Origin of the sequence: Xanthomonas sp. PPL134, assembly GCF_040595915.1 — a bacterium.
In the GTDB taxonomy this organism is placed as follows: Bacteria; Pseudomonadota; Gammaproteobacteria; order Xanthomonadales; family Xanthomonadaceae; genus Xanthomonas_A; species Xanthomonas_A indica.
Genome location: NZ_JAMDLL010000014.1, coordinates 1 through 57,671 on the forward strand (window position 1 = coordinate 1; position 57,671 = coordinate 57,671).

General features: G+C 70.5%; 42 protein-coding genes, 1 tRNA gene and 2 pseudogenes (1 of these 45 running past the window's edge). 9 read left to right on the forward strand and 36 right to left on the reverse strand.

What is annotated here, in order from left to right:
* Nucleotides 1–338: 338 nt before the first annotated feature.
* From pbpC to prpB, 20 genes and pseudogenes are all read right to left on the reverse strand, one after another.
* Nucleotides 339–2,757: pseudogene (gene pbpC, locus M3U25_RS17985) on the reverse strand (penicillin-binding protein 1C).
* Between the two features lie 282 nt (nt 2,758–3,039).
* Nucleotides 3,040–3,528, reverse strand: a complete 489-nt coding sequence (locus tag M3U25_RS17990) for an ATP-binding protein (RefSeq protein ID WP_355503287.1) — start codon at nt 3,526–3,528, stop codon at nt 3,040–3,042.
* Nucleotides 3,529–4,327: 799 nt separating this feature from the next.
* Nucleotides 4,328–5,722, reverse strand: a complete 1,395-nt coding sequence (locus tag M3U25_RS17995) for a sigma-54 dependent transcriptional regulator (RefSeq protein WP_355503283.1) — start codon at nt 5,720–5,722, stop codon at nt 4,328–4,330.
* Nucleotides 5,723–5,804: 82 nt separating this feature from the next.
* A complete protein-coding gene (locus tag M3U25_RS18000; protein ID WP_355503281.1) occupies nt 5,805–8,246 on the reverse strand; it encodes an ADOP family duplicated permease in 2,442 nt (813 codons plus the stop codon).
* Nucleotides 8,243–9,013: an ABC transporter ATP-binding protein gene (locus M3U25_RS18005; RefSeq protein WP_355503279.1), complete on the reverse strand. Its 771-nt coding sequence runs from the start codon at nt 9,011–9,013 to the stop codon at nt 8,243–8,245. Before M3U25_RS18005 ends, M3U25_RS18000 begins: the two co-directional genes overlap by 4 nt.
* 21 nt (nt 9,014–9,034) lie before the next feature.
* Nucleotides 9,035–10,285 (reverse strand): efflux RND transporter periplasmic adaptor subunit, encoded by a 1,251-nt coding sequence (locus M3U25_RS18010; RefSeq protein WP_355503277.1) that lies wholly within the window; start codon nt 10,283–10,285, stop codon nt 9,035–9,037.
* Between the two features lie 147 nt (nt 10,286–10,432).
* Nucleotides 10,433–11,374, reverse strand: coding sequence for a glycerophosphodiester phosphodiesterase family protein (locus tag M3U25_RS18015; RefSeq protein WP_355503275.1), 942 nt, complete (start codon nt 11,372–11,374; stop codon nt 10,433–10,435).
* Nucleotides 11,375–11,393: 19 nt separating this feature from the next.
* Complete coding sequence (locus M3U25_RS18020; RefSeq protein ID WP_355503273.1) at nt 11,394–14,306, reverse strand: TonB-dependent receptor; 2,913 nt, start codon at nt 14,304–14,306, stop codon at nt 11,394–11,396.
* A gap of 216 nt (nt 14,307–14,522) precedes the next feature.
* Nucleotides 14,523–15,314 carry a DeoR/GlpR family DNA-binding transcription regulator gene (locus M3U25_RS18025; RefSeq protein ID WP_355503271.1) on the reverse strand — a complete coding sequence of 264 codons (792 nt, stop codon included), beginning with the start codon at nt 15,312–15,314 and terminating at the stop codon, nt 14,523–14,525.
* Entirely contained in the window at nt 15,311–15,970 is a 660-nt protein-coding gene (locus M3U25_RS18030) for an HAD family phosphatase (RefSeq protein WP_355503269.1), read from the reverse strand. Before M3U25_RS18030 ends, M3U25_RS18025 begins: the two co-directional genes overlap by 4 nt.
* A 27-nt stretch (nt 15,971–15,997) precedes the next feature.
* Nucleotides 15,998–17,158, reverse strand: a complete 1,161-nt coding sequence (locus M3U25_RS18035) for an MFS transporter (protein WP_355503267.1) — start codon at nt 17,156–17,158, stop codon at nt 15,998–16,000.
* A 396-nt stretch (nt 17,159–17,554) separates the two neighbouring features.
* Nucleotides 17,555–22,444 (reverse strand): alpha-2-macroglobulin, encoded by a 4,890-nt coding sequence (locus M3U25_RS18040; protein WP_355503285.1) that lies wholly within the window; start codon nt 22,442–22,444, stop codon nt 17,555–17,557.
* Nucleotides 22,445–22,995: 551 nt separating this feature from the next.
* A complete protein-coding gene (locus tag M3U25_RS18045) occupies nt 22,996–23,994 on the reverse strand; it encodes a nucleoside hydrolase (protein ID WP_355503265.1) in 999 nt (332 codons plus the stop codon).
* Between the two features lie 70 nt (nt 23,995–24,064).
* The gene (locus M3U25_RS18050) at nt 24,065–26,284 is read right to left on the reverse strand and encodes a TonB-dependent receptor (protein WP_355503263.1); all 2,220 of its coding nucleotides are present in this window, start codon (nt 26,282–26,284) and stop codon (nt 24,065–24,067) included.
* 847 nt (nt 26,285–27,131) lie between these two features.
* On the reverse strand, nt 27,132–28,325 hold the full coding sequence (gene prpF / locus M3U25_RS18055; protein ID WP_355503261.1) for a 2-methylaconitate cis-trans isomerase PrpF: 1,194 nt from the start codon (nt 28,323–28,325) through the stop codon (nt 27,132–27,134).
* A gap of 39 nt (nt 28,326–28,364) precedes the next feature.
* Nucleotides 28,365–28,832: an SRPBCC family protein gene (locus M3U25_RS18060; RefSeq protein ID WP_242161422.1), complete on the reverse strand. Its 468-nt coding sequence runs from the start codon at nt 28,830–28,832 to the stop codon at nt 28,365–28,367.
* A 66-nt stretch (nt 28,833–28,898) separates the two neighbouring features.
* Nucleotides 28,899–31,514, reverse strand: a complete 2,616-nt coding sequence (gene acnD, locus M3U25_RS18065) for a Fe/S-dependent 2-methylisocitrate dehydratase AcnD (RefSeq protein ID WP_355503258.1) — start codon at nt 31,512–31,514, stop codon at nt 28,899–28,901.
* 235 nt (nt 31,515–31,749) lie between these two features.
* Nucleotides 31,750–32,913, reverse strand: a complete 1,164-nt coding sequence (prpC, locus tag M3U25_RS18070; RefSeq protein ID WP_019800603.1) for a 2-methylcitrate synthase — start codon at nt 32,911–32,913, stop codon at nt 31,750–31,752.
* A 40-nt stretch (nt 32,914–32,953) separates the two neighbouring features.
* Nucleotides 32,954–33,555 (reverse strand): annotated as a pseudogene (locus M3U25_RS18075) (DUF1003 domain-containing protein).
* Nucleotides 33,556–33,586: 31 nt separating this feature from the next.
* Entirely contained in the window at nt 33,587–34,474 is an 888-nt protein-coding gene (gene prpB / locus M3U25_RS18080) for a methylisocitrate lyase (protein WP_242161414.1), read from the reverse strand.
* 118 nt (nt 34,475–34,592) lie between these two features.
* Between prpB and M3U25_RS18085 the strand changes: the two genes are divergently transcribed.
* The 5 genes from M3U25_RS18085 to M3U25_RS18105 all read left to right on the forward strand — a co-directional run bounded on the left by M3U25_RS18085 (nt 34,593) and on the right by M3U25_RS18105 (nt 41,775).
* Complete coding sequence (locus M3U25_RS18085) at nt 34,593–35,834, forward strand: citrate synthase family protein (protein WP_242161412.1); 1,242 nt, start codon at nt 34,593–34,595, stop codon at nt 35,832–35,834.
* Between the two features lie 74 nt (nt 35,835–35,908).
* The gene (gene lexA, locus M3U25_RS18090) at nt 35,909–36,517 is read left to right on the forward strand and encodes a transcriptional repressor LexA (RefSeq protein WP_160946367.1); all 609 of its coding nucleotides are present in this window, start codon (nt 35,909–35,911) and stop codon (nt 36,515–36,517) included.
* Complete coding sequence (gene imuA, locus M3U25_RS18095) at nt 36,517–37,137, forward strand: translesion DNA synthesis-associated protein ImuA (protein ID WP_355503254.1); 621 nt, start codon at nt 36,517–36,519, stop codon at nt 37,135–37,137. The genes lexA and imuA overlap by 1 nt, the downstream gene beginning before the upstream one ends.
* Before the next feature lie 10 nt (nt 37,138–37,147).
* Nucleotides 37,148–38,572 carry a DNA polymerase Y family protein gene (locus M3U25_RS18100; RefSeq protein ID WP_355503252.1) on the forward strand — a complete coding sequence of 475 codons (1,425 nt, stop codon included), beginning with the start codon at nt 37,148–37,150 and terminating at the stop codon, nt 38,570–38,572.
* Nucleotides 38,569–41,775, forward strand: coding sequence for an error-prone DNA polymerase (locus M3U25_RS18105; RefSeq protein ID WP_355503250.1), 3,207 nt, complete (start codon nt 38,569–38,571; stop codon nt 41,773–41,775). Before M3U25_RS18100 ends, M3U25_RS18105 begins: the two co-directional genes overlap by 4 nt.
* An 85-nt stretch (nt 41,776–41,860) precedes the next feature.
* Here the strand turns inward: M3U25_RS18105 and M3U25_RS18110 are convergent, their stop codons facing one another.
* Nucleotides 41,861–42,310 carry a nuclear transport factor 2 family protein gene (locus M3U25_RS18110; protein WP_355503248.1) on the reverse strand — a complete coding sequence of 150 codons (450 nt, stop codon included), beginning with the start codon at nt 42,308–42,310 and terminating at the stop codon, nt 41,861–41,863.
* Nucleotides 42,311–42,431: 121 nt separating this feature from the next.
* Between M3U25_RS18110 and M3U25_RS18115 the strand changes: the two genes are divergently transcribed.
* The gene (locus tag M3U25_RS18115; protein ID WP_355503246.1) at nt 42,432–43,157 is read left to right on the forward strand and encodes a helix-turn-helix transcriptional regulator; all 726 of its coding nucleotides are present in this window, start codon (nt 42,432–42,434) and stop codon (nt 43,155–43,157) included.
* A 180-nt stretch (nt 43,158–43,337) separates the two neighbouring features.
* Here M3U25_RS18115 and M3U25_RS18120 read toward each other — a convergent pair whose 3' ends face one another.
* Nucleotides 43,338–44,108, reverse strand: coding sequence for a DNA-formamidopyrimidine glycosylase family protein (locus tag M3U25_RS18120; RefSeq protein ID WP_355503244.1), 771 nt, complete (start codon nt 44,106–44,108; stop codon nt 43,338–43,340).
* A 157-nt stretch (nt 44,109–44,265) separates the two neighbouring features.
* Between M3U25_RS18120 and M3U25_RS18125 the strand changes: the two genes are divergently transcribed.
* On the forward strand, nt 44,266–44,517 hold the full coding sequence (locus M3U25_RS18125; protein WP_017907919.1) for a type II toxin-antitoxin system prevent-host-death family antitoxin: 252 nt from the start codon (nt 44,266–44,268) through the stop codon (nt 44,515–44,517).
* Nucleotides 44,514–44,771 (forward strand): Txe/YoeB family addiction module toxin, encoded by a 258-nt coding sequence (locus tag M3U25_RS18130; RefSeq protein ID WP_017907918.1) that lies wholly within the window; start codon nt 44,514–44,516, stop codon nt 44,769–44,771. Before M3U25_RS18125 ends, M3U25_RS18130 begins: the two co-directional genes overlap by 4 nt.
* A gap of 100 nt (nt 44,772–44,871) precedes the next feature.
* On the opposite strand, the gene M3U25_RS18135 is transcribed toward M3U25_RS18130, so the two are convergent.
* The 13 genes from M3U25_RS18135 to M3U25_RS18195 all read right to left on the reverse strand — a co-directional run bounded on the left by M3U25_RS18135 (nt 44,872) and on the right by M3U25_RS18195 (nt 55,687).
* A tRNA-Val gene (locus tag M3U25_RS18135) sits at nt 44,872–44,946 on the reverse strand.
* An 87-nt stretch (nt 44,947–45,033) separates the two neighbouring features.
* Nucleotides 45,034–45,387 (reverse strand): PilZ domain-containing protein, encoded by a 354-nt coding sequence (locus tag M3U25_RS18140; RefSeq protein WP_010342469.1) that lies wholly within the window; start codon nt 45,385–45,387, stop codon nt 45,034–45,036.
* Nucleotides 45,384–46,346, reverse strand: coding sequence for a DNA polymerase III subunit delta' (locus M3U25_RS18145; protein WP_160946373.1), 963 nt, complete (start codon nt 46,344–46,346; stop codon nt 45,384–45,386). Before M3U25_RS18145 ends, M3U25_RS18140 begins: the two co-directional genes overlap by 4 nt.
* Nucleotides 46,343–47,014 (reverse strand): dTMP kinase, encoded by a 672-nt coding sequence (tmk, locus tag M3U25_RS18150; RefSeq protein ID WP_242161396.1) that lies wholly within the window; start codon nt 47,012–47,014, stop codon nt 46,343–46,345. Before tmk ends, M3U25_RS18145 begins: the two co-directional genes overlap by 4 nt.
* Nucleotides 47,011–48,078: an endolytic transglycosylase MltG gene (gene mltG, locus M3U25_RS18155; protein ID WP_355503240.1), complete on the reverse strand. Its 1,068-nt coding sequence runs from the start codon at nt 48,076–48,078 to the stop codon at nt 47,011–47,013. Before mltG ends, tmk begins: the two co-directional genes overlap by 4 nt.
* A gap of 68 nt (nt 48,079–48,146) precedes the next feature.
* On the reverse strand, nt 48,147–49,496 hold the full coding sequence (locus M3U25_RS18160; RefSeq protein WP_355503238.1) for an aminodeoxychorismate synthase component I: 1,350 nt from the start codon (nt 49,494–49,496) through the stop codon (nt 48,147–48,149).
* A 183-nt stretch (nt 49,497–49,679) separates the two neighbouring features.
* A complete protein-coding gene (fabF, locus tag M3U25_RS18165) occupies nt 49,680–50,915 on the reverse strand; it encodes a beta-ketoacyl-ACP synthase II (protein ID WP_010342474.1) in 1,236 nt (411 codons plus the stop codon).
* 129 nt (nt 50,916–51,044) lie between these two features.
* Complete coding sequence (gene acpP, locus M3U25_RS18170; protein WP_010342475.1) at nt 51,045–51,284, reverse strand: acyl carrier protein; 240 nt, start codon at nt 51,282–51,284, stop codon at nt 51,045–51,047.
* A 201-nt stretch (nt 51,285–51,485) separates the two neighbouring features.
* Entirely contained in the window at nt 51,486–52,229 is a 744-nt protein-coding gene (fabG, locus tag M3U25_RS18175; protein ID WP_355503235.1) for a 3-oxoacyl-ACP reductase FabG, read from the reverse strand.
* 91 nt (nt 52,230–52,320) lie between these two features.
* On the reverse strand, nt 52,321–53,265 hold the full coding sequence (gene fabD, locus M3U25_RS18180; protein WP_043092930.1) for an ACP S-malonyltransferase: 945 nt from the start codon (nt 53,263–53,265) through the stop codon (nt 52,321–52,323).
* A 535-nt stretch (nt 53,266–53,800) separates the two neighbouring features.
* Entirely contained in the window at nt 53,801–54,784 is a 984-nt protein-coding gene (locus tag M3U25_RS18185) for a beta-ketoacyl-ACP synthase III (RefSeq protein ID WP_242161386.1), read from the reverse strand.
* A 97-nt stretch (nt 54,785–54,881) separates the two neighbouring features.
* Nucleotides 54,882–55,076: a 50S ribosomal protein L32 gene (gene rpmF / locus M3U25_RS18190; RefSeq protein WP_010342479.1), complete on the reverse strand. Its 195-nt coding sequence runs from the start codon at nt 55,074–55,076 to the stop codon at nt 54,882–54,884.
* A 101-nt stretch (nt 55,077–55,177) separates the two neighbouring features.
* Entirely contained in the window at nt 55,178–55,687 is a 510-nt protein-coding gene (locus M3U25_RS18195; RefSeq protein ID WP_010342480.1) for a YceD family protein, read from the reverse strand.
* Between the two features lie 132 nt (nt 55,688–55,819).
* Here M3U25_RS18195 and M3U25_RS18200 point away from each other — a divergent pair, with 132 nt between their 5' ends.
* Nucleotides 55,820–56,392, forward strand: coding sequence for a Maf family nucleotide pyrophosphatase (locus tag M3U25_RS18200; RefSeq protein WP_355503231.1), 573 nt, complete (start codon nt 55,820–55,822; stop codon nt 56,390–56,392).
* A gap of 1 nt (nt 56,393) precedes the next feature.
* Here M3U25_RS18200 and M3U25_RS18205 read toward each other — a convergent pair whose 3' ends face one another.
* Nucleotides 56,394–57,671, reverse strand: partial view of a glycosyltransferase 87 family protein gene (locus M3U25_RS18205; RefSeq protein WP_242161381.1) — the 3' portion only. The gene runs 570 nt beyond the window's last position; the window shows 1,278 of its 1,848 coding nt (coding positions 571–1,848); the start codon falls outside the window, past its right edge — the gene reads right to left on this strand; it ends in the stop codon at nt 56,394–56,396.

Consider the following 57,671-nt stretch of genomic DNA (forward strand, 5'->3'; position numbering starts at 1 on the left):
CTCCGCGCTGCGCGCTCCGGGTCCGCGAACCAGACGGGATCCGCGGAAGGGGCATCCTGCCCCTGCCGCGGACGGCGCACATCCATGTGCGCCGCCCTTCGGGTTTTTCCCGCCTGGTTCGCCGCTTCGGAAGGGAACCCGGGAAGTCAAAAGCAACAGCAACAGCAACCAGCCAAAGCCAAGCGACCGCGCCTCTCGCACGGACTCACGCTTGTTCGTGTCCTGGAGCAATCTGGGAGGGACTTCAGTCCCGACTGCTTCCGAGGGCGGATCGCCCGCCTACTCTGATCGTCGTCGTTGCGTGACAGTTGGCTTCTGCGAGCGCGCGCCACCGCTGCTCAACGCAGCACCCGGAACCGCACCTGGGTCCAGGCGCCGTTGCTGGCCAGGGCGGTCAGGGTGTGGTCGCCGGCGTCGGCGAAGTCGCGCTGGAAGGTGCGTGCGCCCTCGGTGCGGGCGATCCAGCGGCCGTCCAGCAGCCAGTCCACCGGGGTGCTCGTGCCCAGCGCGCGCACCTGCAGACGCACCGTAGTGCTGCCCGGCGCGCGTGCCAGGGTGGCGCGGTCGTTGAGGCCTTCGATACGCAATACGTCGCTGCGGCCGCGGCCGTCGTCGCGGCAGTCCGGTGACAGCGCCGGCAATTGCCCGGCCTGGCGCTCGCTGGCGTGCAGCCACGGGGTCAGCAGCGCCGGCCAGCGCGCCAGGTCGCGGGTAACCGCCTCATGCGGTTGCGCGCAGTCGGGCGACAGGCGCAGGCCGCTGTGTGCGTCCACCTGCACGGTCTCGCGGCCGGCGCTCCACAGCCGCGCGTCGCGCTCGGCGAAGGTCGGCGGCACCGCGCCGTCGAGCGCGTACGCGGAGAAGCGGCGCTGGCACAACGACGGCGGGGTCTGCTCGGCGGCAATGCCCAACGGCCAGCACACGTCCACCTGCTGCACCGTCGGCGGCATCGGCCGCGGTGCGTTGTCGCCGCGCAGGCGCGGCAGGCTGTCGATGGTCTCGAACATCAGCGGCAAGGCGGTCACCGCGCCGTACTGGCCGGGCAGCGGCGTGCCGTCGGGGCGGCCCACCCACACGCCGACGGTGTAGCGGCGGGTGCTGCCGATCGCCCAGGCATCGCGGTAGCCGTAGCTGGTGCCGGTCTTCCAGGCCACGCGCGGGCGCGTGCCGACGTCGAAGGTGCCGATGCCGTAGCCCGGACGTGGATTGGCCTCGAGCATTTCGCGCACGATCCAGGCTGCGCCGGGCGACATCAGCCGCCGCTCGATGCGCTGGTCGGCGGCGCTGTAGCGCACGTGGCCGGCGATGCCGTCGCGGTTGAGCGCGGCAAAGGCGCCGACCAGTTCCTCCAGCTTCGCGCCGGTGCCGCCGAGGATCAGCGCCAGGTTGGGGGTGCTGCCGCGCGGGAACCGCAGGCCGATGCCGGCGTTGCTCAGGCGCGCGGCGAAGCGCGCCGGCCCCACCCGGTCGAGCAGGTCCACTGCCGGCACGTTGAGCGACAGGCGCAGCGCGCTGGCGGCGCCGATCGGGCCGTTGAAGGCTTCGTCGAAATTGCCCGGGCGGTAGTCGCCGAAACTCTGCGGCGCGTCGACCAGCAGGCTTTCCGAATGGATCAGGCCATCGTCCAGGGCCATGCCGTACAGGAACGGCTTGAGCGTGGAGCCGGGCGAGCGCCAGGCCTGCACCATGTCCACGTCGCCGAGCCGGCGGCGGTCGCCGAACTGCACCGAGCCGATGTAGGCGCGCGCCTGCAGGTCGCGGTTGTCCACCACCAGCAAGGCCGCGGAGGTGCGCTCGGGCAGTTGCGAGAAGTAGGCGCTGACCCGGTCCTCCAGGGTGCGCTGCAGGTCGGCATCGAGGGTGGAGACGATGTGCGTGGCGTGCGGGTGCTGCTGGCGCAGGCGCTCGGCCAGCAGTGCGGCGTGCAGCGGCGTCTGCAGCGAGCGCGCCACCACCGGTTCGATGCGCGCGTCGTCGACCTGCGCGCGCGGCCACACGCGCAGCGCGACCATGCGTTCGAGCACCTTGTCGCGCGCCACGCGCGCGGCCTCCGGATGCCGGTCCGGGCGCAGCCGGCTCGGCGCCTGCGGCAGCACCGCCAGCAGCGCCGCCTCGGCCTGCGAGAGGCGCGCGGCCGGCTTGCCCAGGTAGGCCCAGCTCGCCGCTTCCACACCTTCGATGGTGCCGCCATAGGGTGCGCGCTCCAGGTACAGCTGCAGGATCTGCCGCTTGCTCAGGTGCGCCTCCAGCTGCAGCGCGCGCAGGGCCTGCTGCGCCTTGCCCCACGGCGTGCGCGTGCTGACCTCGGGCGGCATCAGGATGCGCGCCACCTGCATGGTCAGGGTCGAGCCGCCGGAAACGATGTGGCGCGAGAACAGCCACTGCTTGGCCGCGCGCAGCAGCGCCCAGGGATTGACCCCGGGGTGATGCCAGAACCAGCGGTCCTCGTAGTTCAGCAGTGCCTGCAGATACAGCGGCGACACGCTGTCCGGGGTGGCCGGATAGCGCCAGACGCCGTTGCTGTCGGCAAAGGCACGCAACGGGGTGCCGTCGGCGGCCACCACCAGGGTCGAGGTGTCGCGCGACTTCGGCAGCGGCAGCGGGAACGCCAGGTCCAGCAACAACAGGCTCGACAGCAGCGCCACCGTGCCCCAGCGCAGCCACGGCAGCAGGCGCATCCAGCGCCGGGGGCGCCGCGCGGCGTGCGAGGCGGCGGTGTCGTCCAGTGGCATGCGGGCTCCCGATGGAAGCGGCCATTTTGCCTGTTGCGGCGGCGACGCGGCGAGCGGGATCGCCCCGGCGCGTACGGCGTCGCCAGCGATCCACGGGGCTGGCGCCGGAACACCGTCAACAGTGCGCGGTTGCCGCGACACGCTTGCACGCGCTGGCGTGTTGTAGGAGCGGCTTCAGCCGCGACGGGCGTTATCGGAAACCCATCGCGGCTGAAGCCGCTCCTACAACGGCATGGAGTCTCCCGGAGACGCGCAATGCCAGCACGTGGTGCATGGGCCAGATCCCGCCGAGCCTCTCCCCCCCACCCTACGCCAGCGGCAGGCGCAACGTCGCCACGCTGCCGGGCGCATCGGTGCGGGCCTCCAGGTGCAGGCTGCCGCCCTGCGCCTCCAGGATCTGCCGCGACAGCACCAGGCCGATGCCCGAACCGCCGGGCTTGGTGGTGAAGAACGGCACGAACAGGTTGTCGCTGGGCGGCAGGCCCGCGCCGCCGTCGCGCACTTCGATCCGCACATTGGCGCCGTCGCCGCACGCATGCAGCGTCACCGGCGCGCTGCCGCCGGCTTCCAGCGCATTGCGCAGCAGGTTGATCAGCACCTGCTCGAGCTGGTCGGCGTCGGCGCGTGCGTGCAGTGTCGGGTCGATCTCCAACTGCACCCTGGCATCGTCCAGCAGCCGCTGCACGCGCGCGCACAGCGGCGCCAGCGCCAATGGCGCCGGGACCGGCGCGGGCAGCCTGGCCAGGCGCGCGTAGCCGCCCAGGAAGCGCTGCAGCGCCGCGCTGCGCTGTTCGATCACGCCCAGTCCGTTGTGCAGATCGGCCTGCAGTTCGGCGTCGAGCGCCTGCGGCGCGGCTGCCAGCAGCCGCGCGAGCGTGTCGGCGATCGAGGCGATCGGCGTCAGCGAATTGTTGATCTCGTGACTGAGCACGCGCAGCAGGCGGCGGAAGGCCTGCGCCTCCTCCTCGCGCAGCGCGCGCTCCATCGGCTGCACCAGCAGCAGGCGCCCGGCCTGGCTGCGGCTGCGCAAGGCGGCGTGGCCGATCTGCCAGCGCCCCTGCTGCCCAGCAAACGCGAGCGCCTGGATGCTGCCCGACGGCACGTCGAACAGGCTGGCCAGGCCCAGCGCCTGCGCGGATTGCCCGATCGCCTGCTGGGCGGCGACCCCGAGCAGGCGCTCGCCGGCCGGGTTGAGCAGGCGCAGACGCTGGTCCTGTTCGAACGCGAACACCGCCCCGTCCAGTGCCGCCAGGGTCTTGCTCAGCAGGTGCAGGCTTTCGTGCGATTCGCGCTGTTCGTCCTGCAGGCGTTGCGCCAGGGCGTTGAACCGCGCCAGGAGGCCGTCGGCATCGCGCGCGTCCTGCGCCGCACGCACGCTGTAATCGCCTTCGCGCAGTGCGTCCAGCAGGCCGCCGAGGGTACGCAGGCGCTGCCCGGCGTCGCGTTGCTGCCAGCGCCACAGCACTGCGGTCAGCAGCAGCACGCACAGCAGCAACAGCACCGCCTCGAGCAGCCGTGGCGCGCCGGCGGCGAGCACCAGCACCAAGGCCAGCAAGGCCGGCGTCACCAGCCACAGCGGCCGGAAGCGCTGTCGCTCAGCCGGCGTCATCGCTGCGCAGCCCGTGCTTGCCCAAGCGCCGGTACAGGCTCTGCCGGGTGATACCGAGCTGGTCGGCGGTGCGCTGCAGATTGCCCTGCTGCTGCGCCAGCGCCTGCTTCAGCAGCAACGCCTCGGCTTCTTCCAGGGTCAGCTGCGTCGACAGCGCTGGCGCGGCGCTGGTCGCTGGCTGCAGGCGCACGTCGTCACTGCCCAGGATGCTGCCGTCGGCGAGCAGTGCCGCGCGCTCCATGGCGTGCGCCAGCTCGCGCACGTTGCCGGGCCAGGCATAGCCCAGCAGGGCGCGCTCGGCGTCGCGCGCCAGCGTCGGCAACGGCCGCCGGTAGCGGGTGCAGGCGGCGGCCAGGTAATGCCGCGCCAGCGGCAGGATGTCGGCGCCGCGCTCGCGCAGCGGCGGCACGCGCACCTGGAAGGTATTGAGCCGGTACAGCAGATCCTGGCGGAAGCGACCGGCCGCCACCTCCGCCTCCAGGTCGGCGTTGGTCGCGGCGACGATGCGCACGTCCACCCGCTGCGTGCGCGAGGAACCGAGCCGCTCGAACTCGCCATCCTCGATCGCGCGCAGCAGCTTGGGTTGCTGCTGCAACGGCAGGTTGCCGATCTCGTCCAGGAACAGGGTGCCGCCATCGGCCAGTTCGAAGCGGCCGGCACGATCCTGGCGCGCGTCGGTGTAGGCGCCGCGCACGTGGCCGAACAGTTCGGCCTCGAACAGGGTCTGCGCCAGTCCGCCGATGTTGACCTTGACGAAGGCCTGCGCGCGGCGCGGCGACCACTGGTGCAGCAGTTGCGCCAGCAGGCTCTTGCCGGTGCCGTTCTCGCCCAGCAGCAGCACGTTGGCGCCGCTGCCGGCGATGCGCAGCAGGTCCTCGACCAGGCGCTGCATCGGTGCCGATTCGGCGACGAAGCCGGCGGCGGCGTCCTGCAGCAACAGCGCCTGCGCCTCGCCGAGCCGTTGCGCGGCGCGACGACTGCGGTCCAGCGCGATACGGCTCTCCAGCACGGCCAGGACCCGCGCGTTCTGCCAGGGCTTCTCGATGAAATCCACCGCGCCCTCGCGCATCGCCGCCACCGCCAGCTCGATGCTGGCCCAGGCGGTCATCGCGATCACCGGCAGCCCCGGCCATTGCGCGGCGATCTGCGCAATCAGCGCCAGGCCCTCGGCGCCGGAGGTGGTGTCGCGGGCGTAGTTCATGTCCACCAGCACCGCGGCGAACGCGTCGCCGCGCAGGCAGGCCAGCGCCAGTTCCGGCGACTCGGCGCCGACCATGCCGTAGCCGGCGCTCTTGAGCAGCATGCGCAAGGCCTCGCGCACATCGGCCTGGTCGTCGACGACGAGGATGCGCGGCAGCGGCGGTGTGCGGGTGTCGGTCATGGCGCAGAGTCTAGCGGCCGGGCGCGCGGGACAGGCGCCACGACCACCGTCGTGGCGCACCGGCATCGGGAGGCGACGCGGATCATTCGGCGCGCAAGGCCTGCATCGGCGGCACCCGCGCCGCGCGCCGTGCCGGCGCCAGCGCGGCGAGCAGGCCGGCCGCGGCCAGCACCAGCAGCACCGCACCGATCGCCAGCGGGTCGGCCACGCGCACCTCGAACAAGTAGCGCTGCAGCAGCCGCGACACCGCCATCGCCACGCCCAGGCCCAGCAGCAGGCCCACCCCGATCTGCACGCCGGCCTCGCCCAATACCTGCCGCCGCAGCCGCGCCGGGGGGGCGCCGAGCGCGGCGCGCACGCCGAACTCGTGCTGGCGCGCGGCCACCGCCACCGCCATCACCGCGTACAGGCCAACCGCGGCCAGCAGCAACGCCAGTCCAGCGAACAGGCCGACCAGCAGCAGGTTGAGCTTCTGTTCGCCGGTGGTGCTGGCGACCAGCGCCTGCATCGGCTGCAGGTCGGCGATCGGCTGCTGCGGCGCCACCTCCTTGATCGCCGCGCGCAGCGCGCGCTCGTCGGCCCCCAGCGCGCCGGCACGCAGATGCACGGCGTAGGTCAATGCGCCGAAGCTGCGGATGATCTGCCACATCGGCTCGCCCATCTGCGCCAGCGGCTGGTACACCGTCGGCTCCGGCGGCTCGGCCGGGCTGGTATGGCGCACATCGCCGACCACACCGACCACGCGCAGCGTCAAGCGCTGGTCGCCGCCGTCGTCGGGCAAGGTGATGAGCTTGCCGAGCGCCTGCCCGTGCAGGTAACGCGCGGCGAAGCTGGCGCTCACCACGCAGACCCGCTCGGCGCCGGCCACATCGCTGTCGGCGATCCCGCGCCCGGCCAGCAAGGGGATGCGGAACACATCCAGGAACTGCGGCGTGGCCAGCCGGTACTGGCTGTCGACGGAGGGCGCACCGTTGACCTCCACGCTCCAGCTCAGTTGCGTCGCCGTTGGCGGATTGGTCGACACACCGACGCGTTCGATACCCGGTACCTGCTGCAGCCGCGCGACGATGCGCCGGGTCTGCTCCACCGCATCGGCCGCCGTGGCGTAGCGCTCCTTCACCGGCGCCAGGGTGAACACCACCGCAGACCGGCTCTCGAAGCCCATCGGCACCTCCGCCAGCTTCTGCAGGGTGCGGGTGAACAGCGCCGCGCCGATCAGCAGCACCACGGCGATCGCCACCTGCGCGATCACCAGGCTGCGGCCGAGACGGCCGGCCTGCAGGCTCCAGCCGCCCCGCCCACCGCCAGCCAGTTCAGTCACCAGATTGCGGCGGCGGCCGCGCACGACGCCCAGCGCGGCCGCCAGCAGCGCGGTGGCACCGCCGGCCAGCAGCGCGAACAGTACACTGACGCCGCTCAGGTGCGGGGCCTCGCCGCGCATCCACATCAGCGGTACCCAGCCGCCGAGCAGGCGCAGCCCCAGCCAGGCCAGCGCCAGCCCGGCCAGGCTGCCGAGCACGCCGATCAGCGCACCTTCGGCCAGCGCCGGCAGGCTCAGCCGCAGCCACGATGCGCCCAGCGCGGCACGCACCGCGCTGTCGTGGCTGCGCCCCAACGCGCGCAGCAGCATCAGGCTGGTCAGGTTGATCGCGGCGATCAGCAGCACGCAGGCGGCCGCGGCAAAGAACAGCCACAGCGTGTTGCCGCTGAAGGAGCTGTACAGACTTCCCTGCAGCGGCAGCGCGTTGGGCGGCCGTCGCTGCAACGATGCCCACCACGACGGGTCCATGTGCAGGCTGCCGCGCAACAAGGCCTTGAGCACCGCCGCGGTCTGCGCGGAGGCCGCCGCGACGCTGACCCCGGGCCGCAACCGCGCCACCACGATCTCGTTGGTGGACAGGTTGGTCGCGGCCAGGTCCGGCTGCATGTTGCGGATCAGGTCGAACGGTTCGGCCCAGGGAAACTCCGCCGGCAACACGCCGACGATCTGCACCGGCTTGCCTTCCACCTGCAGGCTGCGCCCCACCGCCGCCGGATCGCCGCCGAAATAACGCTGCCAGAAACGGTGGCTGAGGATCACCGCCTGCGGCCCGCCCAGCCGGCTTTCCTCGTCGCTGAAGTTGCGCCCCACGGCCATTGGCAGGCCGAGCGTGCGCAGGAAGCCGGCATCCGCACTGATCGACGCGACCACCTCGCTGGCATCCCCGCGGGCGATGTTGGCCGGCACCGGGAACGCGCGCAGGATGCCGATCGACTGCAGGCTCGACATGCGCCGCAACACCGGGTAGTAGCCGGGTGCGGCGACATTGCGGCCATTCTCGATGGACACGCCGAGCGTGACCAGCCGCTCCGGCTGCGGGAACGGCAACGGTTTCAGCAAGGCCTGGTCGAGCAATGCGAACACCGCGGTGGTGGTGGCCACGCCCAGCGCCAGGGTCAGCACCGCCAGCAGCAGATAGCCGGGCCTGCGCGCGAGCGCACGCCAGGATTGGCGCATCTCGGCCCAATGCAGGGCGGCGCTCATCGCGCCTGCTCCGCGTGACGCACCGGCAACACCACGTCCTGCTCGTGGCGGAGCCGCTCGAAGGTGTCCTCGTCGACGATGCGGCCGTCGAGCATGTGCACGATGCGCTGCGCGCGCCGCGCGAACGCCGGGTCGTGGGTGACCATGCACAAGGTGGTGCCGTGGTCGTGCAGCTGTTCCAGCAACTGCATCACCGCCTCGCCGTTGCGGCTGTCCAGGTTGCCGGTGGGCTCGTCGGCGAGCAGGATCGCCGGGTTGCCGGCCAGTGCGCGCGCCACCGCCACGCGCTGCTGCTGGCCGCCGGACAACTGCCCCGGATAGTGCTTGTGGCGATGCTGCATGCCGACCAGCTCCAGCACCTCGCGCACGCGCTGGCGGATCTGGCTGCGCTGGGCGCCCTCGCGGTAGGTCAGCGGCAGCGCCACGTTCTCTTCCACGGTGAGGTCGGCGATCAGGTTGAAGGCCTGGAAGATGAAGCCGATCTCGGCGTTGCGGATGCGCGCGCGGCCGATGGTGTCCAGTTCGGCGACGCTGCGGCCGTTGAGCCGGTAGGTGCCGCCGCTGGGCGCATCGAGCAGGCCCAGGATCGACAGCAGGGTCGACTTGCCGCAGCCGGACGGGCCGGTGATGGCGACGAAATCCCCAGGCGCCACGTCCAGTGCGATCTCGGCCAGGGCGTGGGTCTCCACTTCCTCGGTGTGGAAGACCTTGCTGAGCCCGTGCAGGTGGATCAGCGGCGCGGCGGAAGGTGTGGGAACTGCGGTCATGCGGGATCTCTCCTGGTGAGGCTAGCGTAAGCGCAAGGTGGCGTCGGCATTCCACTGGCTGGTGTCGGACAGCACGACGCGGTCGCCGGCACGCAGGCCGGCGCGGACTTCGATGCGGTCGCTGGAGGCGGCGCCGAAGCGCACGCGGATGCGTTGCGCGGTGTCGCCGCCGTCGCGCAGCACGAACAGGCTGCCGGCGGCGTTGGGGACGGCCAGCGCCGGGCGCGGGATGCTGACCACGTCGCGCAGCGTGCCGAGCACGATACGTCCGTCCACCGATAGGTCCGGGCGCACGCCGGGCGGCAGCGGCGGCGCCAGCCGCACGTCGACCACCACGCTGCCGCTGCGCACCGCCGGATCGATCCGCGCCACCTGCCCGCGAACCACGCCGTTGTGCGTGTCCACCGTCACCGGCAGGCCTTCGATCACGTCCTTGGCCAGGAGTTCGGGCACCTGCAGCCGTGCCAGCAGGTCGTCCGGGCGCGCCACCCGCGCCAGCTTGGCGCCGGCCTCGACGCGCTGGCCGGGCTCCACGTCCACCTGTTGCAGGATGCCGTCGCTGCCGGCGCGCACCTGCAGCGAGGCGGCCTGTTCGGCGGCGATGGCCAGGGCGCTGGCGGCCTGCGCACGCCGCGCCTGGGCGGCGCGCAGTTGCGCGGCCATGTTCTGCCGGAACGCGGCCACGCGCTTGCGCTCGATGTCGGCGTGGCCGCGCTGCTGCGCCTCGACGATCTGGCTCTGCGTCAGGTCGATCACCGAGATCGCGCCGCCGTCGTGGCCGCGTTGGTAGGCCTTGGCCTTGATCTGCGCGATCTGCAGCTCGGACTCGGCCTGCGCCTGCAGCGCCTGCTGGTCCAGCAGTTGCGAGGCCAGCGCGGCGTGCAGTGCGGCCAGGTCGGCATCGGCGGCGGCCAGCGCGGCACGGGCGCGGTCCAGGCCGGCCCCCAGTTCGGGATTGGCCAGTTGCAGCAGCGGCGTCTCGGCCTGCACGCGCGCGCCGGCCTCGACCAGTTGCTGTTGCACGGTGGCCGGAGCCCCGGCGGTGATCCAGCGGATCTGCCGCGGCACCAGCACGCCGTTGGCGCGGACCTCGCGGCGCATTTCGCCGCGCGTGGCAGCATCGATCCACACTTCGCTGCGCGCCACGCGCGGCGCCGCGCGACCACTGCCGAGCAGAACCACGCCTAGCAGTACCGCAGCGACAGCGGCCGCCACCAGCCAGCGACGGCGCTGGCGCCAGAACGAACGGTTCGGTGATTTCGCGATATCCATGCCTGCTGTACAGCAGGCTGCATGCCAATCGTCGAACCACGCTAACGTATTGAATTACTTATGCCGCGATCGCGACGCCTGCAATCGCCGCGTCCGCAAACGGTCGCGCACCGACCGATTCCGGACAGTGGCGCGGTCAGGCGCGGCTCACGGTTTTTCCAGCGACGCGCGATAGCGCAGCAGCGCTTCCGGTTCGTCGGTCTGGAAGGCGCCGATGCCGGCACGGTATAGCCGCCCCCACACCGCCTCCGGATCGCGCACCGCATCGGCATCGCCGCCGACGTCGGCGACGAAGCCCTCCCACAGCGTATTGACCAGCAGCCGCACCTGCCGCTGCCTGGCCAGCGCCGCCACCGCCGGCAACTGGGCCAGGCGCATCCGCGGCAGTTCGATCGCCACCGGCCGCACCTTGCCGCCGGTCTGGGTGCGCACGGTCTGCACCAGGTCGTCGGTGCCCGGCGGGTTGAGCAGCACCGGGGTGAAGTTGATCCGGTCGAACGGCGGCATCGACGCCAGGTCCTGGCTGGCGACGCCGACCTCGGTCTTCACCACCACCTGCCGCTCCATGCCGGCGCGGCGTACCGCATCGACCACCTCGGCGTAGATCGGCGCCTTGACGTCGAGGTTGAGCATGATCCGGCCCTTGGCCGCGGCCAGCATCTGCTGCAGAGTCACTGGATGCTGGTCGGTGAGCGGCGCATCGGCGCCGCCCTCGTCGTCGCGCAGGCGCAGCCGCGCCAGTTGCGGCCAGGTCAGTTCGGCGACCTTGCCGGTGCCGTCGGTGGTGCGGTCGACGGTGGCGTCATGGAACATCACCAGGGTGCCGTCGCCGGCGCGGCGGATGTCGGTTTCCAGCATGTCCACGCCCAGCGCCACGCAGCGCTCCAGGCCCAGCAGCGAGTTCTCCGGCGCGTGCCCGGCGAAGCCGTGCGCGGGCGCGGGATTGTGGCAGCCGCGGTGGGCGACGACGAAGATGCCGCCGTCGGGATTGGCCAGGCGCGCCTGGATCGGGGCGATGGCGGCGACGGCCGGGGCGGTCGCGGTCAGCAGCGCGGCAAGCAGGGCGCCGCGCGAGAAAAGCAGGTTCATGGAAGGTCTCCGGCAACGGTCACAGCGACGGGGTGAAGCGCAGGCCGAGCCAGTAGGTGGTCGGCATCGAATAACTGTCCTTCAGCAGGTTCTCGCCGGGGCCGGTGAAGCTGGTGAGGCGGCTGTGGGTGACATTGCTGATCTGGCCGACCACGCTGAGCTGCTTGCTCACCGCCCAGGTCGCCGACAGGTCCAGCTGCGAGCGCGGCGCCCAGTACAGGTCCTGCCAGGCGATATTGCTGACGATGGCGCGCAGCGCCTTGCCCTGGCGGTTGTAGGCCGCACGCAGTTCGACGCCGCCGATGGTGTAGAACAGCGAGGCGTTGGCTGTGTAGTCCGGCTGCCCGACCAGGCGATCGACGGTGCGCTGGCGCTGCACCACGTTCGGCGCGCTGCCGCTGGTGAACGGCACGTCCATGCCGCCGTCGAGCAGGGCCAGGTTGGCGCTGGCGCCCAGGCCGGACAACGCCGGCACGCCCGGGAACAAGGTGTTGAGCACCGCGCTCAGCTCCAGGCCGCGCACATGCGCCTTGGCGGCATTGGCCGGGGTGCTGATCAGCACGTTGGAGTACGTGGTGCCGTTGAAGCTGAACTGGTCGGTGCGCGAGAGGGTGAATATCTCGTCCTGGATGCGCTTGTCGAACAGCGCCGCGGCCAACATGCCGTCGACGTCGTCGGGCAGGCGCCATTCCAGCGACAGATCAAGGTTGGTGGACACGCGCGGCTTGATGTCGGGGTTGCCGATGGTGACGGTCACGCCCTGCGCATTGGGATTGCCCATGTCGCTGCTGTTGACGAAGCCGATCGAGGTGCGCGCGGCGTAGGCGTCGTAGGGCGGACGGCCCAGCGTGCGGCTGGCGCCGGCGCGCAGGTCCAGGCGGTCGTTGACGTGGTAGGTCATCACCGCCGAGGGCAGCACCTTGGCGTAGCGCGACTCGGTCGGCGCATCGACGTAGACGTAGTTGCCGCTGGCCGTATCCAGTTGCCGCTGGCGGCCGACCGTGGACTGGTCGGTGTGGTCGTAGTGCAGGCCGGCCTCCACATCGAACGCGTCGGCGCGATAGCCGACCAGGCCGTAGGCGCCGAAGATTTCTTCGCGATGGCTGAAGTTGTCCTGGTTGCTGAAGGCGCTCTGGTCGGTGCGGTTGAACGCGCTGAGCGGCGTCGCCTCCAGCACCTGGTTGGCCTTGTTCGGATCGATCGCGATCAGGTTCAGGCCCAGGTAGCGCATCGGCGCATTGGACGGCGCCAGCACGTCGGCGATCTTCAGCGGCGGCGCGCTGCGGTTGGGCTGGTATTCCACGCGATAGATGTCGAAGCCGGGTTCGTCGCGGGTATAGCTCAGGCCGCTGCCGAAGCCGACGCCGCGGTCCATCTCGCCGCGGTTGAAGGCGTAGTCCAGGCGCCCGGTCAACACCTTGTCGCGCGCGTTGCGCTGGTAGTCCGGGCGCCAGTACAGCAGGCTGTAGTTGTCGTAGTCGTAGTACGCCTGCGCCGACATCGGGAAGCGCTGGTTGAGCGCGGAGGTGTCGTAGTTGAAGCCGTAGGCCGCCGTCGGCACCACGGTGACGCCGGCGCCGGTCTGTCCTGTCGGCACCGCGGCCGGGCGCTGCGCACCGGTGACGTACTTGATCATCTTGATCGGCTCGGCATAGGTGGCATCGGACCAGGACGCGCGCGCCGACAGCAGCTGCCGGTCGTCCGGTCGCCACTCGAAGCCGGTCTGGCCAAGCTTGGTGCGGGTGGTGGTGATCTGGTTGGAGTAGCCCACTTCCACGTCGCCGACCGGGTACGTGCCGCTGGTGGCGGTCTGGTTGTAGACGCGATTGCGGTTGCGCGGATCGAGGATGATCTCGTTGCGCTCCATGTTGTCGCGGAAGTAGTAGTAGCCGGCCATGGCGTAGGCCTGGAGGGATGCGCTCAGCCGCGCCTCGAACTTGCCGGTGAGGCCGTAGCGGTCGCGCTTGTCCATCACGTACCAGTACTTGTCCTGCTGCGGCATGGCCCAACCGTTGCCCAGGTTGGTGCCGCTCTGCAGCGCGCCGGTGCTGTCGTAGAACCCGTAGTGCACCGTGTCGGTGGTCATGTGGGTTTCGGTGTAGCTGCTCAGCGTCTGGTAGTTGCCGGACAGGGTCAGGCCGTACTGGCCGTCGCTGCCGAAGGTGCGGCTGCCGGTGGCGAGCAGGCGGTAGCCCGGGTCGTCCTGGTCGCGCGGCTTGCCGACGTCGTTGGCATGGCCCAGCGAGGCCTCGGCGGTGAAGAACGGCTTGCCGCCGTTCTCGAACGCGCTGCGGGTCTTGAGGTTGATCGCGCCGCCGGTGGCGTTCGGGTCCAGGTCCGGGGTGAAGGTCTTGATGACCTGCAGTTCGCTGACCATCGAGGCCGGCAGGATGTCCAGGCGCACGCCGCGGGTGATCGAGCCGAGCGTGCCGTTGGGCGTGCCCGGCGAGGCCACGGTCAGGCCGTCGATGGTGACGTTGTTGTAGGACGGGCCGAGGCCGCGCAGCACCGGGGTGGCGGCTTCGTCGCGCGGATGTTCGTTGTCGGTGGCCGGCAGCACCGACAGGCCCGGGATGCGGCGTAGCGCCTCGACGATGGTGGTGTCCGGCAGCGCGCGCACGTCGGTGGAGCTGACCACGTCGGTGATGTTGGTGGCCGCGCGCTTGCTCTCGATCGCGGCGGCATTGGCCTTGCGTACGCCGGTGACCCGCACGCTGGACAGCGTGGTGGTGCCGTCGTCGCTGGCGGCAGCGTGGGGCGTGGTGGTGGGCGTGGTGTCGCCGATGGCCGGCGCGCTGGTCGCCGCGACGGCGCTGGCGTCGGCAGCGGCCGTCGCCGTGGTGGATGCGGCGTCTTGCGCCAGCGCGGCCTGGCAGCTGGCGGCAAGCGCGCAGACGATCAGCGCGCGGCGCCGATGGGTGAGTGGTTGCATGGCGATGTCCCCTGGTTGACCGAATTAAGTAACTTAAAGTTCGTTATTTAATCCCAGGGATATGACGACCCGATGGCGGCGCGCGGAAAGCGCGAAGACAGCGAGCCTCATGCGGCGCGAATCGGCCGCCCGTGCCGCGAGGGCGTTGCGCTCGGACGCTGCAGCCACGTGCGCCGTGGCGGACGCGCCTGAATCAGAAGCGATCTGGCGGGCGCCTCAGTCCGCCGCTGGGGGCGCGGCGCGGTGCACCTGCACCGCTTGCGCGACGAACGCGGCGAGCACGCCGGCCGGGGCGTCGTGCTCGACCACCAGCCGGTCGATCGCCTCCACGCCGACCACGCGGTGCGCGGCCAGGGTGCCGAGCTTGTCGCTGGTCACCACCGCCACGGTCTCGGCGCTGGCCTCGACCATCGCCCGCTTGAACAGGCTTTCCTCGTCGTCCACGCCCCACAGGCCACGTTCGGGGTCGATCGCGCAGGCGCCGGGGAAGCACAGGTCGGCACGCAACTGCCGCAGTTGCTGCAGCGCCTGGGCACCGACCGCGGCGCCGCTGCGCGGATCCACGCGCCCGCCGATCAGCAGGATCTCGATGCCTTCGCGGCGCAGCAGGCGTTGCGCGATGTCCGGCGCATTGGTGACCACGCTCAGCCCCTGCCCTGCCGGCAGCGCCGCGGCGATGGCGCCGTTGGTGGAGCCGGCGTCGATCAGCAGCCGCTGCCCGGGCTTGACCAGCGCGACCGCGGCCAGCGCCAGCGCGCGCTTGCGCTCGGCGTGCTCGGCCTGGCGCTGCGGCAGCGGCGCGAAGCTCGGGGTGGGCAGCAGCGCGCCGCCGTAGACGCGCCGGCACAGGCCCTGCGCGGCGAGTTCGCGCAGGTCGCGACGGATCGAATCCTCGGACACGGCGAAGCGCTCGGCCAGTTCTGCCGCCACCACCCGGCCGTGCTCGCGCAGGCGCTGCAAAATCGCCTGTTGCCGCTCCTGCGGCAGCGTGTCGCGCTCGCCGCTCATGGCGCCGCGGCGTCGGCGCGCGGCGGCAGCAGGCCCAGCGCGACCAGGTCCTCGCGCAGCGTGGCGGCGTCGCGGAACTGCAGCGCGTGCATGCCCGTGGCCGCGGCGGCGTGCACGTTGCGCGGCGCATCGTCGATGAACACCGCCCGCGCCGGCGCGATCGCGTAGCGTTCGCACAACAGCGCGAAGATCGCCGGATCCGGCTTGACCAGGCGTTCCTCGCCGGACACCAGTACGCCCTCGAACCACTGCAGGAACGGGTAGCGTTCGCGCGCGATCGGGAAGGTCTCGTGCGACCAGTTGGTCAACGCGTACAGCCGCACGCCCTGCCCGCGCAGTTCCTCCAGCACCGCCACCGTGGCGTCCATTGCGCCGCCCAGCATCTCCGGCCAGCGCGCGTGGTAGGCGGCGATCATCGGCGCATGCGCCGGATGCAGCGCGCTCAGTTCGGCCACCGCCTCGTGCCACGGTCGTCCGGCGTCCTGGCGCTCGTTCCACTGCGGGCTGCACACCTCGCGCAGGAAGGTCTCCATCGCTGCTTCGTCGTCGAACAGGCGGCGATACAGATGGCGCGGGTTCCAGTCGATCAACACGCCGCCGAGATCGAACACCACGGTGTCCAGGGAAGGAGCGGCAGAGAGAGGGGACGACGGCATGACAAGCTCCAGCAGACTAAGTGGGGATCAACGACGCACCAGGCGCGCGCCGGCGGCGACCAGCAGCAACAGCGCCGCCACCGCGGCCAGCGCCAGCGGCAGGCCGATGGCGTGGGCCAGGAATCCGATCAGCGCCGGTCCGGCGAGCAGGCCGGTATACCCGAGCGTGGTCAAGGTCGCCAGCGCCAACGCCGGCGAGGTGCCGGGCATGCGCCCGGCGGCACCGAACATCACCGGCACCAGGTTGGAGGCGCCCAGGCCGACCAGCACGCAGCCGAGCAGGCCGCTGCCCGGCCACGTGCCGAGGCTGGCCAGCGCCAGCCCGGCCGCCGCCAGCAGCGCGCCGAGGGCGACGATGCGCACCGGCCCCAGCCAGGCCACCAGGCGATCGCCACCGAGCCGGCCCAGCGCCATCGCCACCGAGAACGCGGCATAGCCCATCCCGGCCGCGCTGGGCGCCAGGCCGTGATGCTCGCGCAGCAGCACCGCGCTCCAGTCGAGCATGGCGCCCTCGGCCAGCAGGCAGACGAAACACAGCGCGCCAAGCAGCAGCACCGGCCCCTGCGGCAGCCGCAGCGGCACCGCCTCGGTGGCCGACCCAGCGTGCCGCAGCAAGCCGCTGCGCTGCCACAGCAGCACGCCCAGCAGCAGCGTGGCGACCAGCATGGCGCCGGCCAGCAGCGGCAGGCCGGCACCGAGCAAGGCGCTCATGCCGGCTGCGCCGATCAGCCCGCCGACGCTGAACAATCCATGGAAGCCGGACATCGCCGCCTGCTGCAGGCGCCGCTCCACCTCCACCGCATGCGCGTTCATCGACACGTCGAGCGCGCCCAGCGCCGCGCTGAAGTACAGCAGCGCGGCCACCAGTAGCGGCACGCTGGGCGCCAGCGCCAGTGCCGGCAACGCCAGGCACAGCGCCAGCGCGCTGGCGACGATGACCGTGCGGGCACCCAGGCGGTGGCTGAGCAGGCCGCCCAGCGGCATCGCCAGCACCGAGCCGGCGCCGAAGGCCAGCAGCACCATGCCCAACCGTGCATCGTCCAGCCCGAAACGCGCCTTCACGTAGGGGACCATCGGCGCCCAGGCGGCCATGGCCATGCCCGACAGCAGGAACATGCCGCGGGTGGCGGCGACGGCGCGGGAGACGGTGGGCGCTGGGGCGGGAGCGGGCGGCGAAGCGGACGGCATGCAGAAACCCTGGCGAACGGTGCCGGGCCAGCTTAGACGAACGTGCGTAATCGTGCAAAAACGTGCATTAATCGACATCAGAGACAGCGATGGCGGCTGCCACTGCATGGGCTTGGCGGGATCCACGCATGCGGTGGCACCGAAACGACGACAGGACCCTGTTGGGTCCTGTCTGGGTGCTGCGAACGCGGGAATGTAGCTGCGGTGCGGCAGGCGCGACGGTCTCCGCCGGACCCTCACCCCCGGCCCCTCTCCCGGAGGGAGAGGGGAGTCAGCTGGCTTCCCTGGCGACCGGACCCTCAGACCCGGCCCCTCTCCCGGGGGAGAGGGGAGTCAGGCGGCTCCGCTGGCGGTCATCCCCTCACCCCTCCGCCTTCTCGCGGAGGGAGAGAGGAGTCAGGGCTGCACGACGTTGATCGTGCCGGGGTTGCTGCGCCCCACGCCGCGCAGGTCGGGACGGTACATGTCCTCGACCAGCGAGGGCGGCACCGTGTAGGTGCCCGGGGTCACCGCGCGCACCAGGTAGAACACCTGCGCCTTGCTGCCCGCCGACAGGCTCAGCGCGGCCACGTAGCGGTCGTCGCGGAACTCCTCGTGCTTGACGTCGGCGGCGTTGGAGCGGTCGCTGATCTCGATGCCGTCCACCACCACGTCGGCCCACTGCTTGGCGTCGCCCAGGTTGAAGTTCTCGATCTCCAGGCCGGCCGGCAGCAGGTCGGTCAGCAGCGCGTCGGGCATGCTGGTGTCGGAGGTGATGGTGACGCGCACGATCAGCGCCTCGCCCTCCTTCAGCGGCTGCGGCGTCCACGGCTTGCCGTCGGTGCCGTAGAAGCTGCGCTCCACCTTCAGCGTGCTGTCGTCGGCCGCCGGCGGCGTGCGCGGCACGCCGGCGATTTCCAGGCTGGCGTACAGCGGCGGCTGGCCCTGCGGCACGAAATGCACGCCGCGCGCCAGCTCGGCCTCGTCGAACTGGCGGCCGAAGGCCTTGGCCGGGGCGATCGCCTCGCTGCTGTCGCCCACGTTCAACTGCCCGGACACCTGCGCGGTCTGGCTGTTGAGCAAGGCCTTGCCCATGCGCGCCAGCGCCACCTGCTCCTGCGTGCTCAGCCACAGCCAGCCGCCGCGGCGGCGCGCGTCGAGCTCGCGGCCCAGCGCCACCACCCGCGCGTCGTACTCGGGCCTGGCCAGGCCGCGCTCGTGCAGCAGCGCGACCATCAGCGCATCGTCGCGGACCACGCTGCCGTAGTCGCCGAAGTAGCGCGGCCGGTCGGCGCTGTCCTTGGCGAAACCGGCGGCGATCGCCGCCTCGCCGCGCTTCTTGTCGCCCTGCAGCGACAGCGCCACGCCCAGGTGCACCAGCGACAGGCCGGTCAGCGCCTTGCCGCGGTCGTTGTCGTACAGCGCGCGCAGCGTCCCCAGCGGCGCGCGGTTGACCCGCGCCAGCACGTAGCCGGACCAGGCCTGGTTGGCGAACTTCAGGTTCTCGCGGCGGTCCTGGCCGTAGAAGTTGTTGCCGCCGGACAGCAGGTCCTCGCTGAGCCGGTTCAATGCCTTCTGCAGCACATTGTCGGGCACCACGAAACCGGCGTCCTTGGCGTCGAGCAGGAACTCGGCGATGTATGGGGTCAACCCCGGATTGACGTAGCCGTCGTCGCCCCACATCGAGAAGTGGCCGCTGGACACCTGCATCGAGGCCAGCCGCCCGAACGCGCCTTCCATGCGCGCGCGGCGCGTGGCCGCATCCAGGCCCTTGACCCCGAGCAGGCGCGCCGTGGCATCGTCGAGCAGCAGCGCGGCATAGCCCTTGCTGGTGGTCTGCTCGGCGCAACCGTAGGGATACTGCAGCGCGCCCTGCAGGGCGCTGGCGAACGGGATCGGCGGCAAGGCGCTGACCAGCATGCGCGCGCTGACCGAACCGGCCATCAGGCCCTCGGCGTCGCTGGCGCCCAGCGTCACCGGCGCCAGCGTGTCCAGCACGCGGGTCTGCGTGCGCAGCACCGACGGCCACGCCGCGCGCACCGGCAGGTCGTAGCGGCGGTCGGCGGCATAGCCATTGCCCTCCACGCGCACCCGCACCTTGGCCACGGTGTAGCCCTCCTGCGCCACCAGCGGGAAGCTCAGGGTGGCCTTGCCGTCCTTGCCCAGCTTGGCGCTGCGCGCGTTGTCGGCGATCGCCAGCGGGCCTTCGCCATCCACCCGCACCTTGAACTCGCCCGGCTGGCCGGTGAAGTTCTGCACGTCCAGGGTCACGGTGCTGTGGTCGCCCGGCGCCATCACCCGCGGCATGCTGGCCTCGGCCACGATCGGCGCGCTCACCAGGGTCTCCACGTCGCGGTTGCCGTAGCGCTCGTCCGAATACACCAGCGCCGACACGCGCAGGGTGCCGTTGAAGTCCGGCACCGGCAGCTGCACGCGGGCGTTGCCCTTGGCGTCGAGCTGCACCGGGCCGGAGAACAGGTCCACGGTCTGCACCCGCGCGGTCGGGCGCTTGGCCTGCGGCAACGCCGCCAGCGCCATGTCGCCGCCGAAGCGCAGCTTGCCGGTGCCGCCCTCGAAGCTCTCGATGACCCGGCCGTAGATGTCGTAGGCATCCACGCCCAGGCGCCGCTGCGCGAAGAACTGCGCGTTGGCATCGGGCACCGGGAAGCGGGTGATGTTGAGGATGCCCACGTCCACCGCGGAGATGGTCACGTGCGCCTGCTTGCCGGCCAGCTCCGGCACGCTCACCGTCACCGGCAGCGGCTGCTCCGGACGCATCTGCTTGGGCGCGACCAGGCCCACCGCCACGCGCCGGGCCTTGCGGTCCATCGGCACGTGGGCCACGCCGACCGCGCGCGCCGGGGTGATCTTGCTCGGCGCCGAGCCGCCGCGGAACACCAGCGCGGTGACGTAGACGTCGTGGCGCTCCCAATCCTTTGTCACCGGGATCTCGAAGCGGCTGCCCGGCTTCACGTCGATGTCCTGCACGTACAGCATGCGGTCGCTCTCGACCATCAGCAGGCCGGGGCCGGCGTGCGGCGGGGTCAGGGTGACCTTGAGCGTGTCGCCGGCCTTGTAGCCGGTCTTGTCCAGCGCCAGCTTGACCTTGTCCGGGCGCGCGTCGAGGCCGCGGTTGTCGTCGTTCCAGCTCCAGCCGGCATGGAACGGATAGCGCGTGGTCAGGCCGGTGGACGGGTCGAACACATCCACCCGGTACTCGCCCCACTCCACCGGGAAATCGACCTTGGCCGCGCTGCTGCCGGCATCGACGGTGAGCGTCTGCTTGTTCTCGAAGCGGCGGGTGAAGTCGTAGTCCCAGCGGTTGTCGGTAAACGCCCAGTGGTAGTCGCGCAGCTCGCGCACCAGGGTCACCTTCAGGCCCTTGGCCGGCTGCGGCCTGCCCTGCGCGTCCACCCGCATCAGTTCGAAGCGCGAATTGGCGTTGGCGTCGGCACCGTCCTTGTCGTCGAACAGCGGGCGCACGCCGACCAGCGCCGGTGCCGGCCACAGCACGCGCTTGAGCGTGCGGGTGACGGTGCGGCCGCCGGTCTCGTACACGCTGGCCGAGACCAGCGCGGCGATGGTGCTGGTCGGCTTGGCCTCGTCGGGCAGCGCCAGGTCCTCGCTGAGCTTGCCGTCGGCACCGAACTCGGTGTCGACCACGTCCTTGGCCTCGCGCGGCAACTGCAGCGTCGGGTCGCCGAAGAAGTAGCCCGGCAGCGCCTCCACCGGATGCTGCTCCACCGCCACCGCCAGCTTGGCGGTGAAGCGGTTGCCCGCGGCCGGCGCGCCGTACAGGTAGGCGGCAGTGGCCTGCAGCTTGAACGGCTCGCCCGGCTTGAGCGTCTTCTGCGCGCTGTCCAGGTCCAGCTTCATGCGCTCGGGCAGGAACTCCTCGATGCGCAGGGTCATGCCCTGCACCGCTTCCTTGCTGGTCGGGTCGGTGCGGAACTCCACCTGCCAGCGCCCGGTCGGCGCATCGGCGGGGATCAACTGCTCGAAACTGAAATAGCCCTGCTCGCCCGGCTGCAGCCGGGTCTCGCGGAAGATCTTGCCGTCGGGCTGCTTCAGCCGCAGGAACACCGGTTGCGCGCCCTTGCCGGTGGTCAGCACCGGCTTGCCGTCGTTGTCGCGCAGCAGCGCCGATACGCGCACGGTCTCGCCGGGGCGGTACAGGTCGCGGCCGGACCAGGCGAACACGTCGAACCAGGCGTTCTCGCGCCCGGCCACCGCGAACTCGCTCAAGTCCAGCGCCGGCTGGTTGAACGGCAGCATCGACAGGTCGGTGCCACTGCGCGCCACCAGCACCTGGCCGGCGTCGAGCGTGTAGTTCAGCAGCGCGTTGCCGTTGTCGTCGGTCTGGCCCTTGAGGAACAGCTCGCCGTCGGCGTTGAGCACGCGCAGCTCCACCTTCTTCAGCGGCTCGCCGCTCTGCAGCGAGGCGGTGTGCACGAACAGCTTGTCCTTGTAGGCGCGCGCGTGCAGGCCGATGTCGCTGACGGTGAAGAAGGCGGTGTCGTACTCGTTGTCGAACTTGCCGGGGCGGCGCAGCACGGCGAAGTACAGGCCCGGCGCCTGCAGCTCCTTGATCTCCTGGATCGGCAGGTAGGTCAGCGCACGCTCGTTCTTGTCGCCGCCGAGCACGAAGCGGTTGGTATAGACGGAGTCGGCCAGTTGCGAGATCGGGGTGTGGTCGCCGTAGTCGCTGTCCAGCTCCCAGGTGCCGCGGCGGCCGCCGCGCTGGTACTGGGCGAAGAACGCCGGCAGCGCGCTGTCCTTGACCCGCATGAACTCCACGTCCACTTCCGGCACGTTGAGCGAGACCACCGGCAGGCCGCGGCTCTCGCGCGCCGGCAGCACGCTGGCCTGCGAGGCGAAGCCGACCGCCGGCGTCAGCTCGCCGGTGTAGACCTTCTGCTTGAGCGGCTTGCCCAGGCGGCTGCCGTCGGCGGCCAGCAGGTCGGCCGAGATCACCACGGTGTAGTCCTTGGCCGCCTCCACGTAGGGATAGCGCAGGGTCTTGCCGTCGTCGGACAGCGACCAGGCGCTCTCGTCGGTGCCGACCTTCTCCTCGAAGCGCAGCAGCTTGTCGAAATCCTGGGTGCCGACCAGCGGCCGCGAGAACTCCAGCGCCAGCGACAGTCCGTCGCCCTTCTGGTCGGGATAGGCGCGAACCAGGCCGAAGCCCTTCATCGCTTCCTTCTGCCCCTTCACCGGCTCGCCGCTGGCCTCGGGCAACTGCCCGGATTCGTTGCGCTTGCAGCCGCCCAGCGCCAGCGCCAGGCCCAGCACCAGGAACGTCCCCATCAACCCCGCGCGCAGGCTTGCCCAGCGCCGCTTCGAATCCGTGTGCATGCGTTCGCTCCTTGAATGTGGCGCGAGTATAAAGCGCCGGCGCGACGGCTGGAGGGGCGAACGGGCGCCATCCATCGGCATGTGCGCGGCAGGCCGCCGTCGGCGCGGATGTCCCTCCCGCCACGGCACCACCGATCGCCGAGGAGCCTCCGTAGGAGCGGCTTCAGCCGCGACAGGCATTCCCGGGAAAGCCGGTCGCGGCTGAAGCCGCTCCTCCCCCCTGGATGAGTACCCGCGCGCCCTCGCCTGAGGTCATGCAGGAGGGAATTCAATTCCACTGCGCCGGCACTGGGTGCGCCGATGGCTTCACGCGTCGGGACTGAAGTCCCTCCCACAGGGGAGCCGATCCGATGGCGCTGCCGACAACACTCATGTGGGAGGGACTTCAGTCCCGACTGCAGAGCAACGGACCGGCCAATGGTCCCGCTCGCCGCAACGAACGTCGCGCCCACAGGGGCGATGCGAAGCCGCCCCCTACATCCCCGGATGCCGACGCACTGCCCTCAGCGCAGCAACCGCTGCATGTACAACGCGATCAGCCGTGGCCGGTCCAGCGCCAGACACACCTGCGCGTTGGCCGCAGCGCCCGGCGCCTCCGCCACCGGTGCCTCGCGGGTGTAGCCCTTGGCGTCGACCACGATGCGCAACGGCACGGTGGGGCACAGGCCCGGATCGAGCAATTGCGCCACCGGCACCACGTCGAACAGGGTCGGGGTGGCACTGGCCCAGGGCTGGTCGGTGTCGCGCCACTGGTAGTAGAGCTGCGCCAGCGCATCGGTCAGCGGCTCGCCATGGGCGAACAGCGCCACCCGCTCCGGCTCCTCCAGGGTCACCTGGGTGGCGTCCAGCGGCAGCATCACGATCGGCGTGCCGGCGCCGAACACGCGCTGCGCGGCGGGAATATCCGCGGCAATGTTGTACTCGGCCGCCGGCGGATTCGGCGGACGGTAGCGCGACTTGCCGTAGCCCGCGCGCACCGAGCCGCCCATCAGCACCACCTGCTTGAGCTGGGCGAAGCCGGCCGGGTCGCGCTGCTGCGCGCGCGCCGCGTCGGTCAGCGGGCCAAGCACCAGCAGGGTGACCTGGCCGGGATGGCGCCGCGCCTGCGCCAGGATGAAAGCGGCCGCGTCCGGCGCCGCCGCGGGCAGACGACCTTTCGCCGCCCAGCGCGCCTGGCTGAAGGGAATCGTGCTGTCGGTGCGCTGCCCGATCGCCAGCGGAATCTCGCTGCGGCCGGCCTGCTGCAGTAGCCGCTGCAGCAGTTGCGCGCGCAGGCCGGTGTCGCCCCAGGCCGAGGCGATGCCCAGCACCTGCAGCTCGGGGCTGCGCAACAGCAGCGCCAGCGCGAACGCATCGTCGATGTCGTCGCCGACGTCGGTGGACACCACCACCTTCTGTACCGGTGCGGTCACTGGCGACGATGCCGGGGCCGCCACCACATCGGTCGCCCAGGCCGCCACGATCAACAGCGCCGACGCCGCCCATTGCTTCAGCACGCGCATGCGCGTCTCCCAAAAAAGAACCGCCGGCATGATAGCCGGCGGTCGGTCTTGCAAACGGCGGGGCCGCGGATCAGAAGTTGGCGCGGAACTGCGCGCCGACGATGCGCGGGTCGTTGATGAAGCCGGTGAGGTTGTTGAAGTCGATCGCACCGGTGGCGCGGATCTGGTTGGTGCAGTTGCGGCAGAACACCGAGACCTCGTACGCGCCGGCGCCCCAGTTGTAGCCGATCTTGGCACCGCCCTCGAGCAGCGGCTGGCCGACGAACTCGCGCGAGTCGTACAGGAAGAAGTTGATCTCGCTGCGGTAGGACCAGTCGGTGAAGAAGAAGAACTCGGCGTCGTCGCCGACCGGGATGCCGTAGCGCAGGGTCGCGTTGCCCATCCACTTGGCCGCCTGCGGCAGCACGTTGCCGTCGATCAGCGCGCGGCCGGAGGCGTTGATCGGATCGGTCACAGTGCAGGTGCGACACACGCCCACCGACAGGGTCGGATCCTCGATGCGGGTCCAGTTGTAGGCGCCGCCCAGGGTCATGCGCAGGTTCTGGGTCAGCAGCGCTTCGAAGTCGAACTCGGCGCCGCGCGCCTTGGAGGCCTTGGCGTTGAGCAGGCGCACGTCGTTGGAGGCGCCGCCGACCGCGGTCAGCTGCTGGTTCTTCACCTTGAAGTCGTAGACGTCGAAGCTCAGGCGCGCGCGCTTGTCGAACAGGTCGGACTTGATGCCGATCTCGTAGGAGTCCACGGTCTCCGGCGCGGCCACGGTCAGCGGCGCGGTGGCCGACGGCACGCCGAAGCTGGCGCCGCGGAAACCGCGGGCGGCGCGCGCATAGACGTTGACGTCGTCGTTGATCGTGTAGGTGGCGCTGAGGTCGCCGGTGACCTTGGAGTTGTCGGTGCTGCCGCTGGAGGGCTGCTGCAGGGTCACGCGATCCAGGGCGAGGACGTCGAAGGTCTTCTTGTCGTAGGTGTAGCGGATGCCGGCGCGCAGGTTCAGGCGCTCGGTGGCCGCGTAGTTCAGCGAGCCGAACGCCGCCCACGAGGTGTTGCGCTGGCGGGTCAGCTGGTAGCTGGCCAGGGTGCCGCCGGCCAGGGTGTTGTAGGTATAGTTCTCGCCTTCCACCGAATCGTGGAAGTAGTACAGGCCGGCCTGCCAGTTCAGCGGCCCGGCGTACTGCGACTCGGCGCGCAGCTCCTGCGAGTACTGGTCCAGGTTCTTGATGCCGCCGGCGGTCTCCACCGGGAACGGGATCACCCCGGGGCCGGACGGCGGCGCGAACACCGCGCCGTAGCCGCCGTCGATGTCGCCGCGGCTGTAGTACTTGCCGATGCCCTCGTAGCCGGTGATCGAGTGCAGCACGATGTCGCCCAGGTCCCAGGTCAGGTTGGCGCTGCCGCCGTAGGTCTGCAGTTCCTGGGTGTTCTTGCCGTCGATGGACACCTTGTCCGGGTCGAAGCCGGCGACCAGCTGGTTGGTGCCCGGCTGGAAGATGTTGGCGCGGAACAGGCGCGCGGTGCCGTCGAGGTGGCGCGCGTGCGCGTTGAACAGCGCGCTGAAGTCCTCACCCGGCTGGAACAGCAGCTGCAGGCGCACCGCCGAGTCCATGTAGCCTTCGAAGGAGCGGTTGTCGATGGTGTTGTCGACCCAGTCCCCGCGGCGCTGGCCCAGCGCCGACAGGCGCGCGGCCCACTTGTCGCCCATCGCCACGCTCAGGCCGGTTTCCATGGTCATGGTGCCGTAGGTGCCGTAGGACAGGCTGGCGTAGCCGTCGTTGGCGCCGATGGTCGGCTTGACCGAGTTGAACTTGACCACGCCGGCGGGGGTGTTGCGGCCGAACAGCGTGCCCTGCGGGCCGCGCAGCACTTCCAGGCTCTGCAGGTCGAAGATCGGGAAGCCCTTCAGGAACGCGTTCTCGGCAACCACGTCGTCATAGATCAGCGACACCGGCTGCGAGGCGTAGGTGTTGAAGTCGGTGTTGCCGTAGCCGCGGATGTAGAAGCGCGGGAACACGCGGCCGTTGGACGACTCGACGTTGAGGCTGGGCGCCTTGCCGGCCAGCACGCGCACGTCCGAACCGCTGGTGGCGATGGCGTCCAGGTATTCCGGGCGCAGCACGCTGGCCGACACCGGCACGTCCTTGGAGTCCTCGGCGCGGCGCTCGGCGGTGACCTTGATCGTGTCCAGACGGGCGACCCCGTCGGTGCTCTCCGCCTGCTGGGCGGCGGCGGGGAAGGAAAGCGCGGAAACGACGGCAACGGCAAGCGCACTGGCGCGCAGCGACCAACTGGCAGACATGGGAACTCCGGGATGGGTGGGCGTAATCGGGAGCGCGCCGAGTCCTTGCCGCGCCGCAGCATAATTAACACAAAATATACAAGCTGTGTCGGCTGGCGTCACCTGGGGAGGCGGGGTTTTGGGATTGGGGAGTCGGGATTGGCGACGGCGGGGCTGGCGGCGACGTGCGCCTAGGACCGAGACGGGCTTCCCTCCTCCTTGTTGCGGCAGTCACCGGTCATCGTGTCGGGACTGAAGTCCCTCCCACAAGGCTTGCCTGCGCATGACGCGTCCGCTGGCGCGATGCCCCCTGTAGGAGCGGCTTCAGCCGCGACGCGCGATGCAATGAACTCGCGGCTCCCTGCGGCCATTGCCCCGCATTGCGGCAGCCGCCGGTCATCGCGTCGGGACTGAAGTCCCTCCCACAGGGGGCTTGCCTGCACGTGACGCGTCCACTGGCGCGATCCCCCCTGTAGGAGCGGCTTCAGCCGCGACGCGCGATGCAATGAGCTCGCGGCCTCCTGCGGCGATCGCCCCGCATTGCGGCAGTCACCGGTCATCGGGTCGGGACTGAAGTCCCTCCCACATGGGGCTTGTCTGCACGTGACGCGTCCACCGCGCGATGCCACTGTGGGAGCGGCTTCAGCCGCGACGCGCGATGCAGTGAACTCGCGGCCTCCTGCGGCGATCGCCCCGCATTGCGGCAGTCACCGGTCATCGGGTCGGGACTGAAGTCCCTCCCACAAGGCTTGCCTGCGCATGACGCATCCGCTGGCGCGATGCCTACTTGTGGGAGCGGCTTCAGCCGCGACGCGCAATGCGACAGGCCACTACGGCCCTTAAAACGCTCGCGGCCGGAGCACCCGCCTCAACCAGCTGGCGTCTCCGGCACGCGCACCCAGCCTTCCATCAGCACGCGCGCGCTGCGGCTCATCAAGGCCTTGGTGACGGTCCACTGGCCGCCCACCTGGCGCGCCTCGGCGCCGACCCGCAAGGTGCCGGAGGGGTGGCCGAAGCGCACCGCAGTGCGCTCGCCCCCACCAGCGGCGCGGTTGACCAGGGTGCCGGGAATGGCCGCGGCGGTGCCGATCGCCACCGCCGCGGTGCCCATCATCGCGTGGTGCAGCTTGCCCATCGACATCGCCCGCACCAGCAGGTCGATGTCGGCGGCCGCCACCGGCTTGCCGCTGGAGGCGATGTAGTCGGCCGGCGGCGCGACGAAGGCGACCTTGGGCGTGTGCTGGCGCGTGACCGCGTCCTCCAGCGTGGCGATCAGGCCCATGCGCAGCGCGCCGTACGCGCGGATCGTCTCGAAGCGCTGCAGCGCCTGCGCATCGCCGTTGATCGCGTCCTGCAGCTCGGTGCCGCGATACCCCAGCGCCTGCGCCTCAAGGAAGATGGTGGGAATGCCGGCGTTGATCAGGGTCGCCTGGAAGCTGCCGACGCCGGGCACCTCCAGCGTGTCGACCAGGTTGCCGGTGGGGAACATGGCGCCGCCGGCGCCGTCCTCGTCGGCGGCCGGGTCGAGGAATTCCAGCGCGATCTCCGCCGCCGGGAAGGTCACCCCGTCCAGCTCGAAATCGCCGGTCTCCTGGACCGCGCCGTCGGTCATCGGCACCTGCGCGACGATGGTCTTGCCGATGTTGGCCTGCCAGATCCGCACCGTGGCGAGGCCGTCGCGCGGAATCCGCGCCGGATCCACCAGCCCCGCAGCGATCGCGAACGGCCCCACCGCCGCCGACAGATTGCCGCAGTTGCCGCTCCAGTCCACGAATGCACGCTCGATCGCCACTTGGCCGAACAAATAGTCCACGTCGTGGTCCGGGCGCGTGCTCGGCGCCACGATCACGGTCTTGCTGGTGCTGGAGGTGGCCCCGCCCATGCCGTCGATCTGCTTGGCGTAGGGATCGGGGCTGCCGATCACCCGCTGCAGCAGCGCGTCGCGCGCCGAGCCCGGCGTCTGCGCCGCCGCGGGCAGGTCCTGCAGGCGGAAGAACACGCCCTTGGAGGTGCCGCCGCGCATGTAGGTGGCAGGGATGCGGAGTTGCGGAGCGTGGGCCATGGCGGTTCCGGGTACGTGCGAAAATGAAGAGACGGCGGATCAGGGCGAATCGGGAATTTCGGGCTCGACCAGTTGCGTCAGCAGGGCCAGCGACTCCTGCCAGCCGAGGTGGCAGAACTCCACCGGGATCTGCGGCGGGATGCCCTCCTGCACGATCTCCAGCGCGGTGCCGCAGGCCACCGGCCGCAGCCGCACGGTCACGATCATCTCGCCGGGCAGGTCCGGATTGTCGAAGCGGTCGGTGTGGCGGATCAACTGCCCGGGTACCAGTTCCAGATAGGTGCCGCCGAAGGCACTGCTGGTGCCGGTGCCGAGGTTGGTGAAACTCATCCGGTAGCTGCCGCCCACGCGCGCGTCCAGCGCGTGCACGGTGGCGACGAAGCCATGCGGCGGCAACCATTTGACCAGTGCCGCCGGTTCCAGGAAGGCGCGGTAGACGCGTTCGGCCGGCGCGCGCAGCACCCGATGCAACTGGACGGTCCCGGTGGGGGTAGCGGACGTGGGCATGACGGTCTCCTCGGCGGTGGCGGGCGCGGCCAGCATGGCACGCGCCCGATGACAGCGGCAGCCGGCTCAGGCGCTGCGGGCTTCCTCGAGGAAGTCCTGGGCGAAGCGCTGCAACACGCCGCCGGCCTCGTAGATGGACACTTCCTCGTTGCTGTCCAGGCGGCACAGCACCGGCACGTCCACCGCAGCGCCGTCCTTGCGCACGATGCGCAGGGTCAGCGTGGCGCCCGGCGTGCGCGCGCCGACCACGTCGAAGGTCTCGCTGCCGTCGATGCCCAGGGTCGTGCGCGTGGTGCCGGGCAGGAACTGCAGCGGCAGCACGCCCATGCCGATCAGGTTGGTGCGATGGATGCGCTCGAAGCCTTCGGCGACGATCGCTTCGACCCCGGCCAGGCGCACGCCCTTGGCCGCCCAGTCGCGCGAGGAGCCCTGGCCGTAGTCGGCGCCGGCGATCACGATCAACGGCTGCTTGCGCGCCATGTAGGTCTCGATCGCTTCCCACATGCGCAGCACCTGCCCGTCCGGCTCCAGCCGGGTCAGCGAGCCCTGCTTCACCTTGCCGTCGACCACCGCCATTTCGTTGATCAGCTTGGGGTTGGCGAAGGTGGCGCGCTGCGCGGTGAGGTGGTCGCCGCGATGGGTGGCGTAGGAATTGAAGTCTTCCTCCGGCACACCCATGTGCGCCAGGTATTCGCCGGCGGCGCTGTCGGCCAGGATCGCGTTGGACGGCGACAGGTGGTCGGTGGTGATGTTGTCGCCGAGCACCGCCAGCGCGCGCATGCCACGCAGCGTGCGCTCGCCGGCCAGCGCGCCTTCCCAGTACGGCGGGCGGCGGATGTAGGTGCTGCGCGGGCGCCAGTCGTACAGCGGCGCCACCGGCGCGCCCTGCTCCACGCGCACGTTGAACATCGGCGCATAGACGCGGCGGAACTGCTCCGGCTTCACCGCGGCGCGCACCGCCGCATCGATCTCGGCGTCGCTGGGCCAGATGTCCTTCAGCCGCACCTCGCGGCCGTCGGCGTCGGTGCCCAGCACGTCCTTCTCGATGTCGAAGCGCACCGTGCCGGCGATGGCGTAGGCGATCACCAGCGGCGGCGAGGCCAGGAACGCCTGCTTGGCGTAGGGATGGATGCGCCCGTCGAAGTTGCGGTTGCCCGACAGCACCGCGGTGGCGTACAGGTCGCGCTCCACGATCTCCTGCTGGATGCGCGGATCCAGCGCGCCGCTCATGCCGTTGCAGGTGGTGCAGGCGAAGGCGACGATGCCGAAGCCCAGCGCCTCCAGGTCCGGCAGCAGGCCGGCCTCTTCCAGGTACAGCTGCACCGCCTTGGATCCCGGCGCCAGCGAGGTCTTCACCCACGGTTTGCGGACCAGGCCGCGCGCGCGCGCGTTGCGCGCCAGCAGGCCGGCGGCGATGACGTTGCGCGGGTTGGAGGTGTTCGTGCAGCTGGTGATGGCGGCGATGATCACCGCGCCGTCGGGCATGCGCCCCTGCGCCTGCTCGGCCTGGCCGGCGGCCAGCTTGCTGGCGTCGGCGATGCCGCGCGCGGCCAGCTCGGTGGTCGCCACGCGCTTGTGCGGATTGCTCGGGCCGGCCATGTTGCGCACCACCTGCGACAGGTCGAAGCGCAGCACGCGCTCGTACTGCGCAGTGGCCAGCGCATCGGCCCACAGCCCGGTGGTGCGCGCGTACTGCTCCACCAAGGCCACCTGCGCTTCCTCGCGCCCGGTCAGGCGCAGGTAGTCCAGGGTCTGCTGGTCGATGTAGAACATCGCCGCGGTGGCGCCGTATTCCGGGCACATGTTGGAGATGGTGGCGCGGTCGCCGATGGTCAGCGCGGCGGAGCCTTCGCCGAAGAATTCCAGGTACGCGCCGACCACGCGCTCCTGGCGCAGGAACTCGGTCAGCGCCAGCACCACGTCGGTGGCGGTGATGCCGGGCTGCGGCCGGCCGCTCAGTTCCACGCCGACGATGTCCGGCAGACGCATCCACGAGGCGCGGCCGAGCATCACGCTCTCCGCTTCCAGCCCGCCGACACCGATCGCGATCACGCCCAGCGCGTCCACGTGCGGCGTGTGGCTGTCGGTGCCCACGCAGGTATCCGGGAAGGCGACGCCGTCGTGCACGCAGATCACCGGCGACATCTTCTCCAGATTGATCTGGTGCATGATGCCGTTGCCCGGCGGGATCACGTCCACATTGCGGAACGCGCGCTTGCTCCAGTCGATGAAGTGGAAGCGGTCCTCGTTGCGACGATCCTCGATCGCGCGGTTCTTGGCGAAGGCCTGCGGATCGTCGCCGCCGCATTCCACCGCCAGCGAATGGTCGACGATCAACTGCACCGGTACCACCGGGTTGACCTTGGCCGGGTCGCCACCCTGCTCGGCGATGGCATCGCGCAGCCCGGCCAGGTCCACCAGCGCGGTCTGGCCGAGGATGTCGTGGCACACCACGCGCGCCGGAAACCATGGGAAATCCAGGTCGCGGCGGCGCTCGATCAACTGCAGCAAGGCATCGTGCAGCAGATCCGGATCGCAGCGGCGCACCAGGTTCTCGGCGAACACCCGCGACACGTAAGGCAAGCCGGCATAGGCGCCCGGGCTGATCGCATCGACCGCGGCACGCGCATCGAAGTAGTCCAGCGAGGTACCCGGAAGGGATTTACGGTAGTGGCTGTTCATGGCTGGCTACAGTAGAAAAAAGCGAAGACAGGACCCTTCTCCCACCGGGAGAAGGTGCCCCGAAGGGGCGGATGAGGGTACGGGCGAAGCTTAGTGCCGTCGGATTCTTCATGAGGGCGGATGAGGCCACGAGCGAAGCCTCGAACACCACGAGGCTGCGCCCGTACCCTCACCCCCAACCCCTCTCCCGGGGGGAGAGGGGAGTGTCACTCGGAGTAGAGGGCGTGTCGGTGCATCACTTGCGCTGGTCGATCGGCACGAACGCCTGATCCTCCGGCCCCACGTAGTTCGCGCTGGGGCGGATGATCTTGCCGTCGATGCGCTGCTCGATGATGTGCGCGCTCCAGCCGGCAGTGCGGGCGATCACGAACAGCGGGGTGAACATCGCCGTCGGCACGCCCATCATGTGGTAGCTGACCGCACTGAACCAGTCCAGGTTGGGGAACATCTTCTTGATGTCCCACATCACCGTCTCCAGGCGCTCGGCGATGTCGTACATCTTGCGGCTGCCCTGCGCCTCGGACAGTTCGCGCGCCACGTCCTTGATGACCTGGTTGCGCGGGTCCGACACCGTGTACACCGGGTGGCCGAAACCGATGATCACTTCCTTGCGCTCGACCCGCGCGCGGATGTCGGCCTCGGCCTCGTCCGGGGTGTCGTAGCGCTTCTGCACCTCGAAGGCGACCTCGTTGGCGCCACCGTGCTTGGGTCCGCGCAGCGCGCCGATGCCGCCGGCGATGGCGCTGTACATGTCGCTGCCGGTGCCGGCGATGACCCGGCAGGCGAAGGTGGAGGCGTTGAATTCGTGCTCGGCATACAGGATCAGGCTGGTGTGCATCGCCTGCACCCATTCCTCGTGCGGCTTGAAGCCGTGCAGCAGGCGCAGGAAATGCCCGCCGATCGAATCGTCGTCGGTCTCCACCTCGATGCGCCGGCCGTTGTGGCTGTAGTGGTACCAGTACAGCAGCATCGAACCGAGGCTGGCCATCAGCTTGTCGGCGATGTCGCGCGCGCCGGGATGATTGTGGTCGTCCTTCTCCGGCTGCACGCAGCCCAGCACCGACACGCCGGTGCGCATCACGTCCATCGGATGCGCCGACGGCGGCAACTGCTCCAGCGCGGCCTTGACCGCGGCCGGGATGCCGCGCAGCGAGCGCAGCTTGGCCTTGTAGCCGCGCAGCTCGCTGTTGCTGGGCAGCTTGCCGTGCACCAGCAGGTAGGCGATCTCCTCGAACTGGCTGCTGCGCGCCAGGTCCAGGATGTCGTAGCCGCGGTAGTGCAGGTCGTTGCCGCTACGGCCCACCGTGCACAGCGCGGTGTTGCCGGCGGCGGTGCCGGACAGGGCCACCGATTTCTTCGGCTTGAAGGCGGGGGCGGTCTGCGGAGCGGTATCGTTCATGGCGAATCTCCCGGTGTTGCGGTCGGATGAGTGCGGTGGATCAGGTGGCCTGCGGTGGCGGCGTGACGCCGGCGCGCTCGAGCAGTTGCTGCAGCATGAGGATCTGGCGGTTCTGCAATTCCACCAGCGTCGCCCAGTCCTGCTCGCGCAGCTGGTTGAGCTTCTCGTGCACCTGCAGGATTTCCAGCTCGGCCTTGATGTTCACTTCGTAATCGTTCTGCGCATGCAGGCGGTCCACCGCCGCCTGGCGGTTCTGGCTCATCATGATCACCGGCGCCTGGATCGCCGCCAGGCACGACAGGCACAGGTTGAGCAGGATGTAGGATACGGATCGAAGGCGTGCGCCAGTACCAGGCTGTTGAGCACGATCCAGCCCAGCAGCACCACGCAGAAGCCGATGATGAAGCTCCAGCTGCCGCCGATCGCGGCGACGCGGTCGGCCACGCGCTCGCCCAGCGAGCGGTCGCGGTCGGCCTGCTTGACGATGTCGCGGGCCACGTGGCGCTTGGCGATGAAGCGCTCCACCACCTCGCGCTCGGCCTCGGACAGTTTGTCCAGTTCGGTCTGCAGCAGGTGCCGCGCGGTCTGGCGGCGATCGATGCGGCTGCGCAGGAACGAGGCCGCGCTGGCTTGGGTATTCATGGGCAGGCTCGGGCAGGAAAATCGCCGCCGATCATGCGCCCTTGCCGGCGAACAGCGCATCCAGGCGCTGCTCGAAGGCGTGGTAGCCGATGCGCTCGTACAGTTCCTCGCGGGTCTGCATGCGCTCCAGCACTCCCTGCTGGTGGCCATCGCGACGGATCGCGGTGTACACGTCCTCGGCGGCCTTGTTGGCGGCGCGGAACGCCGACAGCGGGAACAACTGGATCGCCACGCCGGCCGCGGCCAGTTCGTCGCGGGTGAACAGCGGGGTCTTGCCGAACTCGGTGATGTTGGCCAGCACCGGCACCTTCACCGCATCGACGAAACGGCGGTAGGTGTCCAGGTCGTAGGCGGCCTCGGCGAAGATGCCGTCGGCGCCAGCCTCCACGCAGGCGATGGCGCGTTCGATCGCCGCGTCCACGCCCTCGGTCTGGATCGCGTCGGTGCGCGCGATCAGGAAGAAATCCGGATCGGTCTTGGCATCGGCCGCAGCCTTGACCCGGTCCACCATCTCGCCCTGGCTGACGATCTCCTTGCCCGGGCGGTGGCCGCAGCGCTTGGCGCCGACCTGGTCCTCGATGTGGCAGGCGGCCGCGCCGGCCTTGATCAGCGACTTGATGGTGCGCTCGATGTTGAACGCACTCGGTCCGAAGCCGGTGTCGATGTCCACCAGCAGCGGCAGCGGGCACACGTCGGTGATGCGGCGCACATCGATCAGCACGTCCTCCAGGGTGTTGATGCCCAGGTCCGGCAGGCCCAGCGAGCCGGCGGCGACGCCGCCGCCGGACAGGTAGATCGCCTTGTAGCCGGCGCGCTGCGCCAGCAGCGCATGGTTGGCGTTGATCGCACCGATCACCTGCAACGGCGCTTCGGCGGCCAGGGCGGCGCGGAAACCGGCGCCGGGGGAAACGAGGGACATGGCAGCTCCTGACGAAGAGGCGGCGGCGCCCCGCCGGGCGTTCCGCGATGGGCGCCAATCTGGCACTCTCGCCGGCACGGATCAATCTTGATTCAATGAATCAACCTATCGTCCCTTCATGTCCGACAGCCCCGACCGCAACCTGATCTCCGCCGCACAGGCCTGCGCCCTGCTCGGCATCAGCAGCGCCACCCTGTACGCCTACGTCAGCCGCGGCCTGCTCAGTTCGCGCGCCGGTCCCGACCACCGCAGCCGCGCCTACCTGCGCGCCGAAGTGGAGCGGCTGGCGCAGCGCAAGCGCGCCGGCCGCGGCGCCGCGCGCGGTGCCGCACAGAGCCTGGACCGCGGCCTGCCGGTGCTGGAGACGCGGATCTCGCTGATCCGCCCCGACGGCCCCTACTACCGCGGACGCTCGGCGGTGGCCATGGTGCGTGCCGGCGCCAGCCTGGAGGACGTCGCGCGGCTGCTGTGGGACTGCCCGGAGGGCGAAGACCCGTTCGCCAGCGCGCCGGTCGCGCCGTGGCCGGCGGTGGTGGCGCCGCTGGCCGGGCATGCCGCGCTGCCGCCGCTGGAACGCGCCATGGCCTGCATCCCGCTGCTGGCCCTGGACCTGCGCCAGTCGCTCAACGCCGCCCCCGGCGTGCGCCGCGAGAGCGCCGCCACCCTGCTGCGGCAGAACGCCGCGCTGCTGGTCGGCACCACGCCGGACGCGCGCCAGGTGCATCGCCTGATCGCCGACCACTGGCGTCCCGGCGACGCCGGCTTCGCCGAGCTGGTGCGCGCCGCCCTGCTGCTGTGCGCCGACCACGAACTCAACGTCTCCGCCTTCGCCGCCCGCGTGGTCGCCTCCACCGGCGCGCCGCTGCACGCCACCGTCAGCGCGGGCCTGGCCGCGCTGTCCGGCCCGCGCCACGGCGGCGCCACCGCGCGCGCCCACGCCCTGCTGCGCGACGCCCAGGACGCGCCCAGCGCCGCCGCCCTGATCGCCGAGCGCTGGCAGCGCGGCGACGACCTGCCCGGCTTCCACCACGCCCTGTACCCCGACGGCGACCCGCGCGCGGCCGAAGTGCTGCGCCTGCTGCGCGAACGCAGCGGCGGCAGCACGCGCATGCAGCACGTGGAAGCGGTGATTGCCGCCGCCCAGGACTGCAGCGGCCAGCGCCCGAACATCGACTGCCTGCTCGCCGCACTCTGCTTCGTCCACGACCTGCCCGCCGCGCACGCCCTGGTGCTGTTCGCCGCCGCCCGCCAAGCCGGCTGGCTGGCCCACGCCCTGGAGCAGCAGGCCCTGGGCAAGCTGATCCGCCCCCGCGCCCGTTATGCCGGGGCGATGCCGGAGGATGGCGCCGGGCGCGGCTGACACGTCGGGAGACGCCAAACCCGTTCAGCGCCCCATCTCGCCAAGGTCGCGTCAGCGGTGTACAAATGTACACCATGACCACCCTGTCCCCGCAGCGCGCCGCCATCCTCGCCTACGTCCACGCCTGCGCCGAGCAGGACGGGCGGCCGCCGAGCCTGGCCGAAATCGCCGAACGCTTCGGCTTCGCCTCGCGCAATGCCGCGCGCAAGCACGTGCAGGCGCTGGTCGAGGCCGGGCTGCTGGCGCAGGTGCCGCAGCAGGCGCGCAGCCTGCGCCCGGCGCAGGCCGGCACGCGCAGCGAACTGCTGCAGCTGCCGGTGCTGGGCCGGGTCGCCGCCGGTGCACCGATCGGCGCCGACATCGGCCTGGACCAGCAGCTGCGCCTGGACCGCGCGGTGTTCGCGCTGCGCCCGGACTACCTGCTGCGGGTGCAGGGCGACTCGATGATCGACGACGGCATCCTCGACGGCGACCTGGTCGGGGTGCGCCGCGCCGCCGATGCGCGCAACGGGCAGATCGTGGTGGCGCGGCTTGATGGCGAACTCACCATCAAGCGCTACCGCGCCGATGGCGACGGCATCGCGCTGCTGCCGCGCAATCCCGCCTATGCGCCGATCGTGGTCGGTCCCGGGCAGGACTTCGCCATCGAAGGGCATTACTGCGGCCTGATCCGGCCGGGCTGATGGCCGCCGTCGTCGCCCTCGACCGCCTGCTGGCCGAGCGCCGGGTCTGGCGCGGCCAGCCGACGGCGCTGCCGCCCAGCGCGCAGCCCACCGGGCACGCCGCGCTGGACGCGGTGCTGCCCGCGCGCGGCTGGCCGGAGATGGCGCTGACCGAACTGCTGCACGCCGCCGACGGCATCGGCGAACTGCAGCTGCTGTGGCCGACCCTGGCGCGGCTGTCGCAGGGCGGTGGCCGCATCGTGCTGGTCGATCCGCCCTACCTGCCCTACCCCGCCGCCTGGGCCCAGGCCGGGGTAGCGCTGGCGCAGGTGCAGATCGTCCGCGCCGGCGCCGACGCGGCCTGGGCCGCCGAGCAGTGCCTGCGCGCGGGCAGTTGCGCGGCGGTGCTGTGCTGGCCGGGGCTGGCCGGCGACAAGACCCTGCGCCGGCTGCAGGTGGCCGCCGAGACCGGGCGCACCCTGGGCTTCGCCTACCGCCCGCTGAAGGCCGCCGCCAACCCGTCGCCGGCCGCGCTGCGCATCGCCATCGACGCCGCGCCGGCGCAACTGCGCGTGCTCAAGTGCCGCGGCGGGCTGCCGCCGGCGCAACCGATCGCCCTGTCCATCCTGGCGACCGGGTGAGGCCGCCACCATGCGCTGGGCCTGCATCCTGTTGCCGCAACTGGCGCTGGACACCGTCCTGCGTCGGTGGCCGTCGCCGGACGAACCGCTGGCGCTGCTCGACGGCCCACCGCAGCGGCGCACGCTGAAGGCGGTCAACGCCGCCGCGCGCGCCCGCGGGCTGCGTCCCGGGCAATCGCTGGTCACCGCGCAGGCGCTGTGCGACCGCTTCGCCACCGCCCTGCACGATGCCGAAGAAAGCCGCCGCAGCCAGCAGTTCCTCGCGGCGTGGGCGTACCGCTTCAGTTCGCTGGTCAGCACCGACTACCCCGGCGCGCTGCTGCTGGAGATCGAGGCCAGCCTCGGCCTGTTCGGGCCATGGCCGCGCTTCGAGGCGCGGCTGCGCGAGGAGCTGACCGCGCTGGGCTTCCGCCACCGCATCGTGGTCGCACCGCATCCGTTGGCCGCGCGTGCGCTGGTCAATGCGCACGACGGCATCGCCCTGCTCGACAACGCCGCGCTGCAGCGTGCGCTGGGGCAGTTGCCGATCGCCCGCGCCGGGCTGCCACCCGCGCTGGCCGACGGCTTCGCGCGGATGGGCCTGCGCCGCCTGCAGCAGCTGTTCGCGCTGCCGCGCACCGGGCTGGCGCGGCGCTATCCGCCGGCCCTGTTGCAGCACCTGGACGCGTTGCGCGGGCAGGCGCCGCTGCCACTGCAGTACTACCTGCCGCCGGACCGCTTCGATGCGCGCGTGGAACTGGGCTATACCACCGAATCCAGCCAGGCGCTGCTGTTCCCGCTGCGTCGGCTGACCCAGGACCTGGCCGCGTTCCTGGCCGGACGCGACGGCGGCGTGCAGCGCTTCCGCCTGCTGCTCGAACACGAGGACCTGGAGCCCAGCGTGGTGCCAGTGGGATTGCTCGCCGCCGAGCGCGATGCGGCGATGCTGTTCGAACTGGCGCGCGGACGCCTGCAGCAGGCCAGCGTGCCGGCGCCGGTGCAAGCCCTGCGCCTGTGCGCCGACGAACTTCCGCCGTTCGTGCCGGCCGCGCGCGAACTGTTCGACGAGCGCGCGCAGCAGGCGCTGCCGTGGGAGCAACTGCGCGAACGCCTGCGCGCACGCCTGGGCGACGACGCCGTGCACGGCCTGCGCGCACACGCCGACCATCGCCCGGAACTGGCCTGGCGCGCCGAGTCCACGCCGGCGCGCAGCACGGCCACGCCCGCCGCCAACGCGCCGCCACGGCCCGGCTGGCTGCTGTCGCGACCGATCCCACTGCGCGAACGCGCGCCCGAGCGCCTGGCCGGGCCGGAACGCATCGAGAGCGGCTGGTGGGACGACGGCGACGTGCGTCGCGACTACTACGTCGTGCGCACCCGCCAGGGCCAGCGCGCCTGGGCGTTCGCCCCGGCCGACGCGCCGGACGCACTGATGCTGCACGGTTGGTTCGCATGAGCCACACCCCGCCGCATCCGCGCATGCCGCCGCGCCTGCGGCTGCTGCCGACGCCTGCTCCGTCCAACGCACCCGCCGCCAACGTGCCGTGCGCGCCAACAGACCCCACGCTGCCCGACTATGCCGAACTGCATTGCCTGTCCAACTTCAGCTTCCAGCGCGGTGCCTCGCACCCCTGGGAACTGTGCGAACGCACGCTGCACCACGGCTACCGCGCCCTGGCGATCACCGACGAATGCAGCCTGGCCGGCATCGTGCGTGCGTGGCAGGCGGCCCGGGACATGGGCCTGCACCTCATCGTCGGCAGCGAGATCCAGTTCGAGCACGGCCCCAAGCTGGTGCTGCTGGCCGAGACCCTGCACGGCTACCAGCGGCTGTGCCGGCTGATCACCCTGGCTCGGCGCCGCGCCGACAAGGGCCGCTACCGCGCGTTGCGCGAGGATCTGGCAAGCGCGGACGACGGCTCGGGCCTGCTGTGCCTGTGGCTGCCGCGCGGCGACGCCGACGATGCCGCGGACGGTGCCTGGCTGCAGGCACGTTTCCCACAGCGGCTATGGCTGGCGGTGGAACTGCTGCGCGGCCCCGACGATGCCGCGCTGCTGCAGGCGCGCCTGCAGTTGGCGCATGCGCTGCAGCTACCGGCCGTGGCCAGCGGCGACGTGCACATGCACGCGCGCGGCCGCCGCGCGCTGCAGGACACCCTGACCGCGATCCGCCAACGCCTGCCGCTGCACGAAGCCGGCGCCCACCTGTATCCCAACGGCGAACGCCATCTGCGCCCGCGCGCCACGCTGGCGACGCTGTATCCGCCGGAACTGCTGGCCGAAACCGTGCGCATCGCCCAGCGCTGCGACTTCGACCTCGGCCAACTGCAGTACGAATACCCGCACGAACTGGTGCCGCCCGGGCACACGCCCACGCAATGGCTGCGCATCCTCACCGAACGCGGCGCGGCCGAGCGCTGGCCGCACGGCGTGCCGGACAAGGCGCGGCGCCTGATCGAACACGAACTCGGCGTGATCGAGCGGCTGAAGTACGAGTCCTACTTCCTCACCGTCTACGACCTGGTGCGCTTCGCACGCTCCAAGGACATCCTGTGCCAGGGCCGCGGCTCGGCGGCGAACTCGGCGGTGTGCTACGCACTGGGCATCACCGCGATCGATCCGGACCGCATCGGCATGCTGTTCGAACGCTTCATCTCCGAGGAGCGCAAGGAGCGGCCGGACATCGACATCGATTTCGAGCACGACCGCCGCGAGGAAGTGATCCAGTACATCTTCCGCCACTATGGCCGCGAGCGCGCCGCACTGGCCGCGGTGGCGATCAGCTACCACACGCGCAGCGCGGTGCGCGACGTGGCGCGCGCACTGGGCCTGCCCAGCGATACCGTCGATGCGTTGTCCTCCGCGCTGGGCCAGCGCGATCCGGTGGAATCGGCGCAGGAGCTGCTGCGCGAACGCGGCTTCGACCCGGACACGCCGGTGATGCGCCGGCTGCTGGTGCTCACCAGCCAACTGATCGGCTTCCCGCGACACCTGTCGCAGCATCCCGGCGGCTTCGTCATCTCCGAGCATGCGCTGCACACCCTGGTGCCGGTGGAGAACGCGACCATGGCCGAGCGCACGGTGATCCAGTGGGACAAGGACGACCTGGAACTGGTCGGGCTGATGAAGGTCGATGTGCTCGCGCTGGGCATGCTCAGCGCGCTGCGGCGCACCCTGGACCTGCTGCGCGCGCACCGCGGCCGCGACTACACGCTCGCCACCATTCCCGCCGAAGACCCGCAGACCTACGCGATGATCCGGCGTGCCGACACCATCGGCGTGTTCCAGATCGAATCGCGCGCGCAGATGGCGATGCTGCCGCGACTGCAGCCGCGCGAGTTCTATGACCTGGTCATCCAGGTGGCGATCGTGCGCCCCGGCCCGATCCAGGGCGGCATGGTGCATCCGTATCTGCGCCGGCGCAGCGGCGAGGAAGCCACCGACGATCTGCCACCGCAGCTTTTTGAAGTTTTCAAACGGACGCTCGGTGTCCCACTGTTCCAGGAGCAAGTCATGCAGTTGGCGATGGTCGCTGCCGATTACAGCGCCGACAAAGCCGACCAACTGCGTCGCTCGATGGCCGCCTGGAAGCGCCACGGCGGCCTGGAACCGCATCGCGAGGATCTGCTGAAAGGCATGCTGAAGAACGGCTACACCGCCGAATTCGCGGGGCGTATCTTCGAGCAGATCAAGGGCTTCGGCAGCTACGGGTTCCCCGAAAGCCATGCCGCCAGTTTCGCCCTGCTCACCTACGCCAGTTGCTGGCTCAAGTGCCACGAACCGGCAGCGTTCATTTGCGCGCTGATCAACAGTTGGCCGATGGGCTTCTACAGCCCCGACCAGTTGCTGCAGGACGCGCGCCGCCACGGCCTGCAGGTGCGGCCGGTGGACGTGCGCTACAGCGACTGGGACTGCAGTCTTGAAGCGCACAGCCCCGATCCGCAGGTGCAGCCGGCGATCCGCCTGGGCCTGCGCCTGGTCCGCGGCCTGGCCGAGGACGCCGCGCTGCGCCTGCAGCAGGCGCGCGCGCAGGCGCCGTTCTACGACCTCGCCGACCTGTGCCACCGCGCCGCGCTCGACGACAAGGCCCGCGCCGCGCTCGCCGACGCCGGCGCGTTGAAAGCGCTGGCCGGCCATCGCCACCGCGCCCGCTGGGCCGTGGCCGGCGTCGAAGTGCAGCGCCCGCTGTTCGAAGCGCTCGCAGCCACGCCCGAACAGCAGGTCGCGCTGCCGTTGCCCAGCCAGGGCGACGACATCCGTGCCGACTACGCGACGCTCGGCACCACCCTGGGCAAGCATCCGCTGACCCTGCTGCGCGCGCAGCTCCGCGCGCGCCGCTACCGCCATTCCGGCGAACTGCGCGCGTTGCCGCATGCAAGTGCCGTCGCCATCGCCGGTCTGGTGACCATGCGCCAACGCCCGCAAACCGCCAGCGGCGTCACCTTCGTCACCCTCGAAGACGAGCACGGCCTGGTCAACGTCGTGGTGTGGCGACGCCTGGCCGAGCGCCAGCGCCAGGCCCTGCTCGAATCGCGGCTGCTGCTGGTGCGCGGCCGCCTGGAAACCGCCGATGGCGTGCGCCACCTGATCGCCGGCCACCTCGAGGACCTGACGCCACTGCTGCTCGGCCTGGACATCCGCAGCCGGGATTTTCATTGAGATGGCGCCACGCGGCGCGCCAGATCGAGGCGACACCTGTGCACGCGCAGCCACGCGCTGCCGCGCGATCGGACCACCTGCAAGCTCAGGACGACTTACCCAGCGCCGCCAGCAGCGTCTGCACGCCTTTCCAGCCCCAGTACACACGGTGGCAGGCGATCAACCCAGCGGCGTCCAGGTCCATCACTTCCACCAGATCGACCTGATCGCCCTGCGGGGTTTCGCGCGGATACTCCCAGACCAATTGTCGCCCCGCGACATGACAGCGGCCGCTGCGATACCAGCGCCCCAGGCCGTTCTCCGGCTGGGCGAAGGACGCGGCGAAGAACGCCGCGATGGCCTCGCGGCCCTGCAGCCGTCCGTCCTGGCGCGGCGCCGACGCCACATAGGCCAACGGCGATTCCAACTGCGCGTCCGGCGCATACAGCGCCATCAACGCCGACAGATCGCGTGCGACCACATGCCGATGCCAGCGTTCGAATACCACGTGCGCATCGCGCTCGGCGGGGTTCGGCGGCGTTTCGTTCGTCTGCATCGGCAGGCTCCGGTGGGAATCCGCGCAGTCTAGGAATCCGCCAGGGACATCGTTTCGATACGCAGCGAAACGTCGCGGCAGGGGCGGTCCTATGATGGCCACGTCCATCGGGAGTGCAGCAATGCATCTGGAATACCCCAAGCTGGCGGCGACCGCCTTCCTGATCGCCGACCCGGCCCGCGCCGCCATGCTGATGGCGCTGGTCGATGGACGCGCACTGCCGGCCGGCGAACTGGCCTTCGCCGGCGGCGTCACCCCGCAGACCGCGAGCGCGCACCTGGCAAAGCTGCTGGACGGCGGCCTGCTGGCGGTCGAGGTCCAGGGCCGCCATCGCTACTACCGCCTGGCCAACGCGCACGTCGCCGCCGTACTCGAAACCCTGGCCACCCTCGCGCCGCCGCAGGCGTCGCGCTGCCGCCGCCCGCACCGCGACGCCCAGACGCTACGCCTGGCGCGCTGCTGCTACGACCACCTCGCCGGGCGCCTCGGCGTAGCCGTCACCGGGGCACTGGAACAGCGCGCCTGGCTGATCGCCCACGACGACACCATCCGCTACGCCGTCTCCCCCGCAGGCGCCGCGTGGTTCGCGCGCATGGGCGTGGATTTGCCACAGCTTGCCCAAGGCCGCCGCGCCCTGGCCCGGCGCTGCCTGGACTGGACCGAACGCCGCCACCACCTCGCCGGCGCGTTGGGCGCCGCCCTGCTCGACCAGTTCTCCGCCCGACACTGGCTGCGCCGCGTCGACGGCTCGCGCGCATTCGTCGTGACGGATCTCGGCTGGGCCGGCCTGTTCGCCGAACTGGGCATTCGGCGGTTCGAAGACGAGAACGTGGCGCTGCCCTCCTGACGCAGGACGATTAGCGCGCGTGGTCGACGGCGACACCCCATTGCCCTGCCTGACGCATGCGCGCCGGCCACCGGCACCGACGACGCGGTCTCCGCCGCCTCATCCAATGCGGACACTGCAGCCAAGGTACATGCCTCTTCATCTGCCAACACGATCAGCACGTCGCTGACGGGAGCAGGATTACTTGAACATGTCGGTCTGGGACCCATCATCCAGCACATACCGCCGCTGACAATGCTCGCAGAAAAACGCGCGGCGCTGCGCCTTGCCGAGTTGCTTGCGATAAGTGAGCAGATGGCCATCGCGCGGACAGATCGTCTTGGTGTGCACCTGATAGTGCTTCTTCAGCTCGTAGGCTTTCTTCCAGCGATAGAAATCGAAACTGTACTCGCGCGCCTGCGTCACCAGTTCGCCCAGCTTGCGTGGCGGCAACGCACCGATCTCGCTCTCGGGATGCACACGGATGCGGTGAAGCACCTCGTTCTTGATGATGTTGCCGACCCCGGCGAACACGTCCTGATCCAGCAAGGCATCGGCGGCAAGCGTCCGCGGCCGTAGCCGCAACTTGCGCCGCGCCTGCGCCGCATCCCAAACGGGATTCATCACGTCCGCGGTCCAGTCGTAGGCCGCATCCAGTGGACCATCGACGAACTTGATCGAACACGCGTAGAAGTTCAGCTCCTCGCCCTTGGCGAAGCCCAGGCTCAAGCGCGCCGACGCGTCCTTGCGCGCATTGATCAGATAGCTACCGAACAACAGAAAGTGGATGCGCACACTGAACGCATCGAACTCGATCAGGAAATGTTTGCCCCAACTGCGCAGCGACAGGATCTTGCGATTGCGCATCCGCTCCAGGTCCAGCTTGCTGTTGCCGGAGACCCGCAACACCTTGCGCCCGGCAAACGCGGCGGCTTCTTCCTTGAGGATGACGATCGAGGGACCTTCGGGCATGGACCCAGTATCGAGCGATGCCGTGAGCGGATCGTGAGCCGATCGCATCCTGGTGCGTCATCGCTCGCTGACTCGACCCAGAATCCAGGCCTCCGGCCAGGGCCCGTTGACAGGGAAACGAGCAAGCGTACAATTTATTGTACAACTCGGAGCCATTATGGACACCATCACCTACAGCGCCGCACGTGCCGCTCTTGCGGACACCATGGACCGCGTGGTCAACAACCACGAGCCGGTGATCATCACGCGCAGCCGCGAGCAAGCCGTGGTCATGCTGTCGCTGGAGGACTACAAGGCGATGGAGGAAACCGCCTATCTGCTGCGCAGTCCGAAGAACGCGCAGCGCCTGCTGGAATCCATCGCCCAACTCGAATCCGGTCGCGGCAAGGCACGGGAACTGAGCGAGTGACGCTGCAGTTCTCGGACAACGCCTGGGAGGATTATCTCTACTGGCAACAGGCCGACAAAAAGATGCTCAAGCGCATCAACGACCTGATCAAGGCCATTCAACGCGATCCCTTCCAGGGCATCGGCAAACCCGAACCGCTACGCCATGCACTTGCAGGCTACTGGTCGCGACGCATCAACGACGAACACCGGATCGTCTACAAGGTCGAGCATGGCGTCCTGCTGATTGCACAGGTCCGATATCACTACGTGTAACTTCAATGCCTGTGTGAGGCACGCAATTCCTGATAGAACTCCATCTCGCAACTACGAAAAAGCCGGCACTAGGCCGGCTTTTCGCAAACGCTTGATTTCGTGGTGGGCGGTGCAGGGTTCGAACCTGCGACCCTTGCCGTGTGAAGGCAATGCTCTACCGCTGAGCTAACCGCCCGTGTCGCGAGCCGCACATTATAGGGCTGTGGCGCGCGGCGTCAATGGGTCCTGTCGAGGACCGTGGCGCGACGTCGCCGCGCGGCCGCTACATGGTCTGGGTGGGCTTGTCGGCGTTGAGGATGCCGGCCAGTTGGGTCTCGATCTTGGTGCGGATGGTCTCGCCTTCACTGTTGTCCGGCAGTTGCACGCCGATGCCGGCGGCGCGGTTGCCCTGGGCGCCGACCGGGGTCACCCAGATCACCTTGCCGGCCACCGGCAGGCGCTCGCTGGAATCGGGCAGGGTCAGCAGCAGGAACACCTCGTCGCCGAGGAAATAACGCTTGGGGGTGGGCACGAAGATGCCGCCGTTCTTCACGAACGGCATGTAGGCGTTGTACAGCGCCGCCTTGTCCTTCACCGCCAGCGACAGGATGCCCTGGCGTCCGCTCATCGCGCTCATCGTTGTGCCCCTCTCCGGGCCGGGCGATCGCCATCGCGCCAGGCCAGCAACAGTTCCGCGATCGCCAGGTCGGCGCGCACGGTGGTGCGCAGCAGATCGCGGGTGCGATTGGCGGCGTCGAACCACGCGGCCAGCTTGTGCAATCGCGCCGGGTCGGTCAAGCCGGCCTGCGAGGCCTGCGCCAGCGCCAAGTCGGCGGCATGGCCCAGGCGCTGCTCGGCGAGGTCGTCGCCGCTCCAGCGCTGCGCGGCCTCCAGCGTGCCGAGCTTGCCGGCGGCGACCTGCTCCAGGTCGGCGGCCACCTGCCGGCGCAGCTTCAGTCCGTCCTCGCGCAGCCACTGCGCGGCCAGGCCGGGATGGCCGCGCGCGGCGTCCAGCGCTTCGCGCGCGGTCTTCTCCGGGAAGTCCTGGGCCAGCAGCCAGGCGAGCGCTTCCTCGGCCGGCGGCAGCTTGAACTCCAGGCGCTGGCAGCGGCTGCGGATGGTCGCCGGCAGGCGCGCGGGCTGCGCGCTGATCAGCCACAGGTAGCGGCCGGGCTGCGGCTCTTCCAGGGTCTTCAGCAGCGCGTTGCAGGCGGCGCGGTTGATCGCGTCGGCCGGGTCCACCACCACCACCTGGGCCACGCCGTACTGCGGGGTCAGCGCCAGCTTCTGCGAGATCTCGCGCACCTGCTCGATGACGATCTCGGTGCGCAGCTTGTCGCCGGTGCGGTTGGGAATGAACGAGATCAGCTGCAGGTCGGGATGGGTGCCGGCGGCGATCAGCTGCGCGCTGCGCAGGGCCGCGGCCGGTTCACCCTGGCCCAGCACGTGCGCGGCCAGCTTCAGCGCCACTGCGCGCTTGCCCAGGCCTTCCGGCCCGCAGATCAGCAGGCCGTGGCCGAGGCGGCCGGCGTCGAGCGCGGCCACGGTCTGGTCGTAGGCGCGCTGCTGCCACGGCGCGAACGGCACGTCGCTCATGGCGTCGGCTCCTGTTGCTGCTGCACCCACGCCGCCAGCGCGGCGGCCACCGCCTGCGCCACCGCCTGCGGCGGCTGGCTGGCGTCGACGACGCGGAAGCGTTGCGGGTCCTGCGCGGCGCGCTGGCGGAAGCCGGCACGCACGCGCTGGAAGAAATCGTCCTGCTCGCTCTCGATCCGGTCCGGCCACAGGTCGCGGCCGCTGGTGCGGGCGCGGCCGATCTGCACGTCCAGGTCCAGCAGCAGGGTCAGGCCGGGCTGCAGGCCGACCGCGCGGCGCTCCAGGTCGGCGATCCAGGCGCGGTCCAGGCCGCGGCCTTCGCCTTGGTAGGCATAGCTGGAATCGGTGAAGCGGTCGCTGACCACGTAGGCGCCGCGCTGCAGCGCCGGGCGGATCACCTCGCGCACGTGCTGCGCGCGCGCAGCGAACACCAGCAGCAGTTCGGTCTCGGCGGCCAGCGGCTCGACGACCTCGCCCGGCGTCTTGTCCAGCAGCAGCCCGCGGATGCGTTCGGCCAGCGGCGTGCCGCCCGGTTCGCGGGTCAGCACCACCTCGTGGCCCTGCGCCTGCAGCCAGTCGCGGATCGCGTTGATCGCGGTGGTCTTGCCGGCGCCCTCGCCGCCTTCCAGGCTGACGAAGCGATGGTGGCGCAGCACGGCCTCGCTCATGGCGACACCGCCGCGTCGTTGCGCGCCTGGCGCAGGCGCTGCAGGTAGCGCGCCACCGCCGCGTTGTGCTCGGCGTAGTTGGAGGAAAACGCATGCGCCCCGCTGCCGTCGCCGATGGCCACGAAGTACAGGCTGTCGCCGGGCGCCGGGTTGGTGGCGGCACGCAGCGCCTCGCGCCCGGGCATGGCGATCGGGGTCGGGGTCAGGCCGGTGCGGGTGTAGGTGTTGTACGGCGTATCGGTCTCCAGGTCGCGCTTGCGGATGTTGCCGTCGTAGGCGCTGCCGATACCGTAGATCACGGTCGGGTCGGTCTGCAGTTTCATGCCCAGTTGCAAGCGGCGCACGAACACGCCGGCGATCTGCGGGCGCTCGGCGGCCAGGCCGGTTTCCTTCTCGACGATCGAGGCCAGGATCAGCGCCTGCTCCGGCGACTGCAGCGGCAGGTCCTTGGCGCGCGCGTCCCAGGCGTCGGCCAGCGCCTTGTCCATCGCCGCATGCGCGCGGCGCAGCAGCTGCAGGTCGGTGTCGCCGCGCTGGTAGAGATAGGTCTCGGGCAGGAAGCGGCCTTCCGGGTGCTGGCCGGGCTGGCCGAGCTTGGCCATCAGTTCGCTGTCGCTGAGGTCGGCGGTGGTGTGCACCAGCGGCGTGGCCGCGTTCAAGGCGCTGCGCAACTGGCGCACGTTCCAGCCGTCGACGATGGTGAAGCGGTACTGGATCACCTGGCCCTTGCGCATGCGCAGCAGCAGCTCGCGCGGGCTCAGCGCCGGCTGCAGCGCGTACTCGCCGAACTTGAGCTTGCCGGCCACGCCCAGTTCGCGCGCCAGCACCTGCCATTGCAGGTCGCTGCCCTGGGTCACACCGGCGGAGCGCAGCTTGCGCAGCACGCCGTTGAGCGAGGCGCCGCGCGCCACTTCCACGCTGGGCTGGGTCGCCCGCAGCGGCTGCTCGGCGAAGGCGCGATAACTGTGCCACCACCAGGCGCCGGCCGCGGCCACCAGCAGTGCCAGCACCAGCAATGTTCCCAGCAGGGTCAGACACCCGCGTTTAGCCCAAGCCACGGCCACCTCGAAACGACGTCAATGGCGTGCAGGATACCGCGCGGCCGGCGCCGCCCGGTATCGCGTCGCCCCGCTCAAGGTTCCAGCGCGCGCAGCAGGCCGCGCGCCTTGGCCCGGGTCTCGTCGAGTTCGCGCGCCGGGTCCGAATCGAACACGATGCCGGCGCCGGTACGGAACTGCACCTGCGCGCCGTCCACCTCGGCGGTGCGGATCAGGATGTTCAGGTCCATGTCGCCGTCGCGGTTGAGCCAGCCGAACGCGCCGGTGTAGGCGCCACGCGGGGTCTGCTCCAGCTCGGCGATGATCTGCATGCAGCGCACCTTGGGGCAGCCGGTGATGGTGCCGCCGGGGAAGGTGGCGCGAATCGTCTCGCCAGGCGTGGTGCCCGCGCGCAGCCGGCCGCGCACGTTGCTGACGATGTGGTGCACGTGGGCATAGCTTTCCACGGTCATCAGTTCGTCGACCTCGACGCTGCCCGGCACGCAGATCCGCCCCAGGTCGTTGCGCTCCAGGTCGATCAGCATCACGTGCTCGGCGCGCTCCTTGGGATGCCCGACCAGTTCGCGGATGCGCGCGGCCTCGTCGTCGCCCGGCGCACGTGCGCGGGTGCCGGCGATCGGACGGGTCTCGACCACGTCGCCGCGTACCGACACCAGCCGTTCCGGCGAGGAACTGACCACGGCGCGGCCGTGGCCGACGAACAGGCCGGCGAACGGCGCCGGGTTGGCGCGGCGCAGTTGCGCGTACAGCGCGGCCGGCGCCAGCGGCGCGGCGAAGCGCGCCGACCAGCGCCGCGACAGGTTGACCTGGAACACGTCGCCGGCGCGCAGGTAGTCGAGGATGCGGCGCACGCCGTCGACGAAGCGCTGCGGCGGGTCTTCCTCGATCGCCGTCGGCGCCTGCCAAGCGGGCGCCGGAGCGGCTGCGGGCAGCGCCTGCAGATCGGCGAGCACGGCCTCCAGCAGCGCCACATGCGCGGGCTCGGCCAGCGCCACGCAGTCGCCGCTCACATGGTCGCGCAGCAATGCGGCAGGACAGCGCAAGGCCAGCGCCGCAGGCGTGGTCGCAGCGGAGGCCGGCAGTTGCAATACCGGCTCCACCTGCGCGGCCAGTTCGTAATCCAGCAGCAGCGCCCAGCCGCCGCGGAACGGCCAGCGCGGTTCGTCGCGTTCGCAGCGTTCGGCCTGCCAGCGCGCATCCAGCGCATCGAGGAAATCGCCGGCGACCACCGCGCCATCCAACGCGCGGGTGACGCCATCGCGATCCAGCCGCAGGCCCTGCCCGTCGGCGACCAGCAGCAGATCCCAGCGCCCCTGCGCCGTCCCCGAGGCCGCCGATTCCAGCAGCACCGGATACCGCTGCGGCGCCAGGCGATGCAGCGCCAGCAGATCGACCTCGGCCGGCAAGGGAACGGTACGCAGCATCGAAGCTCCGCTGGAAGAATGAAAGAAACGTCAGGAAACGGAAGGCATCGCCAGACGCGCTCTAAGCGAGACCGCAGCAACGCGCGCGGACCTCACGCGCGCCACTCGATGCATGGACACGCGCGACGGGAGTGAGGCGCCGGCTGTGACGATTCCCGATTCCCGATTCCCCAATCCCGGCCCTCAGACCCGCTTGAACACCAACGTCCCGTTGGTCCCGCCGAAGCCGAACCCATTGGACATCGCCACGTCGATCTGCTTCTCGCGCGCCACGTTCGGCACGTAGTCCAGGTCGCAACCTTCGCCCGGCTCGTGCAGGTTGATGGTCGGCGGAATGATGCCGGCATGGATCGCCATCACCGAGAAGATCGCTTCGGCACCGCCGGCGGCGCCGAGCAGGTGGCCGGTCATCGACTTGGTGGAGCTGACCATGGTCTTGTAGGCGTGGTCGCCGAGCGCGCGCTTCATCGCCAGGGTCTCGGCCAGGTCGCCCAACGGCGTGGAGGTGCCGTGCGCGTTGAGGTAGTCGATCTGGTCCGGGTTGAGCTTGGCGTCCTTCATCGCCGCCACCATGCTGCGCGCGGCGCCTTCGCCGTCCTCGCTCGGGGCGGTCATGTGGAAGGCGTCGGAACTGGCGCCGAAACCGACCAGCTCGGCGTAGATGCGCGCACCGCGCGCCTTGGCGTGTTCGTACTCTTCCAGCACCAGCACGCCGGCGCCGTCGCCGAGCACGAAGCCGTCGCGCTCCTTGTCCCACGGCCGCGAGGCCGCGGCGGGATCGTCGTTGCGGGTGGACATCGCCTTCATCGAGCAGAAGCCGCCCACCGAGGTCGGCGAGGAGCCGCGCTCGGCGCCGCCGGCCAGCATCACGTCGGCGTCGCCGTGCTGGATCATGCGCATCGCGGTGCCGATGGAATGGTTGGAGGTGGCGCAGGCCGAGACCGCGGAGAAGGTCGGCCCCTTCAGCCCTTTGATCAGGCTCACCTGGCCCGGCAGCATGTTGATGATGGTGCTGGGCACATAGAACGGCGAGATCTTGCGCGCGCCGCCCTCGTGGAATTTGACGGTCTGTTCCTCGATGCCGAGCAGGCCACCGATGCCGGAGCCGAGGATCGCGCCGATGCGCTCGGCATTGGCCTCGGTGATCTCCAGACCGGAATCGTCCAGTGCCATGAACGAGGCACCGACGCCGTAATGGATGAACGAATCCATCTTGCGCGCGTCCTTGGACGAGATGAATTTGGTCGGATCGAAATCCTTGATCTCGCCGGCGATCTTGGTGGTGAACTGAGACGCATCGATCTGGGTGATCGGGCCGATGCCGGAGCGTCCGTTGACGATCCCTTCCCAACTGCTGGCCAGGTCATTGCCCAACGGCGACACCAGGCCCATGCCGGTTACGACGACACGACGGCTCATTGCGAAATCTCCTCACCGCGATACGCGCGGCCTTGACGCTGTAAAAACACAGGGCCGCATGCGCGGCCCCATGGGATTGTCACGCGCATCGGGCCCACGCAGGCGCCGATGGCGATCGAGGACGCAGCATCAGCTCTTGACGTGCGCCTTGACGTAGTCGATGGCCTGCTGCACCGAGGTGATCTTCTCGGCTTCTTCGTCCGGAATTTCGCACTCGAACTCTTCTTCCAGGGCCATCACCAGCTCGACGGTGTCCAGCGAGTCGGCACCCAGGTCATCGACGAACGATGCGTTGTTGGTGACTTCTTCTTCCTTGACGCCGAGCTGTTCGACGACGATTTTCTTGACGCGTTCTTCGATGGTGCTCATTGGGATATCGCTCCAGATGGAGTAGTGGTGGTTCGAGTTGAGGATCCCGCACATGGATGTGCAGTACTCCTGAGGGACTCACAAAACGCCATCGGGCTGCGATGGCCGCGTTGGATAGTGTAGTGGAAACCGACTGGCCCTTGCATCGCTGCACAAATGCCGGCCGATCAGCCACTTAGGCGCGTCCGCTGCGCCGCAGGCTCACGGCATGTACATCCCGCCGTTCACGTGCAGGGTTTCGCCGGTGATGTAGCCGGCACCGGGGCCGGCCAGGAACGCCACCGCATGGGCGATATCGGACGGCTGGCCGAACTGTCCGAGTGCGATCTGCTGCATCAGCGCGGCGCGCTGTGCCTCCGGCAAGGCCTTGGTCATGTCGGTATCGATGAAGCCCGGTGCGACCACGTTGACGGTGATGCCGCGCGAACCGATCTCCTTGGCCATCGACTTGGAGAAGGCGATGATGCCGGCCTTGGCCGCGGCGTAGTTGGTCTGGCCCGGGTTGCCGGTCACACCGACCACCGAGGCGATGTTGACGATTCGGCCCTTGCGCGCCTTCATCATGCCGCGCAGCACCGCCTTGGAGGTGCGGAACACGCTGGTCAGGTTGGTGTCGATGATCGCTTGCCAGTCGTCGTCCTTCATCCGCATCAGCAGGTTGTCGCGGGTGATGCCGGCGTTGTTGACCAGGATCGAGACCGGGCCGAATTCCTTGGCGATCGCCTCGATCAGCGCCTCGACCGCGGCACCGTCGGTGACGTCCAGCGCGCGGCCCTGGCCGCCGTGGGCGGCCAGGCGTGCGCCGATCGCCTGCGCGCCGGCGTCGGAGGTGGCGGTGCCGATGACGTTGGCGCCCTGCGCGGCCAGTTCGTCGGCGATGGCGGCGCCGATCCCGCGGCTGGCGCCGGTGACCAGCGCGATCTCGCCCTGCAATGGCTTGCTCATCTGCGTTTCCTTGGAGAAGGACGGCGCATTCGCGCCGAGGGAAGGAAGGAGGCCGGCGCGGGCGAAACACGCACCGCGCGGCGACCGGCGATCAGGAGGCCCAGGCCTCGCGCGCGCCGGCGAACTCGGCGGGCGTGCCCAGGGCGCGGCCGTCGAGCGACTTGTCGATGCGCTTGACCAGCCCGGTCAGCACCTTGCCCGGGCCGCACTCGGCCAGGCGGGTGGCGCCGCCGGCGGCCAGCGCCTGTACGCAACCGGTCCAGCGCACCGGCAGGTACAACTGCTCGACCAGCGCCTGGCGGATCGCCTCGACGCCCTCGTGCACCTGCGCATCGGCGTTCTGCACCACCGGCAGCTGCGGCGCCTGCCAGGCCAGTCCGCGCATCGCCTCGGCCAGACGGTTGGCCGCCTCGCGCATCAGCGGGGTGTGCGAGGGCACGCTGACCGCCAGCTTCACCGCCTTGCGCACGCCGCGCTCGGCCAGCAGCGCCAGCGCACGGTCGACCGCCGCGGCATCGCCGCCGATCACCACCTGCCCCGGCGAGTTGTAGTTGGCCGGCACCACCACCTGGCTACCCGCGGCCTGCGCGCAGACCTCTTCGACCAGCGCGTCCTCGGCGCCGAGCACGGCGGCCATGGCGCCCACGCCGGCCGGCGCGGCGTCCTGCATCAGTTGCCCGCGCAGCCGCACCAGGTGCGCGCCGTCGTGCAGCGACAAGGCACCGGCGGCGACCAGGGCGCTGTACTCGCCCAGGCTGTGCCCGGCCAGCTGCGCCGGACGCGCCCCGCCCTCGGCCAGCCACAGCCGCCACAGCGCCACGCTCGCGGCCAGCAGCGCCGGCTGGGTGTACTCGGTGCGGTTGAGCATCTCTTCCGGGCCGCCCTGGCTCAGCGCCCACAGGTCCACGCCGGCGCCCTCGGAGGCTTCGGCGAAGCTGTCGCGCAGCTGCGGATGCAATTCGGCCAGTTCGGCCAGCATGCCCAGCGATTGCGAACCCTGGCCGGGGAAGACGAAGGCGAGTGTGGAATCGGTCACGCGGTTGGCCCTGCGAAAATCGAGCGGGGATGATACGGGCGAAACCGGCCGGGCGTCTGTACCCGGGCGTATGTGACACGACGGTTGACCCATCGCGCGCCGCCGGCAGCGCCTCGCTCGGCGGCGCTCGGTGTCACCGGGTGGCGCGCGGGACGCACGCGAGCGCAGGGCAGTGCGAAGGCGCGTGCGGGGCAGCGCGGTGGCAGCGGATGGCGACGACGAGGCGGCGCGTGTAGGCCAGACGGGCGCGGCTCGATGCCCAGCCGGCATCGCAAAACGCACCCACGCGTGCGGCCGGCCATGTCGGCCGCATCGCGCATGTCGCGCGCGAGCATGCCGTCGCGGAAGGACGGCACCCACGGGCGCAGCGCGAGACACAGCCGCGCGCGACTGCGCGCCGTGGTGCACGCGCCAGACGCGCCGGCGTCATGAGAATGCGGTGTGGGCAGCGCGGTGCCGCGCGTCGTGGAGACGGCGCACCGCATCGGCATCGCGCACCACGACGCCGCCAACGGCGCCGGGCGCGGAGACAGGCTCAGTAGCGCAGCAGCGCCGAGCCCCAGGTGAAGCCGCCGCCGAAGGCTTCCAGCAGCAGCAGTTGACCGCGCTGCACGCGGCCCGAGCGCACCGCCACGTCCAGCGCCATCGGCACCGAGGCGGAGGAGGTGTTGCCGTGGATGTCCACCGTCACCACCACCTGCTCCATCGGCAGGTCCAGGCGCTTGGCGGTGGCTTCGATGATGCGCAGGTTGGCCTGGTGCGGGATCAGCCAGTCCAGGTCGTGCTTGTCCAGCCCGTTGGCCTCGAGGGTCTCGTCGACCACCGCGTCCAGCGCCTTTACCGCGTACTTGAACACCTCGCTGCCCTTCATCTGGATGCCGCCGGCGGCCGGGTCGCCGGTGCCGTCGCCCAGGCCAGTGGCGATGCCGACCGGATTCCACAGCAGTTCCTTCTTGCTGCCGTCGGCATGCAGATGGGTGCTGAGGATGCCGGTATCGTCGTCGGCGCGCAGGACCACCGCGCCAGCGCCGTCGCCGAACAGCACGCAGGTGGTGCGCTCGGTCCAATCGACGATGCGACTGAGGGTTTCGGTGCCGATCACCAGCACGGTCTTGGCGTCGCCGCTGCGGATGAACTTGTCGGCCACGCTGAGCGCGTAGACGAAGCCGGAGCAGGCCGCGTTGACGTCCAGCGCCGGGCAGCCGACCGCCCCCAGCCGCGCCTGGATCAGGCAGGCGGTGGACGGGAAGATCAGGTCCGGCGTGGTGGTGCCGACCACGATCATGTCGAGTTCGGAGGCATCGATGCCGGCGGCTTCGATCGCCTTCAGCGCGGCCTCGTAGCCCAGATCGCCGGCGGTCTGGCCAGGGGCGGCGATGTGCCGCTCGCGGATGCCGGTACGGCTGCGGATCCATTCGTCGCTGGTGTCGACCATCTGCGACAGATCGTCGTTGGTCAACACTTTTTCAGGCAAATAGCTGCCGGTGCCCGCGATCCTGGAATAGATCCGCTTGCTCATGCTGGTTCCTGTTGCCTGTTACGCAGGCCGCCCCGGTGCGGCGCGGCCTGTGAAGATGGGTGACTCCGTCCGCCGCAGCGCGGTGGACGGGCACGGATCAATCTTCTTCGACCTGCGCGGTCTTGGTGGCGATCACCTTCTTGCCACGGTAGTAACCGTCGGCGGTGACGTGGTGGCGCAGGTGGATCTCGCCGCTGGTCGGATCGGTCGACAGCTGCTTGGCGCTGAGGGCGTCATGCGAACGGCGCTGGCCGCGGCGGGACGGGGTGACACGGGATTTCTGCACAGCCATGGGATTGCTCCAAACTCGGTTCGTTTACATCTGTCGTCATTACGTCGCGCAGGACGCGCGCGTCCGGCAACAACCTCAGGCAGCGGCAGGCGGACCGACCGCTACTGTTTCTTCAGCGCCGCCAACGCCGCGAACGGGTTGACCTTGCTCGTTTCTTCCTCGGTCGCCGGCCAGTCGCGATCGACCGCCTCGCTTCCGGGCGCCACCGGCACCAGCGGTACCGCCAGCACCAGTTCGTCCTCGACCAGATCGGCCGGCCGCAGCATGCCGTCTTCCGGCACCAGCAAGGCCTCGTGATCCGGCGGCAGCGCGGCTTCTTCTTCCTCGCTGCGGATCAGCCCCAGCCGCTGTACGCTCGACACCGGCAGCAGGAAGCGCTGCAGGCTGCGCTGGCAGATCAGCGGCAGCTCGGTTTCGATCTTCAGTTCGACATAGGACACTTGCAGTACAGCGTCGCGGCCGAATTCCAGCGTGTAGCGGCATTCGCCTTCGGTGTCGGCCAGGCTGCCTTGCAGACGGGTCATCGCCGAGAGCGGCAGGCGGTCTTCGAAGACCCTGCGCGCTGCGACCATCCGCCAGGCATCCAACAGTTCGGGCACGTTCGCGGACATAAGCCGCAGAATGTTAAGGACTACAGGCGCCCCTGTCAAACCGCCCCAACCCGGTCCCGGGTTGGCTTGCCGGTCCGCGCCGGCCGCCGCAGACTGCCGGCCCCGGCCCGCCGCCGCCCTGCCCCACCGCCGATGCCGCCGCTGATCCTGGCTTCCACCTCCGCCTACCGCCGCGAACTGCTGCAGCGGCTGCGCCTGCCCTTCGAGTGCGTGCGCCCCCAGGTCGACGAGACCTCGCTGCCCGGCGAAGCGCCGCTGGCGCTGGCGCAGCGGCTGGCGGCAGCCAAGGCCGCGGCGGTCGCGGCCAGTATCCCGGAGGCCTGGGTGATCGGCTCGGACCAGGTCGCCGAACTGGATGGCCGACCGCTGGGCAAGCCCGGCGAGGTGGCCGCGGCGCACGCGCAGCTGGCGGCCATGTCCGGGCGCAGCGTGCGTTTCCATACCGCCGTATGCCTGCAACGCGGCACGCGCACGCTGCAGGCCTGCGACCTCACCGAGGTCCAGTTCCGCGACCTGCAGCCCGACGCCATCGCCCGCTACGTCGCCGTCGAACAGCCGCTCGATTGCGCCGGCAGCTTCAAGTGCGAAGGCCTGGGCATCAGCCTGTTCCGCGCGATCCGCAACCAGGACCCGACCGCGCTGATCGGCCTGCCACTGATCGCACTGTCCGAACTGCTGCGCGAGGCCGGCTACCTCCTCCCCTAGCTCACTGCAGCCGGCACCACTGGTACGGGAAGCGCGCCTGCCCGACCCAGGATTGGTGGAGCTGACAGGACCCCGGCTGCAGCGCCAGGCCGTAGCGCGCCAGTTGCTGCGCGGCCAGCGCCTGGGTCTGGCGGTCCGCAGCGGCCACATCCACGGCACGCTCCGGCAGCAGCACCCAGCGGCAGCGACCGGCATCGACGTCCACGCCCGCGCGCACCGGGCGATGCGCCAGCCGCCGCATCAGCGCGCAGTCGGGGCCGCGATCCAGGCCCAGGCGCGCGGCCACCGCATTGAGCCGCTGCAGACGCTCGACATTGCGGTCCACTTCCGCCGGCAGCATCGCGTAGCCCTGCCCGCGCGCCGCCAGCATCTCGCGTACCCGCGCGGCGTAGGCCGGGGTTTCCGGGAAATTGGAGGCGACCGACGCGTAGGCCGCCTGTTCGGGCAGGAACGGGATGCGCCAGGACTCCGGTGCATCGCCGACCAGCAGCACCAGGCTGCGTTCGGGCTGCGGCATCGGCGGCGCCTGCACCCGGAACGCCTCGCGCGCCCAGCGCTCGTGCCCCCACTCGCCCCAGCCGTACAGCGCAAAGGCCGCACAGGCGATCAGGGTCCAGCGCGCCGCCGGAGCGGCGATGCGCGCCGGCAACAGCCGCCGCAGCCCCACCCACAGCAGCAGCGGCGCCAGCAGTTCCGGCACCACCAGGTAGCGCTGGATGCTGAAGACCGCCTGCCAGGCGAGGAACGCGACCAGCACGAACACCAACACCGCGCGCCAGGCCGGCGCGACCACCTCGACGGACGCCGAGGTGCGCGGGCGCCGCAGCACCCAGCGCAGCAGCGCGACCAGGCCCAGCAGATACAGCAGCGGCCACACCAGTTGCCGCAGGCGCACCTCGCTGACCCGGTTCGGCGCCAGCGAGAACTGCAGCGGCCAGGTCAGCCATTCCCACAGCGTCTTCGGCAGCCAGCGCGTGTCGCTGACCGCCACCGGTTGCGCCAGCGGCGCCAGGAAATGGCTGTTGAACTGCGGGAACAGCGGGTTGCCGAAGGTCTGCCACACCCGCAGCAGCCACGGCCCGGCCAGCAGCGCGAAGCTGAGCAGGGTCACCGCGGTCAGCACCGCGGCGCCGCCGATCCGCTGCCGCGGGCGACCGCCGGCGACCAGCGCGGCCACGCCCAGGGCCAGCGCGAACAGGGCATTGGTCAACTTGCAGGCCATCGCCAGTCCGAGCAGCGCACCGGCCAGCGTCCACCAGCCCAGCGCCACGCCCTGCCC

Excerpts from the sequence above, each read along its gene's own strand:
- M3U25_RS17995 (WP_355503283.1), bottom strand. The coding sequence starts at position 5,722 with ATGACCGACACCCGCACACCGCCGCTGCCGCGCATCCTCGTCGTCGAC.
- M3U25_RS18000 (WP_355503281.1), bottom strand. The coding sequence starts at position 8,246 with ATGAGCGCCGCCCTGCATTGGGCCGAGATGCGCCAATCCTGGCGTGCG.
- M3U25_RS18005 (WP_355503279.1), bottom strand. The coding sequence starts at position 9,013 with ATGACCGCAGTTCCCACACCTTCCGCCGCGCCGCTGATCCACCTGCAC.
- M3U25_RS18010 (WP_355503277.1), bottom strand. The coding sequence starts at position 10,285 with ATGGATATCGCGAAATCACCGAACCGTTCGTTCTGGCGCCAGCGCCGT.
- M3U25_RS18015 (WP_355503275.1), bottom strand. The coding sequence starts at position 11,374 with ATGAACCTGCTTTTCTCGCGCGGCGCCCTGCTTGCCGCGCTGCTGACC.
- M3U25_RS18020 (WP_355503273.1), bottom strand. The coding sequence starts at position 14,306 with ATGCAACCACTCACCCATCGGCGCCGCGCGCTGATCGTCTGCGCGCTT.
- M3U25_RS18025 (WP_355503271.1), bottom strand. The coding sequence starts at position 15,314 with ATGAGCGGCGAGCGCGACACGCTGCCGCAGGAGCGGCAACAGGCGATT.
- M3U25_RS18030 (WP_355503269.1), bottom strand. The coding sequence starts at position 15,970 with ATGCCGTCGTCCCCTCTCTCTGCCGCTCCTTCCCTGGACACCGTGGTG.
- M3U25_RS18035 (WP_355503267.1), bottom strand. The coding sequence starts at position 17,158 with ATGCCGTCCGCTTCGCCGCCCGCTCCCGCCCCAGCGCCCACCGTCTCC.
- M3U25_RS18040 (WP_355503285.1), bottom strand. The coding sequence starts at position 22,444 with ATGGGGACGTTCCTGGTGCTGGGCCTGGCGCTGGCGCTGGGCGGCTGC.
- M3U25_RS18045 (WP_355503265.1), bottom strand. The coding sequence starts at position 23,994 with ATGCGCGTGCTGAAGCAATGGGCGGCGTCGGCGCTGTTGATCGTGGCG.
- M3U25_RS18050 (WP_355503263.1), bottom strand. The coding sequence starts at position 26,284 with ATGTCTGCCAGTTGGTCGCTGCGCGCCAGTGCGCTTGCCGTTGCCGTC.
- prpF (WP_355503261.1), bottom strand. The coding sequence starts at position 28,325 with ATGGCCCACGCTCCGCAACTCCGCATCCCTGCCACCTACATGCGCGGC.
- M3U25_RS18060 (WP_242161422.1), bottom strand. The coding sequence starts at position 28,832 with ATGCCCACGTCCGCTACCCCCACCGGGACCGTCCAGTTGCATCGGGTG.
- acnD (WP_355503258.1), bottom strand. The coding sequence starts at position 31,514 with ATGAACAGCCACTACCGTAAATCCCTTCCGGGTACCTCGCTGGACTAC.
- prpC (WP_019800603.1), bottom strand. The coding sequence starts at position 32,913 with ATGAACGATACCGCTCCGCAGACCGCCCCCGCCTTCAAGCCGAAGAAA.
- prpB (WP_242161414.1), bottom strand. The coding sequence starts at position 34,474 with ATGTCCCTCGTTTCCCCCGGCGCCGGTTTCCGCGCCGCCCTGGCCGCC.
- M3U25_RS18085 (WP_242161412.1), top strand. The coding sequence starts at position 34,593 with ATGTCCGACAGCCCCGACCGCAACCTGATCTCCGCCGCACAGGCCTGC.
- lexA (WP_160946367.1), top strand. The coding sequence starts at position 35,909 with ATGACCACCCTGTCCCCGCAGCGCGCCGCCATCCTCGCCTACGTCCAC.
- imuA (WP_355503254.1), top strand. The coding sequence starts at position 36,517 with ATGGCCGCCGTCGTCGCCCTCGACCGCCTGCTGGCCGAGCGCCGGGTC.
- M3U25_RS18100 (WP_355503252.1), top strand. The coding sequence starts at position 37,148 with ATGCGCTGGGCCTGCATCCTGTTGCCGCAACTGGCGCTGGACACCGTC.
- M3U25_RS18105 (WP_355503250.1), top strand. The coding sequence starts at position 38,569 with ATGAGCCACACCCCGCCGCATCCGCGCATGCCGCCGCGCCTGCGGCTG.
- M3U25_RS18110 (WP_355503248.1), bottom strand. The coding sequence starts at position 42,310 with ATGCAGACGAACGAAACGCCGCCGAACCCCGCCGAGCGCGATGCGCAC.
- M3U25_RS18115 (WP_355503246.1), top strand. The coding sequence starts at position 42,432 with ATGCATCTGGAATACCCCAAGCTGGCGGCGACCGCCTTCCTGATCGCC.
- M3U25_RS18120 (WP_355503244.1), bottom strand. The coding sequence starts at position 44,108 with ATGCCCGAAGGTCCCTCGATCGTCATCCTCAAGGAAGAAGCCGCCGCG.
- M3U25_RS18125 (WP_017907919.1), top strand. The coding sequence starts at position 44,266 with ATGGACACCATCACCTACAGCGCCGCACGTGCCGCTCTTGCGGACACC.
- M3U25_RS18140 (WP_010342469.1), bottom strand. The coding sequence starts at position 45,387 with ATGAGCGCGATGAGCGGACGCCAGGGCATCCTGTCGCTGGCGGTGAAG.
- M3U25_RS18145 (WP_160946373.1), bottom strand. The coding sequence starts at position 46,346 with ATGAGCGACGTGCCGTTCGCGCCGTGGCAGCAGCGCGCCTACGACCAG.
- tmk (WP_242161396.1), bottom strand. The coding sequence starts at position 47,014 with ATGAGCGAGGCCGTGCTGCGCCACCATCGCTTCGTCAGCCTGGAAGGC.
- M3U25_RS18160 (WP_355503238.1), bottom strand. The coding sequence starts at position 49,496 with ATGCTGCGTACCGTTCCCTTGCCGGCCGAGGTCGATCTGCTGGCGCTG.
- fabF (WP_010342474.1), bottom strand. The coding sequence starts at position 50,915 with ATGAGCCGTCGTGTCGTCGTAACCGGCATGGGCCTGGTGTCGCCGTTG.
- acpP (WP_010342475.1), bottom strand. The coding sequence starts at position 51,284 with ATGAGCACCATCGAAGAACGCGTCAAGAAAATCGTCGTCGAACAGCTC.
- fabG (WP_355503235.1), bottom strand. The coding sequence starts at position 52,229 with ATGAGCAAGCCATTGCAGGGCGAGATCGCGCTGGTCACCGGCGCCAGC.
- M3U25_RS18185 (WP_242161386.1), bottom strand. The coding sequence starts at position 54,784 with ATGAGCAAGCGGATCTATTCCAGGATCGCGGGCACCGGCAGCTATTTG.
- rpmF (WP_010342479.1), bottom strand. The coding sequence starts at position 55,076 with ATGGCTGTGCAGAAATCCCGTGTCACCCCGTCCCGCCGCGGCCAGCGC.
- M3U25_RS18195 (WP_010342480.1), bottom strand. The coding sequence starts at position 55,687 with ATGTCCGCGAACGTGCCCGAACTGTTGGATGCCTGGCGGATGGTCGCA.
- M3U25_RS18200 (WP_355503231.1), top strand. The coding sequence starts at position 55,820 with ATGCCGCCGCTGATCCTGGCTTCCACCTCCGCCTACCGCCGCGAACTG.